We start from the raw sequence: 57,440 nt of genomic DNA, 5'->3' as shown, positions 1-57,440 counted from the left end.
GATGCCCAGGTCTTCGGGATACGCGACGATGCCGCGCCGGCGCAATTCGGCGGTCTTCTCCGGCTTCGCGCGCAAGCCGATCGGCGTCACGCCGGCCACGGCGGCCACCGCCGCGCGCCGTTCTTCGATGCCCTCGGCCTTGTGCAGATGCGCGATGCCTTCCTCGGTGACGACGTGACTCACGTCGTCACCATAGATCATCACGGGCGCGACCGGCATGCCGTTTTTCGCACCGACGGCAACGGCGTCGAGTTCATCGACGAAGGTTGGCTCGCCGCCTTTCTTGTAAGTCTCGGCCAGTTGCACGACCAGCTTCTGGCCGCGCGACACCGGTCCCTGATCCTTCAGCAGCTTGAGCCAGGCTTCGCTCGAATGACGCCGGCCGCGCGGATCGTGGCCCATGTTCGGCGCACCGCCGAAGCCGGCGAGACGCCCGCGCGTGACGGTCGACGAATTCGCGTCTGCGTCGATCTGCAAGGTCGAGCCGATGAACAGATCGACGCCGTACTGGCCAGCCAGCTGGCACAGCACGCGGTTCGAGCGCAGGCTGCCGTCGTTGCCGGTGAAGAACACGTCGGGGCGCGCCTCGATATACGCCTCCATGCCGACTTCGCTGCCGAAGCAATGGATGCTGTCGACCCAGCCCGATTCGATCGCGGGAATCATCGTGGGATGCGGATTGAGCGTCCAGTTGCGGCAGATTTTGCCCTTCAGCCCAAGCGACTCGCCATAGGTGGGCAGCAGCAACTCGATCGCCGCGGTGTCGAAGCCGATGCCGTGATTGAGCGAAGTGATGCCATAGGGTTGGTAGATGCCGCGAATCACCATCATCGCGGTGAGCACCTGGAGGTCGCCGATGTGGCGCGGATCGCGCGTGAAGAGCGGCTCGACGGCGAACGGCCGGTCCGCCTGCACGACCACGTCGACCCACGAGCCGGGAATGTCGACACGCGGCAGTTCGTCGACGATCTCGTTGACTTGCACGATCACGATGCCATGCCGGAACGCTGCGGCTTCGGCGATGGTCGGCGTGTCTTCGGTGTTCGGGCCGGTGTACAGATTGCCGTGCCGGTCGGCCTTGTCCGCGCACAGCAGCGCGACCTGTGGCGTCAGGTCCACGAACATGCGCGCGTACAGTTCGACGTACGTATAGATCGCGCCGATTTCGAGCTGGCCGTCTTCGAGCAGTTGCGCGACCCGCAAGCTCTGCGGCCCGGCAAACGAGAAGTCGACCTTGTGCGCGATGCCGCGCTCGAACAGCGTCAAATGTTCAGGACGGCTGATGCTCGAAATCAGCAGATGCACGTCGTGGATTTTTCGCGGATCGACCTTGGCGAGCGAGCGGGACAGAAAGTCGGCCTGCTTCTGGTTGTCGCCTTCGAGCGCGACGCGGTCGCCGGGCTGGATCAGCGTTTCGAGCGCATCGACGATGCGGTGGGGCGGCAGGACGCCGTCTTCGAGCCAGGACGCAATGGCTGCGAGGCGGCGGTTCTTCTCGTCGCGGCGCGTGGTCCAGCTACGGGCGGCGGGTGAGGCATCGGCGGGGCGGTTCATCGGCTCAGTCAACTCCCGGTGGTGGCGCGCGGGCGTCTGCTGCGCGGCTTCGGTTGATTCGCGAGCGCGGCTTCCGACTGCGCGCGTTCGGTCAGAAAACGATGCAGCAGTTCGCCGGTGCCGAGCAGATGCGCGACCACCAGCGATTGCGCCGCCGCGATATCGCGGCGTTGCACGGCGTCGAGCAGCGCGGCGTGTTCATTGTCGGACTCGCCCTTGTACGCGGGCAAGCCGAACTTCAGGCGCAGATATCGTTCGCCCCGCCGATGCAGCACGCCGATCATGTCCACGAGTTGCTGCCGGCCGGCGGGCGCATACAGGCTCATGTGAAACGCGGCATTGCGCGCGACGTACAGCGACGGGTTCGGCTCGCGCTCGGCGGCTTGGCACAGGCTCGCGGCTTCGCGCAGCGTCGCGGCAGTGTGGTTCGGAATCGCGAGGCCGATGGCGAGGCTCTCCAGCGCGGAGCGGATCTCGTAGATCTCGCGCGCTTCGTCCGCCGACAACGGGGCGACGGTGACGCCTTTGTGCACCGCGGCGCGCACCCAGCCTTCGCTTTCCAACTGACGCAGCGCTTCGCGCACGGGAATTGCGCTGACAGAAAAGTGCCGCGCGATCGCGTCCTGCCGCAGCGGCGCGCCAGGCGCCAGCGTGCCGTCGACGATCGCCGTGCGCAGCGCCTCCGCAATCACACGCGGGGTGCTCTCACGCGGCGGCGCAGCGGGCAAAAGCGGGCTGCGCGCGGGCGTAACCAGGGGAAAACCATCGGTTGCGTCGCTCATAGTATCAAATATTATATATAAAAAGACGCGTTTTGCACGCGGACAAACCCGGAAGAATTTTCCGCCGGGCCGGCCGCACTGGCTGCTTTCGTTATACGACGAGGAGCCTCGAATCACCTGCATCAAGCAATCAGCGCGCGCCATCTCGTCGTTCCTGTTACGTACGCCAACCGTAGGGCCGGAGGAGCATGATGAATACACTGACCGACCGCACGACGGTCACGCGGCGCCGCACGCCGCTCAATCGTTCGCAAATCGTAGGATTCTGGGGAGCATGGGCCGGCTGGACGCTCGACGGGATGGACTCGTTCATCTACGCGCTCGTGCTGACGCCAGCCTTGACCGAGTTGCTGCCGCGCTCCGGTTTCGCGGCCACGCCGGCGAACGTCGGGCTGGCCGGGTCGATCCTGTTCGCGCTGTTCCTGGTGGGCTGGGGACTGTCGTTCATCTGGGGGCCGCTCGCCGACCGCTTCGGCAGAACCAAGGTGCTGGCCGGCACCATCTTCACGTTCGCGATTTTCACGGGGCTCGCCGCGACCTCGACGAACGTGTGGGAACTCGGCATTTATCGCTTCATCGCGGGCGTCGGCATCGGCGGCGAGTGGGCGCTGGCCGGCACTTACGTGGCGGAAGCGTGGCCGGAGGATCGCCGCAAGATGGGCGCGGGCTATCTGCAAACGGGCTACTACGCCGGGTTCTTTCTGGCCGCGGCGCTCAACTACACGATCGGCGTGCACTACGGCTGGCGCGCGATGTTCCTCACCGGCGCGGTGCCGGTCGTGGTCGCGATTCTGATCCTGCTGCGCGTGAAAGAGCCGGAGAAATGGCAAAAGGCTGAAGCGAACCACGTGCCCACCCGTCCGCTGCGCGAAATCCTTGGGCCGACCTATCGGCGCCGGACCTGGGTGGCGTGCATCCTGTTGACCATTGCGATCATCGGCTTGTGGGCCGGCGCGGTGTACGAGCCGTCGGCGGTGATTCAGCTGGCGAGCCGCGCCGGTCTCGCGAAAGGCGATTCGATCCGGATGGCGTCGCTGGCTACCGGGCTGCTGTCCATCGGGACGATTCTCGGCTGCCTCGCGTTGCCGCCGATCGCCGAACGCATCGGCCGCAAGAAAACACTGGCGATTTATTTCGCCGGCATGGCGGTGGCGATCCTCGGCAGTTTCGGCTGGGCGTTCTATCTGCCGAACGGGCTCGCGCCGTTCATCGCGTGGCTCTTCGTGCTGGGCTTCTTCGGCGGCAATTTCGCGCTGTTCAGCTTGTGGCTGCCGGAGCAGTTCGAAACCCGAGTGCGGGCCACGGCGTTTGCCTTCTGCACGTCGTTCGGGCGGTTTGTCGGCGCCGGTGTCAACTTTCTGCTCGGCGCGGCGGTGCTGCACATGCATACGCTCGGCGTGCCGGTCGCGTTGACCGCGCTCGCGTTCGTGATCGGGCTGTTCGTGATTCCGTTCGCTCCGGAGACGAAGGGCGAGGTGTTGCCGCAGTGAGATGGCCGTTTGGCCGAGTGGCGCGAGCGGTTGCGAGCGGGCATGCTTTCCCTCGGTTGGACGACGTTTTCTACGCCGGTCGGCAGCCTGAGCGGCTTATGGTCACGCCGAATCACGCTTGCCGGCCGGATGGTCCATTTGACGGGAGAGGGCAAAGCTGACGTGATCGCTTGCCGCTTCCACCACGACGGTTGGACGAAGGCAGCCGCGAAGCTTGTTCCAGTTCGCCGTAGCGACGAGAGCGGGCAGTGTCGGCGCCAACGCAGGATGCGGCGGTGCGCCCGTGTCTCAATCAGCGTGCCGCCGCGCCCGCCCGCCGGCACGCAGCCACGACATCAGCGGCCAGCCGAGATTGACCCCGAGACTCGCCACCACAATCAACACCATTCCCGCGAGCTGCGGCAGCGACAGCGCCCGGCCATACACGAGCGCATCCACCACGATCGCCGTGAGCGGATAGACGAACAGCAGCACGGCGATCACCGGCGTGCTCAGTTTGGGTAGCGCGCCGTAGATCAGCACATACGAGAGCCCCGTATGCAGCACGCCCATGCCGACCAGCCAGAACCACTGCATCGGGCCGATATGCACGGCGCCAAGCGGCGCGATGAACGGCAGGCACACCACGCCGACCGCGCATTGCGCGAGCGTCAGCAGATGCGGCCGCAAATTGCCGAGCCCTTTCGCAATCAGTGTGACGCTCGCGTAGAGCAGCGATCCCACCAGCGCTTCGCCGATGCCGATGAAGTAGCTGGTATGGCCCTGCAGATTCTCCGTCGCGGCGACGCCCGATGCGAGCACGAGGCCGACGAAGGCGGCCGCGATCCAGCCGAGCCGGTCCGCGCCGAGCCGCTCGTTGAACAGCGCCGCGCCGATCAGCACGACCCAGAACGGCTGCACGTGAAACACCACCGTCGCCACCGCAATGCTGGTGCGATGAATCGCGTCGAAGAAACCGACCCACTGGGTGACCATCAGTACGCCTGAGACAAGCGCGAGCACGACGGTGCGGCGCGTGAAATGCGCGCGCGTGAAGAAACCCTTCCAGGCGCAATATGCGGCGAGCGACAGAAAGCCGAACAGGCAGCGAAAGAACACGAGCGTCAACGCGTCGAGCCGCGCCTCTTCGACGAAGACACCTAGCGTGCCCATCAGAAGCCCGCCGCTGGCGAGTGTGATCGCGCCTTGTTGACGTGGGGTGAGGGGCATGCGAAGCGGCTCCGTGACGGGGAATGACGTGATTTCCCCAAGTATTGCGCGGCTTGCGTGGCTGTCACAAACGAATTAAATTGAGTAATTCCATCAGCCGAATTGATAAATCATGCACCCGGAATTCGACGTCGATCTGTTGCGCAGCTTTGTCGCGGTGGTGGAAACGGGCAGCTTCACAAAGGCGGCGACCACCGTGCATCGCTCGCAGGCGGCTGTCAGCATGCAGATCAAGCGGCTCGAAACCATGCTCGGCACCACGCTGTTCGCGCGCAACACGCGCAATCTGTCGCTCACGCGGCCCGGCAATACGTTGCTCGAATACGCGCGGCGCGTGCTGGCGCTGCATGAGGAGGCGTGGTCGGCAATCGTGCGGCCCGAGGTGACAGGGCGCGTCGTGCTCGGCGCGCCTGACGATTACGTGTCATCACTGCTGTCGCCAGTGTTGCGGCGATTTTCGAATCTGTATCCGCACGTGGAGATCGAGATTGTCTGCGCGCAGAGCACGTCGCTCGCGCCGATGCTCGCCGATAACAAGATCGATCTCGCGTTCGTCACGCGCGATCGCAAGCTGCGCGGCGAGTTCGTGCGCAGCGAGCCGATGGTGTGGGTGGGGGCGTCGGTGGACACGCCGGTGCTGGCGGCGTCGCCGTTGCCGGTGGGGCTCTACGAGCCCGGCTGTGTGGCGCGGCAGCATACGCTGGTCGCATTGGATGGCGCGCGGATTCGGTATCGGGCGGCGTTCAGCAGCGCCAGCCTGATGGGTCTGGTGGCGACTGTCGATGCAGGGCTGTCTGTGATTGCTCTCACGCGTTGCAGCGTGCCGGCGCGGCTCGCGATTCTCGGCGAAGCGCAGGGTTTGCCGAAGATCGCGCCGCTGGAGATCGTGGTGGCGCGCAGCGCCAAATCGGACCGGCCGACTTGTGATTATCTGGCCGCGCAGATGGTGCAGGATTTGTCGTTGCGGACGCCGACGCGGGCGGCGGCAGTGTAGGAGGCGAGGGCGGTTAGGCTGTCATTTGTCGTTTTGCGCTTCACGCGCGTGACCGCCAGGTTGACAACGGCCGCCGAGAAACCGCAATCGCCCAACGCCCCTAACCGCGCAAGTAAGCCGTCACCTTCCCATCCACGGCAACCTTCACCTGTTCCCCAGGCCGTGGACACAGATAACCCGGCACCCGAGCGCGCACCATCGTTCGCGAGCCGGACTGCAATTGCAGCGCCACGCCGGCGTCCTGCCCCTGAAAGACCACATCGGTGACGACGGCTTCATAAGCCGCGCCGTCAGGCGTCGTCTCACCGGCGCGCAGCAGGCGGATCTGTTCGGGCCGCACCATCACATCGACCGCGCCATTGCTCATGGGCGTGGTCAGCGCCAGGTCGCCGAGTTCGCAACTCACGCGGTCCCGTTCCGCCATCCCCGGCAACAACACCGCCTCGCCGACGAACGACGCCAGTTCGCGCGTCACCGGCCGCTGGTACAGCGTCTCCGGCGTCGCTGTCTGGATCAGCCGGCCGTTCCACAACACCGCCACTTCATGTCCGAGCGACAACGCTTCGGACTGGTCGTGCGTGACCAGCACGGCCGTCGCGCCGGTGGCCGCCAACGCGCTGGCCACCGCTTGCCGGGTTTCGAGCCGCAACGCGGCGTCGAGCGACGAGAACGGCTCGTCGAGCATCACCAGCGTCGGCGCTGGCGCCAGCGCGCGGGCCAGCGCGACGCGCTGCTGCTGGCCGCCCGACAACTGCTGCGGCGCGCGCTCGCCGAAGTCCGCCGGCAAGCCAACCAGCTCCAGCAGTTCGGCCACCCGATGGCGCGCGCGGCGCTGCGTGCGCGGCAAGCCGAACACGATGTTGTCGGCGACCGACAGATGCGGAAACAGCGCGCCTTCCTGTGGCACATAACCGATGCGCCGCTGTTCCGACGGCACGTGCAGGTTGTCGTCGGCGACGCGGCGGCCGTCGATCTCGACGCTGCCGGCATCGGCGCGTTCAAAGCCGCACAGCAGACGCAGCAACGTGGTCTTGCCGCTGCCCGACGGACCGAGCAGCGCGAGCAGGGTGCCGCGCTCGACCGAGAGGTCAATGCCGTGCAGCACCGGCTGGCCGTCGAACGATTTGCGCAGTCCGCGGATACGAAGTTCGCTCATGAAAATCCGATGGTAAAAGCGCGTTGATTCAGGGGTGTCCTCAGCGTCAGCGGCATCGGTGGCATCAGTGGCATCACAACCAGCTCAGCCGCGATCGCCAAGCAGCGCCGACCTGCCGAGCAGCGCGAACAGCAGCCCCGAGGCCAGCAGCGAAATGCCGGTGAGCAGTGCCGCGTACGGCGCGGCCGCGGCAAACGCCATCGTCGACGTGTCGGCCCACACCTGGGTGGCGAGCGTTTGCGTGTCGAGCGGCGAGAGCAGCAGCGTCGCGTTCAGTTCAGTGACGACCGAGATGAACACCATCGCCGCCGCCGCGCCAAGCCCAGGCCCCGCGAGCGGCAGCATCACGCGAACCAGCATCTGCGGCCAGCTCAGGCCGAGCGCGCGCGCGGTCTCTTCGAGACGCGGCTGCGCCTGCATGAAGGCGGCGCGCACGCTCACCAGCGCGACCGGCATGAACAGCATCGAGTAGGCGACCACCAGCAGCGTCGCGCTTTGATAGAGCGGTTGCAGCGCATGCACGGCGAGTGACACGATCGCCAGCGCGATCACCAGACCCGGCACACCTTGCGCGAGAAACACCGTGCGTTCGAACAGCGTCGCGAATCGGCCGGGGTAGCGCACCAGCAGGAACGCGAGCGGCACCACCAGCAAGGTGGTCAGCAGCGCGGCCGCGAAGCCGAAACCGAGCGACGACAGCGTCGCGTTGAACAGCAGCTCGGGCGATACATCGGCCGGCGTGACTGCGGCCGCGCCCGGCTGCGTGAGCCAGTAGCCGATCATGCCGAGCGGCACTCCAAGTGTGGTGATGGTGAGCAGCGCAAAGCCGGCGACCACGACCCAGCGCCACGCGCCGAGCTCGTAGCGCAACACGGCGCGCCGCGTGCCGCGATCGACGCGTTCATAACGCGCCGCGCCGCGCACGCGAAACTCGAATGCCAGTACGATCAGGCAGATCACGATCAGCAGACATGCGAGCAGCGAAGCGCCGCCGCCGTCGAAACTGGTGCGGAAGTCCGCGTAGATCTGCGTCGTGAAGGTGCGAAAACGCAGCAGCGTGAACGCGCCGAACTCGGACAGCACACCGAGCGCCACCAGCAACATGCCGCCGAGCAACGCCGGCCGCAATTGCGGCAGCACCACGCGCACGAAACTGCTCCAGCGGTTGCAGCCGAGCGCGCGCGCGCTTTCTTCGAGAGCTGGGTCCATACCGCGCAGCGCGGCGGCCACCGGCAGATAGACGAGCGGGAAATACGCACAGCTCAACACCAGCAACGCGCCATTGAAGTCCTGCAAATCCTCGCTGAGCGAGACCCACGCATAGCTCGAAATGAAGGCGGGCATCGCGAGCGGCGCGGCGCTGAGCACGGCCCACATGCGGCGTCCCGGCAAATCCGTGCGTTCGACGAACCATGCGGCCGCCGTGCCGATCACCGCGCACACGAGCGTCGTCGCCACGGTGATCATCAGCGTGTTGACCAGCAGTTCGCCGACCAGCGGCCGGAACACCAGATCGATCGCCTCGGCGGCGCCGAAGCTCGCGGCGCGCCAGAACGTAAACGCGATCGGCAGCAGCACCAGCAATGCGCTGAGCGCGGCTGCCGCGAACAAACCGCGCGGCGCGCGCAAACGGGCGCGCGCCGGGGCGGTGGGGACAGCCGGTGGCCCGGCTGACAGAGCTTCGCTCATTTACAGCAGACCGGCCTGGCGCAGCAGCTTGCCGGCCTGGCTATCGTCGCCCAATTGCTGGATCGTCAGCGCCGGCGGGCTCAATTCGGCGAACGGCTTGAGGATGGGGTCCGGCGCCACGCCCGCATGCAGCGGATATTCGAACATCACGTGGCTGTTCGCCATCAACTGCTGCGCGCGCTCGCTGACCAGATACGCGAGAAACTTCTGCGCGCCGTCCGGGTTGTGCGCGGACTTCAGCACCGCCGCCCCCGACACGTTCACAAGCGCGCCGGCGTCGCCGTTGCCGAAGTGATGGATCGCGCTGCGGGTCTTCGCATCGCCGAGTTCGGCATGCAGACGCGTCCAGTAGTAGTTATTGACCAGCCCGGTGGCGACGCCGCCACGGTTCACCGCGGACACCACGCCTTCGTCGTCGTCGAAAATCTGCGCGTTGGCTTTCAGGCCCTTGAGCCATTGCACGGTTTGCTGTTCGCCTTTCAGCGCGAGCACGGCGCTCACGAGCGGCAGGAAATCGCCGTCGCTCGGGGCGATGCCGATCTTGCCTTTCCATTCCGGTTTGGCGAGATCGAACAGCGATTGCGGCAGTTGCGACGGCTGCAGTTTGGTCGTGTTGTACGCGAGCACGTTTTCACGCGCGGTCACGGCGACCCACACGCCACTCGGCGAGTTGAAGCGCGCCGGCACGGCGGCCAGCGTGGCGCTGTCGACCTTCGCGAGCAGGCCCTTTTCTTCGAGCAGCATCAGTTCCGGCGAGTTTTCCGTGAAGTACACGTCGGCGGGCGAGGCGGCGCCTTCCGCGACGATCTGCGCGGCCATCGCCGGGCCTTCGCCGTTGCGGATCTTCACCGAAATGCCCGACTGCTTCTCGAAGTCTTTCGCGAGCACATTGACGACCTGCTCGTGTTGCGCGTTATACAGCGTGATGGAAGCCGCGCGGGCCGCCGACGGCACAGTCGCGAAAGCAGCCAGCGTGAGCGCGCCCACGCTGCCGAGCAGGCGCAGGCGGGTGCCAAACCAGGAATAAGCCATGTTTCAGATGTCCCGTTGTGATGATGTTGGTTGATCTATGTTGTGTGTGCTTCAAGGTGTGCTTTGGGGCTGCCTTACGTCTCGAACAGCCCCGCGCCGATATACGAACCCGGCTTCGCCCCCGGCGGCACCGCGAAGATCGCACTGCCGACGTGGGTCGTGAACTGGTTCATCATGTCGAACTTCGCGAGCCTGTCGTTGATCGGAATGAAGCCGGTGCGCGGGTCGCTCTGATGCGCGACGAAGATCAGTCCCGCGTCGTATTCGGTTTCCTGGCGCCATGGCGGCCAGCGCTCGATATAGAAGTTCGTGCCGTCGTTGTACGAGTAAGAGCGGCGCAGAATCTGCACGCCGTTGTTGCTCGCCTGATTCGACAGACGCACGTGCGAGTTCTCCGGAATCACCGGATTGCCGTCCTTGTCTTCTTCCTTCAGGTCTACGGCGTCAAACTCGTTCTTCTTGCCGATGGGCGCGCCGCTGTACTTGTGACGCCCGAACACCTGTTCCTGGAAGCCCAGTTCCATGTTGTCCCAGTGTTCGAGCGTGATGCGGATGCGCCGCACGACGGTGTAGGTGCCGCCTTCCATCCACGGCGCGTCGGCGCTCGCGTGGGCCCATACGAATTCGTTCATCAACTGCGGCTTGGCGATCGACGGATTGTTGGTGCCGTCCTTGAAGCCCATCAGATTGCGCGGCGTCTGAGCGCGCGGACCCGACAGGAAACCGGCTTGGCCCCACCGCATCGCTGCGTTGCCATAAGCGAGCCGCGTCAGTTGCCGGACCGCGTGAAACGCGACTTGCTGATCGTTCGCGCAAGCCTGGATAAAGAGGTCGCCGCCAGTTTTCTCGGGAATCAGCTGATCGCCGTTAAAGCGCGGCAGATCGACGAGCGCGGCAGGGCGGCGCGCGGCTAGGCCGTAGCGGTCCTTGCCGTCCTTCGCGAAGAGGCCCGGGCCGAAGCCGAACGTGATCGTCAGACCGTTGGGGCCGAGACCGAGCACGTCGCCGGAATCGGGCGCGGACTTGCTGTCGCCGGCATCGCCCGTCGGCAGCGCAGCGGCCGTGCCGCCTTGCGTGAGGCGCGCGGCCGCGTCGGTCCACGCACGCAGCAATGCGATCACGTCGTCGCGCTTGTCGGTCGTCAGATCGAGCGCGGCGACGTAGGTGTGACTCTGCTGCGGCGTGACGATGCCACTCTGATGCGCGCCGTAGAACGGCTCGACGGCCAGTTGCGGATCGGCGCTGTGGGGCTGCGTTCTGGCGAGCGCGGCCTGCGGCGCCGTGAGACCCGCGCCGAGGCTCGCGCCGGCGGCCACCGCAGCGCTGCCCGCCTTCAGAAAGCCGCGCCGTGAGGGCCGCGGGGGTTGATCGTTTGCCATGGTTGCTTCACCTTCATTGTCGCGTGGGAGCGTGCCGCTCACTTCGCGAGCACCAGTGTGTTCACGTCGTCCTGCACGTAGTAGAAGCCGTCGCCTTCGGGTGTCATCGCGAGGCCGAACAGGTCGCCGTTGCCCGGCGGCGATTGCGCCTTGTCGGTGTCGATCCAGCGCGCGTAGATCTGCTTGCCGCTCGCCGGATCGATCTCGACGATCTGGCCGTTCAGCGCATTGGTCACGAGCAGGTGGCCGTTGGGCGCGGTGACCATCGCGAGCGGGCGGTGCAGCAGGCCGTCGGCGGTGAGTTGGCGGCCCACGCCGGCGCTGGTGTCGCGCGTCATCGGGTCGTCGATTTCGGTGATGCGGTTGCCGATCGCGTCGGACACGTACAGCAGCTTCTGATCGTTCGACAAGGCGAGGCCGGTCGGCCCGACGAGGAACACTCCCTTGTCCGCCTGCGCGCCGAAACCGCTGCCCACCACGGTTTCCTTCTTCACGACGGGCGGCTTGCCGGCCGGCACGTCGAGATCCAGACGCAGCACGGTGGCCTGCTTGAACACCGGCGGCGTGCCTTCCGCACCACCAACGCCGAAGCCCGCGTTGCTGACGAACAGCGTCGCGCTCGTGCCGTTGTCGACGACGGCCATGTTGCCCCACGGGTCGTTGATGTTGGGGCTCGTGATGGTCGACGCGATCTTGCCTTGCGGATCGATCACGATCAGGCAGCCGGCGCCCTTGGTGCCGGTCGTGCCGTCATTGCTCGGCGTGCTGCCGACGATCACGTAGCCCGACTTGAGCATCGTCATCGCGGTCGACAGGCCGATGCCGCCGGGGCACTCCTTCAGATCGCGCGGCACCGTCGCGAACACCGACATCTGTTTGGTGTCCGGACGATAGTTGATGATCGTGCTGCCGGTGCCCTGCAGATTGGTCGAGTTATTGAAGTTGCCGACCAGCACGTCGCCCTGCTTGACGGTTCCCGCGGTGACCGGCGCGACCACGACCGCGTACGGGTTCTGGTCGCCGTTGTCGGGCACGGTGTTGATCAGCGTGCTGTGGTGCTTGATGGTTTCGAGGAAACCTTGCGGCTCGGCATAGGCGCTGGCGGCCGTCGCGAATGCGGCGGCGCCGGCAGCGGCGGCGATCAGGGCCCGCGCGGCGCGCGGCGAAAATGTGCGCGTGGGTTGGTTCACGATTGAGCCTCCGTGCCTGCGCACGAAACGGTGGTTGCGGTCATGATCGAAAGCATGGAATCCGGTTTATCGATAGCGTATGGGTTGGGCGCGAATTGCATCAGAACGTGATATTGTTGCGTACACCGATGACGAAGGTATTGCGCAGCGGCTGCGTCGGGTCGTTCGGATTCTGGCCGGCTCCCGCGTTGAACGTGTATTGCGCGTCGGCTTGCAGTTGCCACCACGGATTGACCTGGTACTGATAGGTCGCCTCGAGCGCGGTTTCGCTGGTGCGCACGCCGTACGGGCCGCCGGTGAAGGTGCGGAAATCCTGGTCGAGCCCGTTCACGTGGTTGCCGACCTTGATGTAGGTGAGCGCGAGGCCCGCGCTGTCTTCGTCGCGGCCGGCGAACGGCGCTTTCAGCACAACGCCGAGGTTGGCCGCGATGCTCACCAGGTTGCGGTCGCCGGGGCCGCCCATCACGCGCGCGAACACGCCGAGGCTGCGCGCCTCGTCCGGGTTCGGACGCCAGACCATCTGGTCGGCTACCGCGTAGATGCTGTAGTTGCCGCGATGAGTCGCAGCGATGCCCGTCGAAGCCGGATTCGCCAGCGACAAGCCGTTGTTGTCGTAGCGCTGGTCCGCGAAGGTGTTGTTGTTGTACCAGACGCCGATCTTGTAGGTGCCCGGCAAACCGTTGCTGCCCGTGCCGACCATTTCGCCCTCGGCCGGCTGGTTGATCGCGTATTGCAACTCGCCGATCCACAGCGTGCCGTTGTGCAGGTTGAAATTGGTGCCGCTCATGTTGTCCGGGTTGTTGCCGAGCGGATCGCCGGAAAACACGCCGGCGAGCGCCGTCAACGAAGGCGTGATCTGGCCGCGCACGCGCACGCCGAGGCCCGCGAGCGGATAAGCCGGGCCGCCGGACGGCATGTCGTACGAGGGCAGCGCGGGCCAGCCGAACATCGTGTTCAGGAACAGCGCCGAGTACGTGCTGGTGATGAATTCCTGGTCGATACTCTGCTGACCGATCTTCACGTCGAGGCGCTTGTTCAGGAACGACTGCTGATACCACAACTCCCACAGGCGGGTAGAGTCGTCGGCCTCGATGCCGCTTGCCGTGTTCAGCGTGCCGAGCTTGTTGGCGCTCAGGTTGGCGCCGTGAATCTGCAATGCGCTGACGTTGAACAGGCCGCCCGGCAAGCCGAACGCTTTTTGCGTATCCATCTGGACGGCGGCGGTCGTCAGGCCGTCGTAGTCCGCTCCACGTGCGAGGCCGCCGCGCAGATTCGCGAGCACTTCGCTGGTCTCGGTGAGCGAGAACGTCACGCCGTACTTGCCGAGCCATGGGCGCAGCCCGCCCATGTCGCCGAGCATCTGTTCGCGATTCCAGAAGCCGGTCCACTGGCTGGTCTGGGTTGCCTTGATGTTCAGATCGGCTTCGGGGGCTTCGGGGGCGGCATCGGGATTGGCTTCCGCCATTGCGGCGCCGGCCGTCAAGGATGCCCAGGCGAACGCGGTGCAGAAGGCAGCGCGGCGCATCGAAGGCAAGCGCGTACGATAAGTTGCGCCGGCGCGCGTCGCGGAGTCGCGAAGTGGATGTGCCTGAACGGCGGGTCCGTTGAGTTTGGCGAACTTCATCCAAATCCTTTATTAGTGTTGTTTCGACTGATTGATTCGTCGCGGGCCAGCATGGCTGCCAGCCCGCGATTTTGCCGTAACAGCCCGCGACGCTGCGTAACAGATAACGCGAATCGTACTCATCCGTATTGCAGTCGTCAATTCAAATGAGAACGATTCTCATCAATATTACTGACATGTAATTTTGATCGTTACGTACTACCGCTAAATCGTATTTGCATGTAATTCGAACCGAATGAAAACGTAATCTGATCGTATGGCTGTGGTCATATCGAACGCGAGCGAAAGCGCAGTGTCGAAGCGCACGATCAACCCCGAAGGCCATAAAGTTAGGAGATGGACATGAAAACCCGCATTCTTTTGATGTCGATGCTGGCAAGTGGCGGCTTGCTGTTGGGCGGCGTTGCAAACGCACAACTGAATCTGAAGCAGTTCGGCCTGGGCGGCGGAGGCGATAGCTCGGCGGGCGCCGCGCCGGCGTCGGAAGGTGGTATGTCGCAGTTGCTGCAGACCTATGTAGGCGCGAACCAGCAGGTGCTCAGCGGCCAGTCGAGCCTTGCGTCGGCAATGGGCATGAGCACTGCCGCCGGTCAGGCGCAACAGGCGGCGGGCCTGCTGAGCGGCGGAACGCCGTCGGTGAGTCAATTGACGCAGGTGGGCAGCACGCAGCAGTCGCTCTCCGAAAAACTGACCCAGGCGTTCGCGAGCCATGCGAGTGGTAGCGCGTCGGCCACGCCGGTCAACAAGCAGGCGTTCACGGACGGCCTGTCGTCGCTAGGCAAGGGCGTCAGCCAGTATTCGAGCCTGCAGTCGGGGCTGGGCAGCATCGGACAGATGAGTCCGTCTTCGCTGTTGCAGTCCGGGATGAATCCGCAGACGGCGCAGAGCGCGTCGTATATCGCGCAATCGGCGCCGGGGCAGTTGCAGTCGCTGATGTCGACGCTCAATTCAGCGGTGCAGTTCGCGTCGAGCCACGGCATTACCGTGCCGTCGATCGCGACTTCGGCATTGAAGGGCGTCCAGTAGCACGCGGCCGATGTCTCAGGCGCCGCTGCGGCGGCGAAGCGGCGCTCGCAGCGGCTATGAGAAAAGACTGACGCACGGTCGAGTTGGCCGCCTCGGACCCACGGTAAAACGGGCTATGATCGTGTCCCGGAAGCCGCCTCGCCGCGCACAGCACGCAGGCGCCAGGCCCAGAGGCGGCCAGCTCAACCCTGCCGGGACTACGCCGATGTCACACACCGTCAATCTGGATAATTACTTCACCCGCATAGGCTACCAGGGCCCGCGCGCGGCGACGCTTGAAGTGCTTCAGGAAATTCATCGGCTGCACCCCGCGGCAATCCCGTTCGAGAACCTCGCGCCGCTCACGCGCCGCGCGGTCAAGCTGGATCTCGAATCGGTCGAGACAAAGCTCGTCACCGAGCGGCGCGGCGGTTACTGCTTCGAGCAGAACGCATTGCTCGCCAACGTGCTGACGCAATTGGGCTTCAAGATCACGCCGCTGCTCGGGCGCGTGCTATGGGGCCGCGAGTCCGACGCGATTGCGCCGCGTACGCACATGGTGTTGCGCGTCGATATCGGCGCCGATGCGTGGATCGCCGACGTCGGCTTCGGCAGCGTGACGCTGACCGCGCCGCTGCGTTTGATCACGGGCCTCGCGCAGCCAACCCCGCACGGCACGTTCCGGCTCGCCGACGCGGCGCGCGAGGCGCTCTATCTCGAAGTGCAGGCTCACGACGAAAGCTGGGCGCGGGTCTATCGCTTCGACTTGCAGCCGGTCGAATGGATCGACTACGAAACGTCGAACTGGTACACGTCGACATCGCCCGATTCGATTTTCGCGAGCAACCTGATCGTATGCCGCGTGTTGCCAAAGACGCGTCTCACGCTGTTCAACGATCAACTGAACGAGCGCGCGGCGAACGGCGAGATAGTCGACGAGCGGCAACTCGCCAGCGCCGACGAACTCGCCGCATGTCTTCGCGATCGCTTCGGTCTGGATGCCGGCAAAATCGGCATCGACATCGCGGCGGTGTTCGAGCGCGTGCGTACGCCGGCGCAGAGCGCATAGCGGACTCCATAGGGACTACGAGCATGATCGCGCGCCTCGTCCTGCAAACCGTGCTCTCGCTGGCCGGCATGGGCGTGCTGCTGTTCGGCGCGGCCGGCACGCTGGCGTGGCCGGCGGCGTGGTGGTATCTGATCGAGCTGGGGGTGTTGAGCTTATGGATCGGCGTGTGGCTCGCGCGCCATGATCCCGGTTTGCTCGCCGAGCGGCTCGCGCCGTTCGTGCAGGCGGAGCAAAGCCGCTGGGACCGTCTGTTCATGATCGGCGTCTCGCTGGTTTGGACGGGCTGGCTGGTCGTGATGGGATTCGACGCGATCCGCTTTCGCTGGTCCGCGCCGATGCCGGTCGCGCTGGTCAGCCTCGGGTCGCTGTGCGTGTTCCTGTGCATCTTCATGTGCCGCTTCGTGTTCAAGGCCAATAGCTATGCGGCGCCGGTCGTGAAGATCCAGACGAGCCGCGGTCATAAGGTGATCGACAGCGGTCCTTATGCGCATATCCGCCACCCGATGTATTGCGCCGCGTTGCTGATGTTCGTCGGTACGCCGTTGCTGCTCGGCTCATGGTGGGGCCTCGCGGTCGTGCCGGTGATGGTGTTCGGCATGGGCTGGCGCGCGGTGCGCGAAGAGCGCCTGCTGGCCGCGCAACTCGACGGTTATACGGCGTACATGGCGCGGGTGCGCTTTCGCTTCGTGCCGTTCATCTGGTAGACCGCATTCATCTTTGCGCAAACCTGTCTAGACAAAGTGTGCCGTGCGTCATTCAGGCGGCGACATCTTCCTTCGACCTTCGGTCATTAAGAACTCCCCGCAGAGCCTTATTAGACGGTGCTGACTAGGGGCTTACCCGAAGATTCGGGGAATTTCCGCTGAATCCTCTTGCCCCTGCTTTTTGACTGGTGCAAGCTTGTCTATACAAATCAGGCGGCGGTTAGAACAGCCAGCTCGGCGGTGTCCTCAATCAAAGGAGTTTCGACGTGAAAGTGAAGCGCAGAACGGCAGCAAACGCATTGATGGGAGCCGTTCTCGGCGCCGCGACGATTTTCGCGGCACCGGTGCAGGCCAAAGACTGGAAGACCGTGACGATTGCGACGGAAGGCGGCTACGCGCCGTGGAATCTGACCTTGCCGGGCGGCAAGCTGGGCGGCTTCGAACCCGAACTGATCGCCAATCTGTGCGAGCGTGCCAAGCTGCAATGCAACCTCGTCGCGCAGGACTGGGACGGCATGATTCCCGGCCTGCAAGCCGGTAAGTTCGATGTCCTGATGGATGCGGTCTCGATCACGCCGGAGCGTGAAAAGATCCTCGCGTTCTCGCGGCCCTACGCCGCGACGCCCGCCACCTTCGCGGTGACCGATGTGAAGGTGTTGCCGAAGGCTGTGCCCACGGCCGGCGTCGTCAAGCTGTCGGGCGACCCGAAGGCCGATCTGCCGGCCATCGACACATTGCGCAAGCAGCTCAAGGGCAAGACCATCGGCATCCAGTCGGGCACGGTCTACACCAAATTCATCAACGACGGCTTCAAGGACGTCGCCAGCATCCGCGTCTACAAGACGTCGCCCGAACGCGATCTGGATCTGGCGAACGGCCGCATCGACGCGTCGTTTGACGACGTGACCTACTACGCCGCCAGCCTCGACAAGAAGGAAAACACGTCGATCACGATGGCCGGTCCGAAGATCGGCGGGCCGATCTGGGGGCCGGGCGAAGGACTCGCTTTCCGCAAGCAGGACCCCGAGCTGAAGGCGAAGTTCGACACCGCGATCGGTGCCGCGCTGGCCGACGGCACCGTCAAAAAGCTTTCCGAAAAGTGGTTCAAGACCGACGTGACGCCTTGATCCGCGCGGCGCTCTGAAGATGCGGCACGCGCGGCGACATTGCGCGGGCCGGCTGGTTCGATCCGCGGTCATGAACGAGGGGTAGGGAATGGCTCTGATAGAAATGCTCGGCTTCGGGCCGGAAGGCTGGGGCGGCGTGCTGCTGCTCGCGGCGTTGATGACGGTCGTGCTCACGCTGGCGGCGCTCGCGGTGGGCGCCGTGTTCGGCGCGCTGGTGACGGCGGCCAAGCTGTCGCGCTTTCGCACGTTGCGCGTGATCGGCGATATCTACACCACCGTGTTTCGCGGCGTGCCTGAGCTGCTCGTGATCTATCTGTTCTATTTCGGCGGCTCGACGCTCGTGACCACCGTCGGCCAGTGGTTCGGCGCGGAAGGTTTCGTCGGCGTGCCGCCGTTCGTGATCGGCGCGCTCGCAGTCGGCATGATTTCAGGCTCTTATCAGGCCGAGGTGTATCGCGCGGCGGTGCTGGCGGTGTCGCGCGGCGAACTCGAAGCCGCGCGCTCGATCGGCATGCCCACGCTGACGATGGCGCGCCGCATCCTGATTCCGCAAGTCCTGCGCTTCGCACTGCCCGGCATCGGCAACGTCTGGCAACTGAGCCTGAAGGATTCGGCGCTGATCTCCGTCACGGGGCTCGCGGAACTGCTGCGCACGAGCCAGGTGGCGGCGGGCTCCACGCATCAGTACTTCACGTTCTTCGTGGTGGGCGGCGGCCTGTATCTGCTGATGACCAGCATCTCGAACCGGGTCTTCAACCGCGCCGAGGCGCGCGTGGGCCGGTCCTTCAAGCGCAACTTTGCGCGCAACTGACGGGAGCGGGCACCATGCATTTCGATTTCGACTTTCTGTTCGATACGCTCAAGCAACTGATCGCAGCCGTGCCGACCACGCTCGGGCTGTTCTTCTCGTCGCTGGTGCTCGGCGGTCTGCTCTCGCTCGTGATCGTCACGATGCGCATGTCGCCGCGCTGGCTGCCGAACCGCTTCGCACGTGCTTATATCCTCGTGTTTCGCGGCTCGCCGCTGCTGATCCAGATGTTCCTCGTCTACTACGGGATGGGTCAGTTCGGCGTGATTCGCGAGAGCTTCCTGTGGCCGATGCTGCGCGAGCCGTACCTGTGCGCGGTGCTGTCGCTCGCGCTATGCACGGCGGGATATACCGCCGAAATCATTCGTGGCGGCCTGATGGCCGTGCCGGTCGGCCAGATCGAGGCGGGTTATTCGATCGGGCTGTCGGGATTCGCGCTGCTGCGCCGCGTGATCGGTCCGATCGCATTGCGCCAGTGTCTGCCCGCGTATTCGACGGAAGCCGTGCTGCTCGTCAAGTCGACCGCGCTCGCCAGTCTCGTCACGGTGTGGGAGGTGACCGGCGTCGCGCAGCAGATCATCCAGCAGACTTATCGCACGACTGAAGTATTCGTCTGCGCGGCGCTGATCTATCTGTTTCTGAACTTCGTGATCGTGCGCGCGCTCGGCCTGCTCGAAACGCGTCTGTCGCGCCATCTGGGTCCGATCGTCCCTCAGACCGCGCCGAGCCGCCCGGTCTCCGCCACCACCTAAGCACGTCGCGCCGCGTCCTGAACGACCGGCCCTTCCGGATGAACCTGGAGAACTCCATGAACGCTACGGCACCCGTCGCACTGTCGGTCAAGAACATTCACAAATCGTTCGGCGATCATCACGTGCTCAAAGGCATTTCGCTCGATGCCCACCAGGGCGATGTGATCTCGATTCTCGGCGCGAGCGGCTCGGGCAAGAGCACGTTCCTGCGCTGCCTGAACCTGCTCGAAACGCCCGATGACGGCTCGGTCGCGCTCGCCGGCGAAGAACTGAAGATGAAGCGCCGAACGGACGGCAAGCTGCAACCCAGCGACCGCCGCCAGGTGGACCGGGTGCGCTCGCAACTCGGTATGGTGTTCCAGAACTTCAACCTCTGGTCGCATATGACGGTGCTGGAAAATCTGATCGAAGGGCCGATGCGTGTGCAAAAGCGCAGCCGTGCCGAGTCGGTCGAAGAGGCCGAGGCGCTGCTCGCCAAAGTCGGTCTCGCGGAAAAACGCGGCTACTATCCGGCGCATCTGTCGGGCGGTCAGCAACAGCGTGTGGCGATTGCGCGCGCGCTGGCGATGCATCCGAAGGTCATGCTGTTCGACGAGCCGACCTCGGCGCTCGATCCCGAACTGGTGGGCGAAGTGCTGCGTGTGATGCGCTCGCTTGCCGAAGAGGGCCGCACGATGCTGGTGGTCACGCACGAGATGGGTTTCGCGCGCCATGTGTCGAACCGCGTGATGTTCCTGCATCAGGGGCAGGTGGATGCGGACGGAACGCCCGACGAAGTGTTCGTCGATTGCAAGTCGGCACGCTTCCGGCAGTTCGTGTCGAGCCATCAGGACCGCAGCACGCATTGATCAGTATCACCAGGTAATCGACCAGGTAAAACACCCTCATGACCGTGATCCGTTCCGAACGTCCTCTAGACTGGACTCAAGTAGCAGCAGTCGCGGCTGGCGAGCCGCTCGAGCTTTGCGCCGGCACCCGCGCGCGTATCGCGGCGGCGCGTGAGCTCGTCGAGCAGATCGTCGCGCGCGGGATTCGCGCGTATGGCGTGAATACCGGCGTGGGCGCGTTGTGCGACGTGATTGTGTCGCCGGGCGAACAGCGCACGCTGTCGCGCAACATTCTGATGAGCCACGCGGTCGGCGTCGGCGCCCCGCTCGGGGCCGAAGAGACGCGCGCGATCATGGCCGCGGCCGTCAATAATTTCGCGCACGGACATTCGGGCATCCGCCTCGAAGTCGCCGGGCAACTGGTCGCGCTGCTCAATGCCGATTGCCTTCCGGAGGTGCCCGCGTTCGGTTCGGTCGGCTATCTGAGCCATATGGCGCATATCGCGCTCGTCTGCATCGGCGAGGGACATGTGCTCTATCGCGGCGAGCGGCTTAAGGGGCGCGACGCGTTGCGGATGCTTGGGCTCGAACCTTTGGTGCTCGAAGCCAAGGAAGGGCTGAGCCTGGTCAACGGCACGCCGTGCGTCACCGGTCTCGCGGCGTTGGCGATGGCGCGCGCCGCGCGTCTGCTCGACTGGACCGACATGGTCGCGGCGATGAGCTTCGAAAATTTGCGCGGCCAGCTCGCGGCCTTCGACGAAGACTCGCTCGCGTTGCGGATTTCCGCCGGACTCAATCTGGTCGGCGAGCGGATGCGCACGACACTCGCCGACAGCGGCATTCTCGCGGCGGTGGTCGGCCAGCGCACCCAGGACCCGCTGAGCATGCGGACCATTCCACACGTGCACGGCGCCGCGCGCGACGTGCTGGCCGCGACCGCCGACGTGGTCAATCGCGAACTCGCGTCGATTACCGACAACCCGATCGTCGCCGGCACGCCGCAGGAGCCGCGCGTCTATTCGCAGGCGCATGCGGTGGGCGCATCGATCGCGCTGGCGATGGACAGCCTGGCCACCGCCATCGCGCAGGTCGCGGCGATGGCCGAGCGGCGCCTCGACCGTCTCGTCAATCCGCTGGTCAGCGGCTTGCCCGCGTTTCTCGCGAAGCCGGGCGGCACCTGTTCGGGCTTCATGATCGCGCAGTACACAGCGGCCTCGCTGGTCGCGCAGAACCGGCGCCTCGCCGTGCCGGCGAGTCTCGATGGCGGCATTACGTCGGGCTTGCAGGAAGATCACCTGTGCCACGCCACGCCCGCCGCGCTCAAGGCGCTGGAAATCATCGACAACGCCGGGCGTATCGTCGCGATCGAATTGCTGGCGGCCGCGCAAGCTTACGACCTGCAGAGCATCGACGCGCCGCGCGCGCCGCATACCGAAGCGCTCTGGCAACGCGTGCGGCGCTCCGTGCCGACTTACCGCGACGACCGGCCGCTCGCGGACGACATGAGCGTGGCGTTCCGGATGATCGCCGACGAAGCGCCACCGCCGTTACCGAACCCTGGTAACATTGGGCCGGGCACCTCCGTCGAGGGCGCGCAGCAGCCGGCACGCGCCACGGTGACGAGTCCGACCGCCGCCGGCAGCGTCCGCGCAGCCGCGAGCGCCGCGGTCGACAACGGGCAGGCCGCCGCGCACATGGCATGATGGAGACAATGCCGGTGAGCGGGCCTACCCGCCGGCGAACCGGCCACGGTGCACAACTTGTACCAGCCGCGTACCACCCACGAGGTCGGAGTGAACACAACTACAAACGCGCAAACAGCGCAAAGCGCGCAACCCGCGCAGCCGCATGGCCAACCGGATCGCAATCGCGAGATGCCGCTCAAGGCGTTGCCCGCGTACGAGCAGATCAAGCGCTACGTAATCAGGCGCATCAGTGAGGGCGACTGGAAGCCGGGCGGGCTGATTCCATCCGAAATGGAACTGGTCAAGGAGTTCGGCGTCGCTCGCATGACGGTTTCGCGCGCGCTGCGTGAACTCACCGCCGAGCGCGTGCTGACGCGAGTACAAGGATCGGGCACCTTCGTCGCGCCGCAGCGCTATGAATCGACGGTGCTGGAGATCCGCAATATCGCCGACGAAATCGCCGACCGCGGTCATCGTCATTCGGCGAGCGTGCTGTCGCTCGAGCCGAGCGACGACCCGCTCGCGCTCGAAGCGCTCGGGCTCGCGAGCGGCCCGGCGTTTCACTCGTGCATGGTGCACAGCGAAGAAGGCGAGCCGATCCAGTACGAAGACCGCTACGTCAATCCGAAAGTGTTTCCCGACTATCTGCAACAGGACTTCACGGTCGAGACGCCGAATCACTACATGGTGCGGCTCGCGCCGATCCAGCGCGCGGAGTTTCGCATCTATGCGCAAAAGCCCGACGCCTATGTGCGCCGGCATCTGATGATGGATATCGGCGAGCCGTGTTTGCAGCTCTGGCGCCGCACGTGGGTTGGCGACGATGTGGCGACGTCGGTGCGCTTATGGCATCCGGCGTCGCGCTTTCATCTGGCGGGGAACGTCTGACGGTTTGATGCGCGCTTCTCATGCGCTTCTTGTGCGTGGGTCAGCCCTGGCGCTGCCACATATCCGGTGAAAAGCGGCAACCCAGACGATAGCGCGAGCCCGGATGCACGAAGCGCGCGAACGTCACCGCCGCGCCGTTCGACCACGTGCGGCGCATCAGCGTGAGGCAGGGCTCTTCGGCGCGGATTTGCAGCAGCTCGGCTTCGGCGCGCGTCGGCAGCGCCGCGTCGACGACATGCTCGACATCGTGCGCGGGCACGATCTCCAGCAGATACTCGGACGGCCTGACTGCCGAGAAATCCTGTGACAGGAAGTCCGGCGCGATCGCCGGATTCACGTAGCGGTCCTCGAGCTGCACCGGCAGGCCGTTCTCCCGATGCACGCAGATCACATGAAACACCGACGCGCCGGGCGCTAGCCCCAGCGCGTTCGACACCATCACCGACGCGGTCTCGCGTTGCGACAGCACCGTGTCGCAACGATATTCGTGGCCGCGCGAGCGAATCTCGTCGCCGATATGCGCGATCATCAGCAGCGTCGATTGCGGCTTGCTTCGCGCGACGAAAGTACCGACACCGGAGACGCGCGTGACGAGCCCCGCGTCCGCGAGTTCACGCAGCGCGCGATTGACCGTCATGCGCGACACGCCGAGCGTCGCGACGAGATCCAGTTCGGACGGCAGACGGTCCCCGGCTTGGCGCGCGCCCGATTCGATGATCTGGCGGATGTGCTGCTTGACCTGTTCGTAGCGCGCGGCGGGCACGTCGACGGCGGCGCGCGCGGTCTTCATCGCCGCGGCGGGAGACGGCTTGTCGTGAGCCTTGCTGCGAACCGGGGAGGTCATGGGCGGCGCTCGCTACCGTTCGCGCGACGAAGGCGGAAATCGGTGTGCGTTCATAGCGGCGGCGCGTCGCCGGCATCGCGCGTCCAGAACGCGTTGCGGTCGAAGTAGTTTTGCAGGAACTGCCGCAAGCGCGGCTTCCCGGCGTCGTGAAAGACCTCGCGCGGTTTGCCCTGCACGGCGATGCGGCCCTGATCGATGAACATCACCTTGTCCGCGACCTGCGCGGCAAAGCCCATTTCGTGCGTGACCACGGCCATCGTCATGCCGTCGCGCGCGAGTTGCTTCATCACCTGCAGCACTTCGCCGACCAGTTCCGGATCGAGCGCCGAGGTCGGCTCGTCGAACAGCATGATGTGCGGCTCCATCGCAAGCGCCCGCGCAATCGCCACACGTTGTTGCTGGCCGCCCGACAGTTTGGCCGGATACGCATCGCCCTTGTGCGCGAGGCCGACCGTTTCGAGCATCGCGTTGGCGCGGCGGCGCGCTTCGTCGCGCGACACGTGCCGCACGCGCAGCAACGCTTCCATCACGTTGCCTAGGGCGCTCATGTGCGGCCACAGGTTGAACTGCTGGAACACCATGCCGACATTGCGGCGCACGCGATTGATCTGCGCCTGCGACGCGCGCACCCGTTTGCCGTTGCGCTCGCTATAGCCGAGCAGTTCGCCTTCGATGCGCACGTCGCCCTGATCGTAGGTTTCGAGCGCGGCGAGGCAGCGCAGCAGCGTGCTCTTGCCCGAGCCGGACGGACCGATGATGCACACGACCTCGGAACGCGCGATCTCCAGATCGACGCCGCGCAGCACGTCGACTTCGCCAAAGCGCTTGCGCAGATCGCGCACTTCGATCAGCGGCGCGCCGGGCGGCGTGGCGATGCCGCTGGTGGACGCGGAGGAGGGCATGTCGGCGATGGCATTCATAAAGGCTCCGGATTCATGCCATGAAGCGTGCGATGCGGGTCTCGGCCCACATGCCCGCGCGCGAGGTCAGTTCGACCAGCGCGAGATAGCACACGCACAGCACCAGCAGCGTTTCGACAAAAGCGAAGGTGGCCGAGCCGATGCCGGTCAGCACGAATGTCAGCTCGGGCACGGTGACGATGGACAGCACTGCGGTTTCCTTGCTCAGCACGATGATCAGATTGGTCAGCGCGGGCACGATCAGCACGAGCATTTGCGGCACCTGGATGCGCAGCACGGCTTGCCAGCGCGTGAGCCCGAGACACGACGCCGCTTCGAGATGCCCCGGCGGCACGGACTGGAAGCCGGAGCGGAATGCTTCGGCGAAATAGGCGCTGCCGTAGAGGCCCAGACCGAGCACGCCAGCTGTCATCGGTTCGAGCGTGAGGCCGATGGACGGGCCGCCGTAGTACAGCAGAAACAGTTGCACGAGAAATGGCGTGCCGCGAAACAGTTCGATATAGACGCGCAGCAGGCCCCGGACCCAGCGTCCGCAAAAGAGTTGCAGCACGGCGATCAGAAAGCCGATCAGGAGGCCGATCGCGACGCCCGCGGCCCATGTGCCGAGCGTCGTCGCGAGGCCGGCGGCGATCGGCTGCAGGTTGTGCGTGATGACGGTGGGGTCGAGCGTCTGCATGGCGTGGGCTCAGGTCGGTCAGGCGTGCTGCAAACGATATTCGGCGGCGTGCGCGAGGAGCGCGAGTGCACCGCAGATCACGAAGTAGATCAACCCCGCCGCGAGATACGCTTCAAGCGGCCGGTACGTGCTGGCCGCGATATTCTGCGCGGTGCGCGTCAACTCGGCCACGCCGACCACCGAGATCAACGAAGAAGCCTTGATGAGCAGCACCATTTCGTTGACGAGCGACGGCAGCGTCAAGCGGAAGGCTTGCGGCACCAGAATGCGCCGCAGCATGTCGAACGGTGAAAGGCCGAGCATGCGCGCGGCTTCGAGATGGCCCGGCGGAATGCTGAGAAAACCGCCGCGCAGAATCTCGGCGATATACGACGCCGAGCACAGCGACACCGCGCTGATCGCCGCCACCACCGGTGACACATTGATGCCCGCGAACGGCAGCAGGTAGTACACCAGCAGCAACTGCACCAGCATCGGCACGCCGCGAAAGAAGAACACGTAAGCGCCGCCGATCATACGCGCCGCGCGCTTCGGCGAGAGCCGTGCCGCGCACACGGCGATCGCGACGAAGAAGCCGATCACGAGCCCCGTCAGCGAAATGCCGATGGTGGCGAGCGCCGCGTGCAGCAACAGCGGCAAACCCTGGAGGAAGACGGTCGTGCTGAACATAAGCGGCGCACTCGCTGGAACGGAAGACGGCGATGCGGTTCGCGGCGGAGCGCATCGCGTACGTCAAAACACCTGCATCGAAACCTCAGGCCGGTCGATGCATGCCGCGATCAATAGTTCGGCGTGGGCATCGTGGTCGGCGCGTCCATTGCGACGCCGAACCATTTTTTCTGCAAAGCCGCGAGGCGCCCGTCGTTGTGCATCTTGACGAGCGCGGCGTTGAACGCGTCGGCGAGCGGCTTGCTATCCGCGTCCTTGCGCAGCGCGTAAGCGAAGTACACCTTCGCGCCGAACGGCGGCTGCACCACCGCGAACGTCTCCGGACGCTGCTTGGCCACATACGCGATATTGGTCATCGAGTTCGCGACGGCGGCGATGCGGCCGGCGGCGAGATCGGCATAAGCCTGATTGTTGTCGACGTATTCGCGGATTTCAGGCGGCTTCGGCAGCGTGGCGACGTAGGTCTTCAACTGGTCGAGCTGCGCCGAGCCCTTGCCCGCGCCGACCGTCTTGCCCGCGATATCCGACGACTGCTTGACCGACGAGTCGTTCGCGCGTTTGAGCAGCGCGTCGGTGGCGTCCGCGACCGGCAGTGTGTACGTGTAGCGGTCCATGCGCGCCTTCGTGACCGTCAACGGGCCGCCCACCATGTCGAACTTGCCCGCTTCGAGACCCGGCAGCACACTCGGCCACGGCAGGTCGATGAAGCGCACCTTCACGCCCATTTCCTTGCCGACCTCGGCGAACAGGTCCTTGTTGAAGCCCGCCTGCTGACCGTTTTCGAGGAAGTCGAACGGCGCGAACTGCATCTCGGTGCCGACCACCAGTTCGCCGGCCTTCTTCACTTTGGCGAGCTGGTCGTCCGCGTGAGCGGCGAAGCTTGCCGCGCACAACGTCAGCATGACCAGACGACACTTCCAGCCTGCAAGGATGCTCATGGGATTCTCCGGTTGGCAAAGCGGTGCTGTGCGAAAGCCGTGCGTTCGACGGGTTCGGCGCGAGTCATGCGAGGCAGTATATACCGCGTTTTTCGCGTGAAAAAAATAAACGTGCAGCTAGAGAAAAGTCCTTATGTGAAGGGCCGAAAAGCAACTTGCAGGTGTGCTTTTGGCGGTATATACAACGGCAATGCACGCAGCGCGTGAAGGATCGATGTGGTCCTGCGCGTGATGCCGTCACCACGACGCACGCGCCGCTTTCGTCAGTCGATTGTTGTCGTTCGTTGTCGTTCGATTCAACCGCCCTTCAGGGAGCAACGCCATGCCCGTGACCCGCATTCCGATCATCGACTTCGCCGGCGTGCGCGCGGGAGACCCGCACGCTTTACGTCGCGCGGCACAGGAAATTCGCGAAGCGTGCACGACGATCGGCTTCTTCTACATCATCAACCATGGTGTACCGCAAGCGTCGATCGATGCCGCCGCCGAAGCGGCGCGCAAGTTCTTCGCGTTCCCGGTGGAGACCAAGCGGCGCGCGGCGGTCAATCAGCGGCATCGCGGTTTCAACGCGCTCGGCGATGCGACCATGTACCAGGCGAAACGGCCCGACTACAAGGAGTTCTTCAGCATCGGGCTCGAACTGCCCGAAGACGATCCGGACGTGCTCGCGGGCCAGGCGCTGCGCGGGCCGAACAACTGGCCGGACTTCATGCCGGAACTGCGTCCCGCGCTGTATGGCTACTATGACGCGGTCGCGGTGTGCGGCGCGGATCTGCTGCGCGCGGTGGCGCTGAGCCTCGGCGTCGACGAACACTTCTTCGCGCCGCGCTATACGAAACGGATGCAGCGCACGCAGATGGTCTACTATCCGCCGCAGCCGCCCCAATCTGACCAGGATCAGTTCGGCGTAGCGCCGCATACCGACTACGGCTGCATCACGTTGCTGTGGCAGGATCAGGTGGGCGGGCTGCAGGTGCGGGAGATCGCCAACGACACGTGGGTGGATGCGCCGCCCATCGAGGGCAGCTTCGTCGTCAACGTCGGCGATCTGCTCGCCCGCTGGACCAATGACCGGTTTCGTTCCACGCTGCATCGCGTGATCAATGCGTCGGGACGCGAGCGCTATTCGATCGCGACGTTCTATGATCCGACTTACGGCGCGATGGTCGATCCGCGCGAACTCGGCACGAGCGACGCCGACCTCAAATATCAGCCGGTCGCCGCGGGTGACTATATTCTCGGGCGCATCAACGATTCGATGGGCTATCGGAAGAAGCACGCGGCTCAAGGCACGCAAGGGACCACTGCATGACAGATCACGGTAGGACAAATGGCGAGGCATGCGTTGACGGAAACGCCGTCGCGCCGCTCGCATCAACACTCGACGTATTGCGCGCCGCGCTCGGCGACGATTCGGTGCGCACCGGCGAACAGATCGGCGAACGCGCGATGACCGACTGGACGCGTCACGACCCGACGCGTCCCGCTGCGCTGCTGTTGCCGCGCACCACCGAAGAAGTCTCGCGCGCACTGGCGATTTGCCATGCGGCACATCAGCCGGTGGTGCCGCAAGGCGGCATGACCGGCCTCGCGGGCGGCGCGATCGCGCGGGCAATGGACATCGCGTTATCGCTGGAGCGCTTGAGCGGCGTCGAAGAAGTCGACTCAGCGTCGGCCACGCTGACGGTACGCGCCGGCACCACATTGCAAGCTGCGCAGGAAGCCGCCGCCGAAGCCGGCTTCGAACTCGCGCTCGATCTCGGCGCGCGCGGTTCGTGCCAGATCGGCGGCAATCTCGCGACCAACGCGGGCGGCAATCGCGTGATCCAGTCAGGCACCGCGCGCGATCAGGTGCTCGGGCTCGAAGTGGTGCTCGCCAATGGCGACGTGCTGAGCTCGCTCGGCAAGATGGTCAAGAACAACACCGGCTATGACCTGAAGCACTGGTTCATCGGTTCCGAGGGCACGCTCGGCGTGATCACACGCGCGGTGCTGCGCCTGCATCCGCAGCGCGCGGCGCGTCACACGGCGCTCGTCGCACTCGACGGCTACGCCGCCGCGGTGAACCTGCTGCGCCGTTTGTCGACGCGCTTTGGCAACGACATCGGCGCGTTCGAGATCATGTGGCCGGACTTCTACGACTTCGGCGTGAAGCTGACCGGCGCGCGTTCGCCGTTCGCCGCCGAGCATCCGCTGTATGCGCTGATCGAGCACGCGAGCTTCGATGCGGGCGACGGCGGTGAAAAGTTTTCAGCCGCGCTTACCGAAGCGCTCGAAGCGGGCGCGATTCGCGATGCAGTGATCGCGCAGTCGGTGGCCGATGCACGCGCGTTGTGGGCGATTCGCGAATGCACCGCGGAGTTTCCGGTGCGGCTCGATGCGATCAACTTCGACGTGAGCTTGCCGATCGGCGAGATCGGCGCATTCGTCGACCGCTGCCGCGCGGCGCTCGATCGGCGCTGGCCGGGCAACGCGTCGTATTTCTTCGGGCATATCGGCGATTCGAATCTGCACGTGACCGTTGACGGTCATTCGATCGCCGATGTCGATCATCATGCGGTCTACGCGTTCGTCTATGAGATGCTCGGGCCGTTGCACGGCTCGGTGTCGGCGGAACACGGGATCGGCTTGCTCAAGCGCGAGTTTCTGCCGATCTCGCGTTCGCCAGCGGAGCTAGCGGCGATGGCCGCGATCAAGCATGCGCTGGACCCGCGCGGCATTCTGAATCCGGGCAAGCTGTTCTGAGCGTTGCGGGTGCGTGTCGGGCGCACCCAGGGTGCCCCGACACGCGCCGATCGAATCTTCAATGCGTCGCGACAGTGTCAAGCCCGGTCGACTTGACAGCCGCTTGTGCATCGGGCGAAGCAAGGTAGTCGAGAAGCGCCTTCGCCTCTTTCGGATGCTGTGCGCCTACAGGAATGCCCGCCGCGTATCGCGTGACCGATTGCACCGATTCAGGAATCTTGCCGACGAACGTCGCGCCTTGCACCGGCAGCAACTCGCTGACCTGCTGGAAGCCCACCTGGTAATCGCCGTTGGCGACCACGGACGCGACGGGAATCTTCGGCACCATCTTTGCCTTGGCCTTCACCTGATCCTCGATGCCGAGCCGCTTGAACAGCTCGCGTTCGATATAGACGCCGCTCGCGCTGTCCGAGTAAGCGATGGATTTCGCGTGGAGCAGGGTTTCCTTCAGCGCATCGACCGAGCCGATATCCGGCTTTGGCGCACCGTCGCGCACGGCCATGCCAATGCGCGAATCCGCGAGTTCGACGCGAGAGCCCGGAATGACCTTGCCTTGCTTGATCAGATCGTCGAGTGCGTAGCCGACCATGATGACCACGTCCGCGGCTTCGCCGTGTTCGAGCCGATGAGGAATGGCTTCGGGCGCGTTGCCCATCGACGGGCCGAGGATGGTGTCGAGCGTGTTGCCCGTCGACGCGGCGAACTTCGGGCCGAGCAGTTTATACGCGGCGGTGAAGCCACCTGAACTCATCACGTGAAGCTCGGCGGCCTGCACGTTCGCGGCGGCGACGGTGCCACCCAGCAGCCCTGCGCTCAGCATGGAGAGAAAAAAGGATTTCATCGGAATCAGCGTGATCCTGCGAAGTGGATAAAAGCGGAATGAAAAGCCGGCGCATCGGCAATGATGCGCGGGGCGGCGGTTGTTGCCACTGTGGCTGCGCAGGGTGAACCATACCGCAGTGCGAGCCAGAGGAGAACCCGCGGCGGCACGGCGAAGCTTCGTCGCGCGGCGGCGGCCGAGTGCGGAATTGAGCAGGGCGCTACGTCAATGCGCGTTCAGATACCGCGCGATCACCGGATAAACATCCACCGACGCGTCCTTGCCAAAAATACAGTCGATGTGTCCATAGCCCGGAATCAGATGCCGCTCGTAGGGTTGCTCGGGGAAGTGCTTGACGAGCATGTCGAAAGTCAGCTCGGTGCTTTTCGGCAGATAGGTTTCGTTTCTATCGCCGTGGATGAACCCGATCGGCAGGCGCATGCCCTCCAGGCCCTTCATGCCGTCCGTGCCTGTCAGATAAACGTCCCTGCCTTCGGCATCGACGACCCGGCCCGCGCGCACCATCGCGGCCAGATGTTTGAAGACCTCGACGTCGTGCACGCCGAGCAATTCCTGCAGATTCGCATGCAGCGTCTCGTTCAGCTTTTCATGCTCATAGAGCAGGCCGTACAAAAAGGTCGCGCGATGGCAGATCGGGTTGCCGCAACCCTCGTCGTCATCGATCGGATAGAGGCGCAGCGCTTCGTCGAGCAGGTTCTGCGGCCACGAGGCGTCCTGCGTATACGCGGTCAGATCGCGCACATTCAGATGCTGCATGATGTCGGGGATATGCAGGCCGGCCTTGATCCTTTGCAGCGTGCCCGGCACCGGATGCGTCGACACCTGCGAAATGACCGCCGAGCGCACGCCTTCGAGTCCATACAGCAAAGACATGCTCAACGCGAGCCCGCCCAGGCAGTGACCAACCGCCTGTATCTCCTGCGCGCCGGTCAGTTCGCGCACCTTGGCGACGGCGGCGGGGATGTCCTCACGAGCGACCTTGTCGACATTGGTCGGCACCAGCACGCTCGGCATTTCGATGCTGACGCGCAGATCGACGAGCCATACATCGTAGCCGGCCGCGCACAGATATTCGACCATGTTGGTCGCGATCAGGTCGGTGGAAAAGATGCGGCTCGACACGCCCGAGCCATGAATCAGCAGCACGGGGCGCGTCGCGTTGCGGGCGGGGTCGACGTAACGGGTGAGCCGCAGCGAGGTTCCATCAGGCGTGTCGAAGAAAACGATTTGCGGCACCGGCGCGCGCAGCGACCGCTTCAGACGCGGCGCCGCCTTCGGGCCGAGGAACTGCAGCGGCGCGGCCACGCCGCCGTATTCGTCGAACAGCACGCCCGCGAAGAACTTGCCGAACTTCAGCGTCCATTCGAGGCGCGTCTTCAGATCGGGCGCATGGGTAACTTCAAGCGTGCGTTGCTGCTTGAGGAAGTTTTCGGGTGTGATGATCAGCGTCGCGTTGCCGATCACCGGCGCATCGGCCTGTTGCGACTCGCGAAACTCGGCGTAGAGCGTATTGGTCTGTTCCCACAGATTGACCGGCGACGTACGCGTGATGATCTTCTGGCCGCTCAGATAGTACGTCTTGCCCTCGACGGCATTGAGCGTCATCCGGTAGTTCATGTCGCGCTCGTCCACGTCCGATGCGTCGACGACGAACAGATTGAACGTGCCCTCGGTGATCGTCATCGGTTGCGCGGACAGAGCGGCGCAGGTCAGCGTGCCGGCGGTGCGGGCGAGATGTTGCGGATTGCCGATCATATCGGCCAGATCGTCCGATTCGACGGTCAGCGTGAACTCGATCGGGCTCGTGGCGGCGCCGCCCGCATTGCCTGGAACGACCGGCGTGTAAGTGCCGACCATCATCTCCGTGAAGCGCAAGCCGATCTGTTGCGCGGGCGGTGGCACAGCGGCGCCCTTGGACGCATAGTCGATCGTCCAGCCATGCGAAGCCGCGAGCAGTGCGCAATTGCGCTCGGCCATCGCGGAAATGGTCAGGAGCGGATTGACGCCGAGCGACATCGGCATCACCGCGCCGTCCATCACATACAGGCCCTCGTGCACCGCACCGCCTGCCACGCCGCTGAACACGCGGCCCATATGATCGACCACGCCGTGTCCGGCATCCTCGCCCATTCCGCAGCCGCCGAGCGGATGCACGGTGACGGTCCGGTTGCCGAGAAGATCGGTGGAAATCGGATTGCGCATGTATTTGCCGCCGAGCGGCACGGTCGCCTGCTTCAGCGCGTCTTCGACCGTTTGAAAGATCGGCTGCTTGCCCGCGTTCTCCCACGCGATGCGCGCGCGGCCCTTGTCGTCGACGCTGATCTGGCCGCTTTCGTCGTCGTGCGCCATCACCAGGTAGCTCTGCGTATGGTTGAGCGCGCCGTGATACGGACCGCGCAGCAAACTCTCGATCACGCGCGCGTCGTAGGCGAGCCGGTCATGCAGCGAGCGCGGCCCGCCCACGTCTTCGCCTTCGAGCGGCGCAGCGCCGCCGAGCATGCCGACCAGCGCCGCGCCGACCGGCCCGGCGAGCGAGCCTTCTTCGATCACGTAGCCGTCTGTCACGTTAGGGGTGCCGCGATTGTCGATGAGGCCGGTAATGGTCGGCCCGACCGGCGCAATCTCGCCTGGCTCGTGCGAGCCCCAGCCGACGCCATTGATCGTGTCGTCGGTGTTGTACGCGAAGGCGAGCACGTCGCCATTGCCGGTGAAATGCTGGCCGAGCATGTCCGAGGTGCTCAGCCCTTCCTTGCGCGAGCGCAGCAGCAAGGCCGTCGAACCGATCGTGCCGGCCGACACGATGACGATATCCGCGCTCACGAACAGATCGGGTGCGTCATAGCTTTCGCGTCCGAGCTGCACCAGCTGGAAGCCGACCTTCCATTGCTGCGAGCCGGGCTCGCGCGTCACCGAATGCACCGCGGCGCCCGTGAAAATCTGCGCGCCGTGCGCGAGAGCATCGGGCAGATAATTCATGTGCGTCGAATTTTTCGCGTCGTAGTTGCAACCGGAGTTGCAATCGCCGCAACCCACGCAGGCCTTCTGCTCGACACCCGCGGCGTTCGTGCGTGACTCGAAGGTGACGGTGATCGGCGGGCGGCTGAAGCGGTCAGCCATGCCGAGTGCCTGCGCGGATTTTTCGAGCGCCTGCAATTTCGGCAGCGCCGGAAAGTCGTCGGGCACGCTCGACGGTTGCAGCATCGCGCGCGCCAGCGCATAGCCGCGATCGCGGCCCGTCTTGTCGGCGCGCAACGCGGCCGGCCAGCGCGCGTCGTCCCATAGCCGCGGGTCGGCTTCGAGCGCGACGTTCGCGTTGATCAGCGAGGTGCCGCCAAGGCCGCAGCCGACCACCGCGTTCACGTCCTCGTTCACGTGCACTTCGATCAGCGCGAGCGGCGAGCCGATGTGCGCGGCGGCGGTGTTGTACTGGATCTGTGTGGCGCCCTGTAACGGCGTGCGCGGAAATTCGCCGGCCATGAATTCGCGCCCGCGTTCGAGCACGCACACGCTGCGGCCGGCGCGCGCCATGCGGCTCGCGGCAATCGCACCACCGTAACCCGAGCCCACCACGACCACCTCGTAATGAGCTTGCAACGCCGTCGGGGCGCTCGATAAGCGGTTCATCAGGACCACCTCGTGTGGAATCGAATGCGGGGAATGGAGGCCGGACTTCGGAAGGAAGACGGTGCGCGGCGGCGGCTTTTTTATCGTAGGCGGTGCGCGGTCACAAAAAAAGCGCGCCGTGAATGGCGCGTGAACTCCTCGCGGCCCCTGCGGCGTTCGCACGGCGTGTCGCGAAGCGGTGCGTCGAGGCGCGCAGGCGAGGCAGCTTCGTCATGTTCGTTTAAGCCGCTGCTTCATTCATTTCGCTATCGCTCGATTCGGCGGCGAGCAGGTTCAGCGCGAGCAGAATGGCCGCGCGATTGTCGATGTCGATCGCGATGCCGAGCACGTCCGTGAGCCAGCGGCCGATCTTGGTATTGGAAAAATCCTCGGCGCCGCCCGTCTTTTTCATCGTGACGCCGAGCTTGACCGCACGATAGTGATAGGAGGGCACCCGATGCTGGGCCGCGACCGCCGACAGCCCGCCTTTGCCTTCCGAGCACCAGCCGAGGCTGCCGGCCAGCACGATGCGCTCGGGCTCGTCGAGGCTTTCGATGAATGCGCGCGCCGCGAGCCGCACGCGCTGTTCGTTGAGGCCGTATTGCAGCAGCACGCTTTGCACCGGGTCTTCCAGCGCCTGGGCATGCAGATCGATTTCCTGCGCCATGCCTTCGTTTTCCATCGACACGTTGCGTTGATGGCCGGCGCTGCGCAGACAGTCGATCAGATAGCGGCGGAAATATGCGCACACCGCGTAGCCGTTGGACGGCGCGCTCTCGGCGCAAGCGTGGGTTTCCGTGTGACCCGGCGCGAGGCGCAGCACTTTCGCGTAGATGAACTGGGCGACCAGTTCTTCCTTGTCCTCGCCGAGCGCCTGCAATTCCACCGGGTGATAGGTGCGCAGCGCCCGCTTCACCAGTTCGACCATCGACACCATTTCGTCGGCCGACAAGCGGGTACGCCTGCGCCATAGGTCGGGCAGGATCGCATCGTCGAGATTGCGGACGAACTCGTAGCCCTGAACTGCGCCCATGAAAACCTCCGTCTGGGGGTAAGGCAAGGAGCGCGGTGAGCCTCGGCTGCGGGCCGGTACATCGACGATGAAACTTGAAGCCGCGCTGGAACGTGAATCCAGTATGGTTCGTGGCGACGCCCGCGCCTATATGGATTAAGTGTTAGCTGATGGGTAAACTGCCGGGTAAACCTTCTGACGAGAGAGCGGTTATTCGTCTGATGAGAGGGCATCGGCTGAACCGGACCGCCGCCCCGTGCGAGTTGCTTCGCCGCTGCACAATCACGCCGCGCCGGATGCGGTCCCGCCGCGCACCACGCGCGGTTCGTCCCGCCCGGGCCGCCGGACGCGCCCGATGCGCCGGGCTTGCGCGCCCCTCACCGAAATTGCCGTGCCCGACAAGGAGACCGCGCGATGCGGGCCGACCCGATCCAGCGTGCCATCGACGAAGATCTGGTGCGCGTGCTGTACGCGCAAGATCCGATCGCTTTCTTTTCGCACTGGTTTTCGATCGCGGTGCTGGTGGCGATCTATTGGCCGAGAATCCCGTCGCCGCCGCTGTTTGTCGCGTGCTTCAGCTTCTATGCGGCGGCCAATTGCGGCAGCCTCGCGCTGTGGATCTTCAACCGGCGCTATCCGCATCTGGTCTCGCCGCGCGACTGGATCTATCTGCACGCGCTGCGCGGCGTGCTGTTGTACAGCGGGCCAGGCTTCGCGGTGTGGTTCGCGTTCCAGAGTCCTCAAACCGATTTGCCGTTGCTGCATACGGTGATGCTGGTCACGCTCGCGGCCGGCGTGTTCATGTCGAACGGTTTCGATCTCCTGAACTTCTCCACCGCGATCCCATTCCTGCTGTTTCCGTCGATCGTGCTGCATTTCGGCTCGCACACGTTCGACCGCACGATCCTCGCGATCGTCCTCGCGTTCTTCTTCTGCGCGATCAATGTGTACGCGATGAGCTATCGCAAGCTGTTCCGCCAGGTCGTGCAGGCGCGGGTCGATCAGCAGTACCTGGCGCAATCGCTGGCGGCGCAAAAGGACGTCGCAGAAGAGGCGAGTCTCGCGAAGACGCGTTTTTTTGCGGCCGCGAGCCACGATTTGCGTCAGCCGCTGCACGCGATCGGCCTGCTCGCGGCCTCGCTCAACGACACGGCGGCGACGCCCGCGCAGCACGCTAAAACCGCCGAACACATCGTCTACAACGTCGAGGCGCTGAATCAGCTGTTCAACCAGGTGCTCGATCTCGCGCGGCTCGAAAGCGGCGTGACCCAGGTGATCCGCCTGCATTTCCGGCTTTCCGAACTGTTCGAGCGGGTCGGCAGTCAGTACCGCCCGCAGGCCGCGGCCAAGGGACTCGCGCTGCGGATCGCGCCGACCACGATGGTCGTCTACGACGATCCGGTGCTGCTCGAACGCGTGCTGAGCAACCTGCTGTCGAACGCGGTGCGCTACACCGAGGAAGGGGCGATCTGGCTGGGCTTTCGCCGCGCGGGACGGGTGTCGGGCGGCTACATCGAAGTGCGCGATTCGGGCATCGGCATTCCGGCCGAAGAGCACGGGCGTATTTTCGAAGAGTTCTATCAGGTCGCCAATCCGCAACGCGATGCGCGGCAGGGTCACGGCCTGGGGCTGCCGACGGTGAAACGGCTGGTCGACATGCTCGGCGGCGAACTGCAATTGCGCTCCGCGCCGGGCCGCGGGTCCGTGTTCCGCTTTCCGGTGCAGGCGGGCGACCCCGGCGGAATCGTCGCGAGCCTGAACGAAGCGGTGGCGGGCGGTCCGTCGGCGCAGGGGCGGCACGTGCTCTGCATCGACGACGAACCGTCGATTCTCGAAGGACTCGCGAGTCTGCTGGGGCGGTGGGGTTGCAGCGTGCTAGGCGCGCGCGATGAGGCCCAGGCGCTCGCGGCACTCGAAAACGGCTTCGTGCCGGATGCGGTGCTGTGCGACTACCAGTTGGCAAATCACCGGACCGGCGCGCAGGCGCTGACGGCTGTGCGCGGTGTGCTCGCGCGCGCGGGGCACGACAACGTGGTGACCTTGCTGATTACCGGCGACATGGCGTCGGCGGAGTTGGCGGCGCTTGCCTTGCAGGGCATTCCGGTGCTGCACAAGCCGGTGACGCCCGCGCGATTGCGGCGCACGCTGGAGATGCTGTGGCAGCAGGCGGAGCTGGACAAGGGACGGGCGGTGGGGACGCCGGCGTTGCGTGAGGACGTCACGGGCGATGAGGCGCGCAGTGGCGCGACGCCGCGCGCGACAGGGGACGCGGCGGGTGGGGCGCCGCGTGCCGCGGGGGGCGGCTCGCAGGCGCAGTCGCGGAGCGAATCGCACGAGTAAAGGTGGTGGGCGGCAGCATTGGGCGTCGTGGCCGCCTGTCGCCATTCTTTTGCTGCAAAGGGCACAAGCGCGGCAAGCGCTGCCAGGCAGCGAGCGCCGTAAGAGTGACAGCAAGAGTGACAGCAAGAGGGACAGCAAGAGGGACAGCAAGAGGGACAGCAAGAGGGACAGCAAGAATCCAGCGAGAGGGCGGCAGTATGACGCTCAACAGCCCGGCAGGAACCCTACAAAGTCTTCCCCGCCTCCAGCCACCCATTGATCACCGCGATCGCCGTCGACCGGTTATGCACGCCGAGCGCCCGGAAGATCACCGACAGATGCACCTTGACCGTGCCTTCCGCGACGCCCAGGTCGCGCGCGATCATCTTGTTGGTCCAGCCGCGATGGACGAGCCGCATGATGTCCTGCTGACGCGGCGACAGATTTTCCAGCAGATGCTGCTGATGCGGCTGCAGCGACGGCACCTGCGTAATGGGTTCGGTGAGGGATTCGGTGAGCGCGCCTGCGCCCTGGCCGGCACTGTCCTGACCCGGCAATCCGGCGAATCCGGCCGTGGCTGCGTCGCCATGGCCGGGCGCCGCCCGCGTGTCGCGCGAGCCCAGCAGGCTCAGTGCTTCCATCGGCACATAAGCGCCGCCGGACAACACCAGTTCGATCGCCTTGAGCATCACGCTGGCGGGCTGCCGCTTCGGCACGAAGCCGAGCGCGCCGGCGGCCAGCACCGCGCGCATTTCGTCCGGCGATTCCTCGGCGGACAGCACGACCACCGGTAGCGCGGGATTCGCCTTCAACAGCGCTTCGAGCGAAGAGGCGCCGCTCATGCCCGGCATATGCAGATCGACGATCGCAAGATCGTGATCGGCGTCGGGCCGCGCGGCGGTGGCGAGGGTTTCCCAGCTATCGGCTTCGTCGAACTGCGCGTCGGGATCGAAACCGCGCAGCATGCCCTTGACGCCTTGCCGGATCAGTTCATGGTCGTCGGCTACAAGAAACTTCATGATGTCTCCGCGAGTCGGGCCTGCCCGTTGTGGACTACCGCCGTAGTAGGGTCTCGTTGTACTTCTGTTCTCGTGAACCGCATCATGGCCGGCTACCCCGCGTTTGCTGCGCCGAGCGGCGGCGCGGCGCGCCTTGCGGCGGCCCGCGCGAGTGACGCTCTATCGTTGCGTTCGCCGGCTGCTTCGATGCGCCACGTCATGTGTAAGGCAGGTCTCCCCGCGCATAGGTTCCGGCTTGCTACGTAGACGAGCCGCGCGGGCATTTTTTTGAAGCCGTGCGGGCAGCTTTGCGCAGCTTATGCGCGCCGGCTGAAAGCCCGCTCCGGCCGCTGCCCGGTCGCGCTTCGGCCGCGCCTATTTGACCGCGAACAACGTCGCATTCATCAGAAGCTTGAACGCGAATCCGAGCGACACCGCCGACGCGACGCCGAAGCACCACAGCGCGATGAACCATAGCCAGCCCGGCAGTTTGCGCGCCTGCACCGGGGACGCGTGACGGACGTCGGGCAAGCCGCGCCGCTCAATGGTAGTGATGTTGGTCGCCATGACGCACCTTGCCTCGAAATACCCAATAACCCATCGTCGTATAGGCGACGATGATCGGCAGAATCACCGCTGCGCCGGCCAGCGTGAAGGTCTGGCTGGAGCGTGGCGCGGCGGCTTCCCACAGCGTCACGGTCGACGGAATCGCATACGGCCACAGGCTCACCAGCAGCCCCGCGTAGCCGAGCAGCACCAGCAGCAGCGCGAGCGCGAACGGCGTGTTGTGATGGCGCTCACGCACCGCGCGATGCATGAAGAACGCGCAGATCGCGACGAGGAACGGCACCGGCAGCAAGCGGTAGAAGATGCCGTCATGGAACCAGCGTTGCGCGATCGTCGGGTCCTGCAAGGGGGCCCACAGGCTGACCATCGCGATGAAGCCGAGCAGCACCAGCGTGAGCGGCCACACCACGCGATGCAGCCGGCGCTGCAGATCGCCTTCGGTTTTCGTCACGAGCCAGCAGCAGCCGAGCAGCGCATAGGTCACGACGAGCCCGAGGCCCGTGAGCAGGCTGAACGGCGTGAGCCAGCCGAAGGCGCCGCCGCCATAGCTGCCGTCGATCATCGGGATGCCTTGCAGGAACGCGCCCAGCACGATGCCCTGGAAGAAGGTTGCCCCCGCCGAGCCGCCGATGAACGCCAGATCCCACAGATGCTTCGTGCGATTGGCCTTGGCGCGGATCTCGAACGACACGCCGCGAAAGATCAGGCACACCAGCATGAAGATCAGCGGCAGATACAGCGCGGACAGCACGGTCGAATACACCAGCGGAAACACCGCGAACAGCGCGGCGCCGCCGAGCACCAGCCAGGTTTCGTTGCCGTCCCACACCGGCGCGACAGTGTTCATCATCAGGTCGCGTTCCTTCTCGTCGGGGAAGAACGGGAAGACGATGCCGATACCCAGATCGAAGCCGTCCAGCACGACGTACATGAAAAGGCCCAACGCGATGATCGCGGCCCATACGACGGTTACATCCATTTTCTTTCTCGCAAGCGGTTGGGGTTGGGCTCAGGCGGCGTCGATCAACTGATCGGCGGCGGACAGTGGGCGGCGTGCGGTCTGGTTCGGCTCGTGGCGGGGCACGCCGTGCGGCGTGTCTCCCGGCAGCGCCGGACCCGAGCGAATCAGCTTGAGCATGTAGTAGATGCCGGTGCCGAACACAAGGAAGTAGACCACCACGAAGGCCATCAGCGAGATGCCGACCTGCTGCGTGGTCAACGGCGACACGGCCTGCGAAGTGCGCATCACGCCGTACACGACCCACGGCTGGCGGCCCGCTTCGGTCGTGACCCAGCCCGCCAGCAGCGTGATGAAGCCGGTCGGGCCCATCGCGACCGCGAAACGCTGGAACCACTTCGATTCGAACAGACGTCCGCGGCGGCGCAGCGCCCAGGCAAGCAGCGACATCGCGATCATCAGCATGCCGAGCCCGGCCATGATGCGAAAGCTCCAGAACACCACCGTCGAGTTCGGGCGGTCTTGTGGCGGGAATTCCTTGAGGCCGCGAATTTCGCCATCCCAGCTATGCGTGAGGATCACGCTGCCCAGATGCGGAACCGACACCGCGTAGCGCGTGGTCTCCGCCTTCATGTCGGGAATGCCGAACAGGTTCAGCGCGGTGCCGCCTTTCTCGGTGTCCCACAGACCTTCGATCGCGGCGATCTTGGCCGGCTGATATTCGCGCGTGTTCAGACCGTGCTGATCGCCGACGAACGCCTGGACCGGCGTGAGGATCAAGAGCAGCCAGAGGGCCATCGAGAACATCTTCTTCACGGCCGGATCGCGCCGTCCGCGCAGCAGATGCCATGCGCCGACCGCCGCCACCACCAGTCCCGCGACGATGAACGCGGCGATCGCCATATGCGCGAGCCGGTACGGGAACGACGGATTGAAGATGATCTTGAACCAGTCGAGCGGCACGACGTGGCCGTTCTCGACCTTGAAGCCTTGCGGCGTTTGCATCCAGCTATTGGACGCGAGAATCCAGAAGGTCGAAATCAGCGTGCCGAGCGCCACCATCAGCGTGGCGCCGAAGTGCGCGCGCGAACTCACGCGCTGCCAGCCGAACAGCATGATGCCGAGGAAGCCCGCTTCGAGGAAGAACGCGGTCATCACCTCGTACATCAGCAAGGGGCCGGTGATGGGGCCCGCGAAACTGGAGAAGCCCGACCAGTTGGTGCCGAACTCATAGCTCATCACGACGCCGGAGACGACGCCCATGCCGAAGGCGACTGCGAAGATCTTCGACCAGAACAGGCAAAGATCTTTGTAGTACGCCTTACCGGTTTTCAGCCAGCGCCATTCGAGGACGGCGATGAAGCTGGCGAGGCCGATGCTGAGCGCCGGAAACATGATGTGAAACGAGACGGTGAACGCAAACTGGATGCGGGCGAGATCGAATGCCGATATTGCGGAGTTCATGAGCGTTTTGTGCGTGAGGGCCGCCTGGGCGGACTACGCGCGTCGACCGGTGTCGGTGCGCACTGCGGCGAGCAGATGGCGCAAGCGTAGGCGATGAGCGGGCTCTTTGTTGCGACGCGACGTGCGTCAAAAAACCGCCTTGTTTTACGTGGCTTTTAAGTTTTTCGGGCGCAAGGCATTGATGCGTATCAAGTTTTTATGATCGACTTGCGGGGTGCGTCAGGTCTGCCTGGGCTGAAACTGCGTCAATCAACCGCGCTGCAGCAATGCGGCGCGCAACGCTTCGTCGCGCTTCACCGCCTTCGGGCACGCCGGTTCGCAGCGACGCGGCTTGCCTGTGAGTCGCTCGACTTCGCCATGTCAGTCGCACAGGTTGGCGCGGCTGCGCCGGCGGCGGGTCGGTGTTCGTCGTCAACCGACAATCCGTCCGTCCGAACCGACTTCCGCCCTCGCGCCGGCTAGCCATCGGACGAGTTAGCCTCTACCATGCACGAAGCCAACTGGCCGTGTTGCCGGGCAGATTCACGCTCGAGCGGCACGTACGCCGCGTAGCCATCAAGTCGTTATTCCCCGTTATTCGTTTCGAATAGTCATGCCGACGCGCCCGTGAGCAAAACCTGCGGCGCGCGCCGCGAATCCGTCATGAAAATGCAGCGCAGCTTGGGCCGTGCCTGAACGGGCGTCCTGTCATGCGCCGCGCGTATGTTCGAGAGCCAAGCTTCATCCACCTGCCGGCGACGGCAGACTTCATCCACCAGGAGTCAGCAGATGAGCACGATCAAGACGAAAGACGGTACGGCAATTTTCTACAAGGACTGGGGCAAAGGGCGCCCGGTCGTGTTCTCGCACGGCTGGCCGTTGACCGCGGACGCGTGGGATGCGCAGATGCTGTTCCTCGGCAGCAAGGGCTTTCGCGTGATCGCGCATGACCGCCGCGGTCACGGCAGGTCCGAGCAAACGTGGGACGGCAACGACATGGACACCTACGCCGACGATCTCGCCGCGCTGATCGAACATCTCGATCTGAAGGACGCCACGCTGGTCGGCCATTCGACCGGTGGTGGCGAAGTGGCGCACTACATCGGCCGGCATGGCACGCAGCGCGTCGCGAAGGCTGTGCTGATCGGCGCGGTGCCGCCGCTGATGGTGAAGACCGACAACAATCCGAACGGTACGCCGATCGACGTGTTCGACGGCATCCGCAAGGGCGTGGTCGACGATCGCTCGCAGTTTTTCAAGGACCTGGGGATGCCGTTCTATGGCTACAACCGGCCGGACGCGAAGGTGTCGCAGGGCGTGATCGATTCGTTCTGGCGGCAGGGCATGGCCGGCTCGATCAAGGGGCTGTACGACTGCATCAAGCAGTTCTCCGAAGTGGACTACACGGAAGATCTGAAGAAGATCGACGTGCCGACCCTGGTGTTGCACGGCGACGATGACCAGATCGTGCCGATCGACGCGGCGGGCCGGCAGACCGCGAAGATCGTGAAAAACGCGACGCTGAAGGTATATCCGCGCGGCCAGCACGGCATGTGCACGGTCGAGGCCGACAAGGTGAATGCGGACCTGCTGGAGTTTATCGGCTCGTGATGCGGTGATGCGCGCTAGCCCGGGTGCAAGCGCGAATGAGGCGGGCGGCGCGAGCGGGCGGTGATGGCCGCGCCGTGCCGCCCGCATCCGCGACCGCATCCGCGACCGCGACCGCGTTTACCTTGGTCCTAAACCTCGCGCGTCATGATCCATGCATCCAGGCGCGCGCCTCGAACTCCGCACTCGTTCACCGGATACTCGCGCCGCTCACGCAGTCGGCCAGCCGACGCGCGCCGCTCGCCGCAATGCCGAGCGCACCACCAGCCGGTGGAACGGCGCGATCGCGAGAATATAAAAACGCCCGAGCCTGTTATGGCAATGCACGACGGTCGACAGCACCAGATAGCGCGAACGGCCGTCGCGCGTATGACGGGTTTGCTGCAGCACCGACACCCGGAAGTCCAGATGACTGTCGTTCTCGCCGAGAATGATTTCGTGCGCGCTGCGCGTGAAGATCCTGAAGATGTCGACGCGCTCACGCGAGCCGCCCGAACCTTGCGAGCGCAGCTGCTTCGTCGTCTTGAGCCCGACGCGCGCGACGAGCGCATCGCGCAATGCCAGCAGTTTCGCCACCCAGCCCGCCTGATGCGCGAACAGAAAGCGCGCCAGCAATTCCGGGTCGTCGATCGCGTTGTCGGGCAGGCGGACCGCATATGCGTCGGCGAGATCCGGCGCGTTGTACAGCCTCGCGACGGCGGATTCGGTCGGCAGGCCGACGGCTTGCACTGAGCGGTTGGTGTTGGGCATCGTGACGTGCTGTACTGGAAATGAAGCGGGCTCCAAGGGGGGCGAGCGGCGACTACGGTGGCGATGGCGGCGTAGCCGTTTCACGCGTGCATCAGCGGGACAAGTCTACGCGTGCTTGCGGGCGGCTGCCGCGGCTGGGATCGGCGCGGTGCGAGGATGACGGCATCGCAGGGAAAAACTTTAGCCTTTAGTTATACGACATCACATAAATAAGGTAGACCTATGTACCTGTTTGGCAAAGAAAAGCGTTTTTTGCTCACGGTGGACCAAGGGTAAATGCCGAGTTGAAATCCGCTTTTGCATCGTTGATAGTACGTTATCGTACAACTAACGCAGGTTACGCAGGCGCCATCCGCCGTCGCCCGACCGCTAGCTGTACCCCCAGTTCGATTGCGCGCGGCGCAGTAAAGGAACCCCCTTATGAAAAAGATTGCCCTGAGTGGCGCAGGCGGCCAGCTCGGCTCCGTCGTGCGCGCTGCAATGATTGCGCGCGGCACGCCGCTGCGTTCGGCGGCCGGCTCGAAAGCCCTGACACCTCTCGTCGAAGGCGAGGACGTGATGCACGGCGACCTGCGCGATCCGGCGGTCGTCGATCGTCTGCTCGAAGGCGTGGACGTGCTGATCCACTTCGCGGGAACGAGCGTCGAGCGCCCGCTGCCGGAAATCATCGAGAACAATCTGCGCGGCCTGGTCGAGGTGTACGAGGGCGCACGCCGGCAACGCGTGAAGCGCATCGTGTTCGCCAGCTCGAATCACGCGATCGGCATGTACCCGCTCACCGAGCGGCTCGCGCTCGACTGCGAGCTGCGCCCGGACGGCTTCTACGGGCTGAGCAAGGTGTGGGGCGAAGCGCTCGCGCGCATGTACTGGGACAAGCACGGTATCGAGAGTGTGTGCGTGCGCATCGGCAGCTGCCTTGATCGGCCGACCGAACCGCGCCACCTGAGCACCTGGTTCGGCCATCGTGACCTGATGCACTTCCTCGACCGCTGCGTCGAAGCAGAAAACGTCGGCTTCCTGACCATCTGGGGTGTGTCGGCCAACACGCGCAGCTGGTGGGACAACAGCGGCGCCGAGCGTCTGGGTTATCAGCCGACCCAGAATTCCGAAGACTACGCCGCGGAGATCCTGGCGCGGCCGAATCCGCTCGACGCGTTGGGTCAACGCTTCCAGGGCGGCAGCTTTGTCGGTATCGACTATTCGCGCGACGACGCAGGTTCGGACGGTTCCGCCGCGCAAGCAGCACGGCCGGTCTGACAGGCGCGGCATTACGAGGAGACAGTCATGAGAATCAAGGGTATCCGCTGGTGGATGGTCAGTCTGGTTGCGGCCGGGCTCATCATCAATTACCTCGCGCGCAATACGCTGTCGGTCGCTGCACCGACGTTGATGAAGGACCTCAACATCACCACCGAGCAGTACGCTCACGTGGTCGTCGCATGGCAGCTTTGCTATGCGTTCATGCAGCCGGTCGCGGGCTTCGTGCTCGACACCGTCGGCACCAAGCTCGGCTTTGCGGCGTTCGCGCTCGCCTGGTCGCTGGCGTGCGCGGCGGCCGCGTGGGCCACGGGCTGGCGCAGCCTCGCGTTTTTCCGCGGCTTGCTCGGCCTGGCCGAAGCGGCGGGCATTCCGGCTGGCGTGAAGGCGACGAGCGAATGGTTTCCGGCCAAGGAACGCTCGGTGGCGATCGGCTGGTTCAACATCGGCTCGTCGATCGGCGCATTGCTGGCGCCGCCGCTGGTGGTCTGGGCGCTGTTGCGCGGGCAGTGGCAACTGGCGTTCGTGATCGTCGGCGTCGCGGGGATCGTCTGGAGCGTGCTGTGGATGGTGCTGTACAAGCATCCGCGCAAGCAGAAGCTGCTGGGCGAGCAGGAGCGCGAGTACATCCTCAGCGGGCAGGAAGCGAAGCATAGCGACGCCGGCGTACCGAAGCGCAGCTGGCGCGCAATGCTGGTCAGCCGTGACTTCTGGGCAATCGGTATTCCGCGCATTCTGTCCGAGCCGGCCTGGCAGACCTTCAACGCGTGGATTCCGCTCTACATGATGACCGAGCGTCATATGAACCTGAAGGAAGTCGCGCTGTTTGCATGGATGCCGTTTCTGGCCGCGGACATCGGCTGCGTGCTCGGCGGTTATCTGAGCCCGCTGTTCCACAAGTACGCGAAGGTCTCGCTGTTCACGTCGCGCAAGATGGTGTTCGTGGTCGGCGCGTTGTTCATGATCGGACCGGCGTGTGTCGGTCTGGTGGCGAGTCCGTATATGGCGGTGGCGTTGCTGTGCGTCGGCGGTTTCGCGCACCAGACGCTGTCGGGTGCGTTGTACGCGATCACGTCCGATATGTTCGGCAAGAACGAAGTCGCCACTGCGACGGGTATGGGCGGCATGGCAGGCTATCTCGGCGCGGCGGCATTCACGGCACTGTTCGGCGTGCTGGTCACGCAGATCGGTTACAGCCCGTTGTTCGTGGTGCTGGCCGTATTCGACCTGATTGCCGCCGTCGTGGTGTGCCTGCTGGCGAAAAACCCCGGCAAGATGCCCGAGCCGAAGTGGACGGCAACGGGTACGGCGGCTGTTGGCGCGAAGTAAACGATGGTGGATCCGCTTGGTTAGATCGAGCGGAGCGGTGCCCTGTCCTGCTATAGGTTGAAAGCTTTGTGGTGGTAAAAAAACGCCCGATGTACTTCATCGGGCGTTCTGCATTTTAATGACTGATGCGGACGTTCCTTGTTGTGGATCCGCACTGACTGCCTGACCATCGCGGCGCGCCTGGCGCAGGTGGGCGGGCTTGCGCAAGAGCGGTTCCGTCTTGAGCGTGCCATGCATTCGCCTAGCGGATTCAATACCGGCTGCCGTTCTCCAGCGGCACGCAGTTCGATCATTTCGATCACCGCGCCATTCGATCGGAAAAGATCCTGAAGCCGCTCGATGCTGGTGATTCGCATGCCGTGCATGCGGCACATGAAAGCCTTCGCGCAGTTGTTCCCGTCTGAAAGATGTTTTTTTGAATTGCCGGGCTGGTGCTGCGACAAACAGGCATGCCATCTGAGCGTTCGTCAGCGGCGCTGCGCTTCGAGGTAACTGATGTCGTTTCTTGGCTGCTACTCTTGTCCAGTCAGATTCGCGACCCGGTGCGGCTCAATGCAGCCCCGTGCGTACGGACTGCAGCGCACAAGAAAGCGGGGCGAAGGACAATGCCCTTCGCCCCGGCGGGTTCGCGCTTACCGCTGATCGACGACCGTCGTGTTATAGGTCGTCGAGCCGATCACGACGTTGTTCAACTTGATGCCGTTGACGTTGTACGCGTAGATCGGTCCCGGCGTGCTCGCGCTAGCCGGTCCGGCGCACACGGCCGTGCCAAGATTGCAGTTCGAGATCGTGACGCCGGTGATCGGCGGAACGGTCGGCGCCGGAGTAGGGCCGTTGTAGTCGAAAGCGACCGGCCCCTGTGCGACGATCGCCTGGAAGCACGAGCCCGTCGCGCCATTGACCGTCACGTTGCTTGCCTGCACGTTCGAGATGTTGACGTTCTGCACCACCGCCGGACGGGTCCGGATCGCATCGTTGGCAGGCTGGTAGTCGCAGTCGAACGTAATCAGCCCGCCCTGGGCCGCCGACGGGTTGGCCGCCGTCGCCGTGACCACGCCGAGCGGCACGGTGCCGTTGATCGGACTGCCGCTCAGCAACGCGCTGCCGTAGCCCGCGCCTTTCAGGCTGACGCCGTTGGGCAGCGTGACCGTATCGACATAGAAGTTCTTCACGAAGCCGCCGCGATTCATGTTCGTCTTGATGCGAATCGCGATGTTCAGCGGATTGGTCGCCCAGTTCTGATTGAGCATCTGCAGGTTGCGCGCGTAGATGTTCTGCACGCCGCCGCCCATTTCGCTGCCGAGCGTGATGCCGCCGTGGCCGCTATTCATCGTGCAGTTCTGGATCACGTGGTTCTGCGCGGGACCGTATTGCGTGTCGAGATCCTTGCCGGATTTGATCGCGATGCAATCGTCGCCGGTGTTGAAGGTCACGCTGTCGCACAGCACGTTGTCGCACGCGTCCGGATCGAAGCCGTCGTTGTTCGGGCCGATGCTGTTGGTCGTCACGCCGCGAATCACGACGTTCTTGCAATCGGTCGGATGGTGCTGCCAGAACGGCGTGTTGTTGGTGCAGTAGTTCTCCATCAGCACGTTGGTGCAGCCGAGGAATTCGACCATGCACGGCCGCAGGTAATGCCCGACACCGAAGATCCGCTTGGCGATCGGAACCCCCGCCTCGGATAGCGCGGGCAGGTAGTTCTGGTCCTCCTGCCACGGCGTGGTCGGGCTCGTCAGCTGCGCGTAGAGCGCGTCGGAAATGGCCGGCGCGGCGGTCTTCAGATCGACGTTGTTCGGATTGAGGTAAGCCTGCGACGGTGTCGACGAATTCACGCAGCCGTATGCCCCGTTCGATCCCTTGAAGGTCCACCAGCAGGCGGCGGTGTTGCCCGTGCCGGTGAACGGCGTCATGGCCTGACCGTTGAGCACCGAGGTGGCGTCTTCGCCGGTCAGCGCGATGTTGGTCTGGTTGCGCGCGTAGACCGGCGAGCCGAAGTTCAGGCAGTCGTTGGCCTGCCAGCGGCTAAAGAACAGCTTGCCGTTGGCGCCGCAGTCGACGGGGCCGTCCTTCGCGTAGTCGGCGGGATTCGGGCTGAAGTAAATCGTGCAGTTCGCGCTGAGGTGGAAGTTCACATTGCTCAACAGCACGATCGGTCCGGCGCAGTACCACGTGCCGGACGGCACGATCACGCGGCCGCCGCCCGCCGCGTTGCAGGCCTGGATCGCGGCGAGAAACGCGGGCCGCGAATCGAACGAGCCGATGGCGTTGGTGTGCTCCGAGCCGGGGCTCGCGAGCGATGCGGCGCCCGTGTACGGATTGGTCGCGGCGATCACGGAGCAGGGCTGCGCTCCGTACTGGGTGACGAGGTAGTCGCGTGTGGGGAACATCGACTGGGTGATGCTTTTCAGCGACGCGATGATCTGCGTCGCTGCGCCCGAGGTGCCCCAGATCGGATCCTGCACCACCGGCGGCGAGACCGGCGCGGGAGCGTCCGGCTCGCTGACCGAGCCGCCGCACGCGGATAACCCGCCAAGCAGGGTCGCGCCGGCGGACGTGCCGGCCAGCACGATAAACGCGCGGCGTCCGGCCGAGTGCGGTTCGGTCGGGTTCGGGGTTCTCGATGCGGTCCGCTTGCCGTTATTGTTATGCCGGTTTGTCACGGATGTCTCCTTGCCCTTATTGGGCGTTGTCAGTAATCGTGGGTGCTGCCGGGGACGACGGCCCATCGGCGCCGTCTTTCATCAAGATCAGTGATCCTTAATATTTGTAAGGAAAGGCCGGTGACGGTGTCGTCGGGAAGATGTGTTCAGGCCGCGCGCGCACGCACACGCCGCTGTGCCGGCTCCATCTGGATGGAACGGGCGGCGCGGCGAGACGCGCGAACGCGAGCGGCTTTAAGCCGGCTGTTGGCCGATTTCGTGATTGGCGAGCACTTCGAGCGCACGCACCATCGCGGAGTGATCCCACGCCTTGCCGCCGTGGGCCACGCACGCGTTGAACAGCGCCTGGCAAGTGGCGGTGTTCGGCAGCGAAACGCCCAGCGCTTGCGCGGTGGACAGCGCAAGGTTCAGATCCTTCTGATGCAGCTCGATGCGGAAGCCCGGGTCGAAGGTGCGTTTGGTCATGCGCTCGCCGTGCACTTCGAGAATGCGCGACGACGCGAAGCCGCCCATCAGCGCTTCACGCACGCGCGCCGGATCGACACCGGCCTTGGACGCGAGCAGCAGCGCTTCGCCGACCGCTTCGATCGTCGCGGCGACGATCACCTGATTGGCCACCTTGCACACCTGGCCGGCGCCGACCGCGCCGATCAGCGTGACGTTTTTGCCCATCATGTCGAATAGCGGCTTGACGCTGTCGAAGGTCGCGGGTTCGCCTCCCACCATGATGGTCAGCGAGCCGGCCTTGGCGCCCACTTCACCGCCCGACACCGGCGCGTCCAGATAGTCCGCGCCGCGCTCGCGCACACGCGCGGCGAACTCGCGCGTGGCCATCGGCGAGATCGAGCTCATGTCGACCACCGTTTGGCCGGCGCGCAGCGCGCTGGCCAGTCCCTGTTCGCCGAACAGCACGCGTTCGACGTCCGGCGTGTCCGGCACCATGATGAAGATCACGTCGGCCTGCGCGGCGACGGCGGCGGGGCTGTCGCACGCGAGCGCGCCGGCCTGGGTGAGTTCGTCGGGCACGCCGCTGCGCGTGAACGCGGCCAGCGCGACACCGTTCTTGAGAAGGTTGGCGGCCATGGGCTTGCCCATGATGCCGAGTCCGATAAAGCCTGCTTTTTGCATGGAATGCTCCGAAGATGTCGTGGCGGCCGTGCTTGCGGCTGACTTATTCCTGGGTTAGACCCAGATTCAGCCCTGGCCCGCCGGTTTCTGCATGAAGTGTTTCTGAACCGTCTGCGCGGCGTTTTTCAAGAGCCCCATGTCCGCGCAGACCGCGATGATGCGGCAGCCCATCGCCAGATAGCGCTCTGCGTCGGCCTGCACCGGGGCGAGAATGCCGCTCGATTTGCCGGCCGCCTGCGCGCGCTCGAAAACGCGCGCGATCGCCCGTTGTACTTCAGGATGGTTCGGGTTGCCGAGATGGCCGTAGCCGGCCGCGAGATCCGACGGGCCGACGAAGACCGCGTCGACGCCGTCCACCGCGAGAATCTCGTCGATCGAATCGACCGCCTTGCGGCTTTCGATCTGCACGATCACGCAGACGTTGTCGTTGGCTTGCTCGAAGTAGTCACCCACGGTCGCAAAGCGGTTGCCGCGATGGCTCACCGACACGCCGCGAATGCCCTGCGGCGGGTAGCGCGTCGCGGCGACCGCGCGGGCCGCATCGTCGCCGCTTTCGATGAACGGCACGAGGAAATTCGAGAAGCCGCTATCGAGCAGCCGTTTGATGAACACGCTGTCGTTGGCCGGCGGCCGGACGACCGGCGCGCTGGCACTGTCCTTGAGCGACATCAGCTGGGGGATCAGCGTGAGCACGTCGTTGGGCGCGTGTTCGGCGTCCAGCAGCATCCAGTCGAAACCGATAACGCCCAGCAGTTCGGTGACGATCGGGCTGGCGAGCGACGCCCAGCAGCCGATCTGGGTTTCACCACCGCAGACGGCGCGGCGAAAACGATTGGGTAGGGCCTGGTAAGGCGTGACGGCTGGCATGCGATATCTCCTCGAACGGCAATGGATCGGGCGAGTTGCGACGACGGCTATGCGCTATGTTATAGGTCGTCGTATGTCTCGTGCCAGATTAGCACTAGGCTCCCTGATTGTAACGGCCACGTAAACCCGAATTCCCCACCAGGCAAGCGTTTCAGGTTGCGTGCAGGGTGCCTGATGTTGTAGGATGACCTATATCTAGGACGTTCATTTCAAGGAAAGCGAATATGTCTATTACCGGCGAAATGCTGATCGGCCGCCAGGCAGTGCGCGGCGAGGAACAACCACTGCACGCGTTCAATCCCGCCACGGGTTCAGCGATCGCCGAGCCGGTTTTCGGCAGCGGCGGTGTCGCTCAGGTCGAGCGCGCGTGCGAGCTGGCGCAACAGGCGTTCGACCCGTACCGGGCATTGCCGCTCACGGTGCGCGCCGAATTTCTCGAACGCATTGCCGACGGTATCACCGCGCTGGGCGACGCGCTGATCGAGCGCGCGCATCAGGAATCCGGTCTGCCGAAGGCGCGTCTGGAAGGCGAGCGCGGCCGCACGACCGGCCAGCTCAAACTGTTCGCGCAAGTCGTGCGCGCGGGCCAATGGCTCGCCGCGACGCTCGACTCGCCGCTGCCGGAGCGCAAGCCGCTGCCGCGCTCGGATCTGCGCATGCAGAAGATCGCGCTCGGCCCGGTCGCGGTGTTCGGCGCCAGCAACTTCCCGCTCGCGTTTTCGGTGGCGGGCGGCGACACGGCTGCGGCGCTCGCGGCGGGCTGCCCGGTCGTCGTGAAGGCGCATCGCGCGCACCTGGGCACGTCGGAAATGGTCGGCCGGGTGATCCAGCGAGTCGCGCAGGAAATGGACTTGCCTGAAGGTGTGTTCTCGCTGATCGTCGGCGCGGGCAATCTGGTCGGCGAGGCGCTGGTGTCGCATCCGGCGATCAAGGCAGTCGGCTTCACCGGTTCGCGCGCGGGCGGCACGTCGCTGATGCGGGTCGCGGCGGCGCGCGCCGAGCCGATTCCGGTCTACGCGGAAATGAGCAGCATCAACCCCGTGTTCATTCTGCCGAACGCGCTGGCGCAACGTGGCGACAGCATCGCGCGCGGTTTTGTCGATTCGCTCGTGCTCGGCGCGGGCCAGTTCTGTACCAACCCGGGCCTCGCGATCGCGATCGACAGCGACGCGCTGAAGGGCTTTGTCGCCACGGCGTCCGAAGCGCTGGGCGGCAAGCCGGCCCAGACCATGCTGACGGCCGGCATTCACGCGGCGTATCAGGACGGCGAGAGCAAGCTGGCGGCGACCCGTGGCGTCGAGGCAGTGGCGCGCGGCGTCGATGCAACCGGCCCGACGCAGGCGCGCGCGGCGCTGTTCGTGACCGATGCGCTGACATTCCTCGCGAACCCCGCGCTGGAAGACGAAGTGTTCGGCCCGGTATCGACCATCGTGCGCTGCAAGGACGAGCAGGAACTGCTGAAGGTTGCCGAGCACTTTGCGGGCCAGTTGACCGCGACGCTGCAGATGGACAGCGCCGATATCGCCGCAGCGAAGAAGCTGGTGCCGATTCTCGAGCGCAAGGCCGGTCGCATTCTGGTCAACGGCTTCCCGACGGGCGTCGAGGTGTCGCACGCGATGGTGCATGGCGGCCCGTTCCCGGCTACGTCCGACAGCCGCGCGACGTCGGTTGGCACGACGTCGATCGAGCGCTTCCTGCGCCCGGTGTGCTACCAGGACTTCCCGGCGGATCTGCTGCCCGAAGCGCTGGCCGATAGCAACCCGCTGGAGCTGTGGCGTCGTCGCGACGGCGAGATCACGCGCGGTTAAGGATGGTGTTGCGCTCGCGGCCTTGGTAGATGATCACCGGGCTGCGAGCGGAAGCGGAATAAAAAATGGCCGGGGAATTTCCCCGGCCATTTTTTTCCGTGCTGTGTACGTGCAGCACGAGCTTGAACGCGCCGCTTCAGCTATTCGCGTCGGCGGTCTCGTTTGCGCGCCGCAAGCGCTCACGGCTATTGGACAGATGCATGCGCATCGCCGCACGCGCGCCTTCCGCGTCATGCCGCGTGATCGCTTCGAGAATGCTTTCGTGTTCGAGATTGACGAGCGACAGATATGCATCCGGCTCCGCGCGCGCAATGCCCGCCGAGTCGAGCCGGTTGCGCGGAATCAGCGCGCTGCCCATTTGCGTGAGGATGTCGACGAAGTAGCGGTTGCCCGTAGCGCGCGCGACCGAGATATGGAACTGCAAGTCGGCGTCGACACTATCCAGCCCGTTGTGGCGGGTGGCTTCGATCGCGTCGAGCGCGGCGCGCATGCGTGCGAGGTCTTCCGGCTTCGCGCGCTGCGCGGCGAGCCCCGCGCACTCCGTTTCGAGGCTGATACGCAGTTCGAGAATGGACAGCACGTCGCGCAGCGTCGTGGCGGGCACCATGTCGATACCCAGCTTTTCGCGCTGCGGCTCCAGCACAAAGCTGCCGATGCCGTGCCGCGTCTCGATGACCTTGCCTGCCTGCAGGCGTGAAATCGCTTCGCGGATCACCGTGCGGCTCACGCTCAGCGTGACCATCAGTTGTGATTCGGTCGGCAGTTTGTCGCCCGGCTTCAGCGCGTTGGTCGCGATCTGCTCGGTGACGTAACTCACGACGAACTCGGCAAGATTGCGAGCGCGTCGTGGCGGTGCCGCGGATGCCAGTGGTGTAGCCATCGAAAACGCCCCTTGAATCAGATAGTTGCAGATACGCCCTGCAATTCATTATACCGTCGTCTGACGACTGATTATATAAATGCCGGATCATTTTCGGCGCGCGCGCCTTGCATGGCGGAAAAGCGCGCCGTGGGGCGCCAGGCGGAGCAAAGACAGTGCTCGCCCCGACGCCCCGGAAGTACGATAACCACGCGTGAATCAGGCCCGGCGCAGCTCGACCCGCTTGATGTCCTTGACGATCACGAGGTAGCTGAACACCGTGAGCAGCGCGTTCGCGCCGACGAACACCAGCGCGCCGTTGAACGAGCCGGTGCGCGCGACCAGGTAGCCGATCACGATCGGCGTGACGATGCCGGCCACGTTGCCGAACATGTTGAAGATCGCGCCCGACAGGCCGAGCGCTTCCTTCGGCGACGTATCGGCGACGACCGCCCAGCCGAGCGCGCCGATGCCTTTGCCGAAGAACGCGAGCGACATCAGCGCGACCACGATCCAGTCGGTCGACACGTAGTTGCAGCCGATGATGCTCACCGACAACAGCATGCCGCCGACGATCGGCACCTTGCGCGCGACCGTCAGCGAACAGCCGCGCCGGATCAGCCCGTCCGACAGCACGCCGCCGAGCACGCCGCCCGAGAAGCCGCAGATCGCCGGCAGCGACGCCACGAGGCCCGCTTGCAGGATCGTCATGCCGCGCGCCTGCACGAGGTAGATCGGAAACCAGGTCAGGAAGAAGTAGGTCAGCACGTTGATGCAGTACTGCGCGAGATAGACCCCGAGCAGCATGCGGTTACCGAGCAGTTGACGCACCAGCGACCAGCCGCCGGCGTTTTCGATCGCGTTCGAGCGCGCATTCTCGTTGCCATGGTGGCCGGTGACGACGCCGCCGCCGTTCTGGATGTACTCCAGTTCGGCGCGCGAGACGCGCGGGTGGTCGGCGGGATTCTTCATCACCTTCAGCCACGTGAGCGCGAGCACGAGCCCGATCGCGCCCATCACGACGTAGACCGCCTGCCAGCCGAACGCGTGGGTGAGCCACGCCATCAGCGGCGTGAACACGACCGCGGCGAAATATTGCGCCGCATTGAAAATGGCCGAGGCGGTGCCGCGTTCGTTGGTCGGAAACCAGCTCGCCACCACCTTGGCGTTAGCCGGGAACGCCGGCGATTCCGCCGCGCCCATCGCGAAACGCAGCACGAACAGCGCGGCCACGGCTGCGCCCGCGCTGCCAAGCAGGCCGATCGAGCTTTGCAGCAGCGTGAAGAGAGACCACAGGAAAATGCTCGCCGCGTACACGCGCCGCGCGCCGAAGCGGTCCAGCAGCCAGCCGGCCGGCAGTTGCGACAGCACGTAGGCCCAGCTGAACGCGGAGAAAATGTAGCCCATGCGGATCGCGTCGAAGCTGAACGCGGTGCGCATCGCCGAGCCGGTCACCGAGAGCGTCGCGCGGTCCGCGTAATTGAGCGTGGTGATCAGAAAGATCAGCAGCAGGATCGCGTAGCGGACTTTGGTGCGCGTGGCGGCGTCGGCGGGATTCGCCGTGCGGCTCATGTCCATGGTCATCTCCTGAAATTGTTATGCAAGGGAGTGGGCTCCCTGGCCGGGCGGTGCAATCGGCGCCTTGGCCCTGGTCGATACGTTGGCCGATTAAGGACGGTGCGGCTGCGCGTGAAGCGTCGCGCGCGGCGCTCCGTTCGCGTGAAGCTGTGGGCGCCGGCATGCAACGCCTGTCGCGCTACAAAAAACGCCCGGCGACGTTGCCGTCCCGGGCGCTCGTTGCGTGGCCGTCCGTGCGGCCTTTTCGCATGTGTCTGCCGGATGTTCATCCCGGCAGTTGCGCCGGCGAATTACTGCGGTCCGAGCTTCTTGATGAGCGCGTCGAGCTGCTCCATCTCTTCGCCGGTCAGGTCGGTCAGGGGCGCGCGCACCGGGCCGGCGCTATGGCCGACCAGCTTTGCACCTGCCTTCACGATGCTGACCGCGTAGCCTGCGCGGCGGTTGCGGATCTTCAGGTACGGCAGGAAGAATTCGTCGATCAGCTTGCCGACCGTTGCGTGGTCGTCCGCGGCGATTGCGCGGTAGAAGTCCATCGCGGTCTTCGGAATGAAGTTGAACACCGCCGACGAGTACACCGGTACGCCCAGCGCCTTGTAGGCCGCGGCGTAGACTTCCGCGGTCGGCAGGCCGCCGAGGTAGGAGAAACGGTCGCCCAGACGGCGGCGGATCGTCACCATGTTTTCGATCTCGCCCACACCGTCCTTGAAGCCGATCAGGTTCGGGCAGCGCTCCGCCAGACCTTCGAGCATGTCGGCGTTCAGCTTCGAGTTCGCGCGGTTGTAAATGATCACGCCCATGTTCGGCACGGCCTTGCAGACTTCTTCAGCGTGCGCGGCGATACCTTCCTGGCAGGCTTCCGTCAGGTAGTGCGGCATCAGCAGAATGCCGTTCGCGCCGTGGCGCTCGGCTTCCTTCGCATACGCGATCGCGACGCGGGTCGGGCCGCCGGCGCCGGCCAGGATCGGCACCTTGCCTTTGCAGACTTCGGTTGCGGTGCGCACGACATTCGAATAGTCGTCGTGCGTCAGCGAGAAGAATTCGCCCGTGCCGCCGGCGACGAACAGCGCCGAAGCGCCGTACGGCGCGAGCCATTCGAGACGTTCCGCATACGTGTCGGCGCGGAAATCGCCTTGTGCGTCAAAGTCGGTAACGGGGAAGGACAGAAGACCTTCCGAAACGATCTGCTTCAGTTCCTGCGGTGTCGTCATGATGAGTATCCGGGCGTCGGTTTGAGTCGATTAGTTAGAGATTCCATCGAAATGGAGATTTCTTATACGTCATCGTACAACAACAAAACGGCTAACTCAACGGGGTTTTCGCGGCATAATGGTTGTCATAGGGTAAATACGGAACATCCTCGCCAACTTTCATGTTGTAGGATGACGTATGAATCGCTGGCGCAGCAGGCGTACAAGGCCAAAAGGATCGATGCAATGGAACAATCTCCGCTCTACATTCGCGTTCACCCCAATGACAATGTCGCGATCGTCGTCAACGACGGCGGTCTGGGTGAGGGCGCCGTTTTCCCCGATGGCCTGGCGCTGCGCGAGCGCGTACCGCAAGGGCACAAGGTCGCGCTCGCCGATCTGGCCGAAGGCGACGAGGTCATCCGCTATAACGTGGTGATCGGCTACGCGCTCAAGGCGCTGCCCAAGGGCAGCTGGATCAACGAACACGTGATCCGCATGCCCAGTCCCCCGGGACTCGAAGACCTGCCGATCGCCACGATCAAGGCGCCGGAGATGCCGCCGCTGGAAGGCTACACGTTCGAGGGCTACCGCAATGCGGACGGCTCGGTCGGCTCGCGCAACATTCTCGCGATCACGACCACCGTGCAATGCGTGGCCGACGTGGTCGAGCACGCGGTTACTCGCATCAAGGCCGAGCTGCTGCGGAACTACCCGAATGTCGACGACGTGGTGGGCCTCGGTCACACGTACGGCTGCGGCGTCGCGATCGACGCGCCCGACGCGATGGTACCGATTCGCACCGTGCGCAACATCGCCCTGAATCCGAACTTCGGCGGCGAAGTGATGATGGTCAGCCTCGGCTGCGAGAAGCTCCAGCCCGAGCGCCTGATGCCGCCCGGCACGATTCCG

Annotated in this window: 47 protein-coding genes and 1 pseudogene (2 of these 48 only partly in view); 19 read left to right on the top strand and 29 right to left on the bottom strand. The window is 64.8% G+C overall.

Going from position 1 to position 57,440, the window contains the following annotated elements:
• Window positions 1-1,554 carry the 5' portion of a malonate decarboxylase subunit alpha gene (mdcA, locus tag P0D89_RS08355; protein WP_408358867.1) on the bottom strand. It extends 108 nt beyond the left edge of the window, so 1,554 of the gene's 1,662 nt are visible here — the first part of the coding sequence; it begins with the start codon at window positions 1,552-1,554; its stop codon lies beyond the left edge, outside the window.
• An 8-nt stretch (window positions 1,555-1,562) separates the two neighbouring features.
• Entirely contained in the window at window positions 1,563-2,336 is a 774-nt protein-coding gene (locus P0D89_RS08350; RefSeq protein WP_408358865.1) for a GntR family transcriptional regulator, read from the bottom strand.
• 191 nt (window positions 2,337-2,527) lie between these two features.
• On the opposite strand from P0D89_RS08350, the gene P0D89_RS08345 reads away from it, so the two are divergent.
• On the top strand, window positions 2,528-3,826 hold the full coding sequence (locus tag P0D89_RS08345; RefSeq protein WP_408358863.1) for an MFS transporter: 1,299 nt from the start codon (window positions 2,528-2,530) through the stop codon (window positions 3,824-3,826).
• Window positions 3,827-4,114: 288 nt separating this feature from the next.
• Here P0D89_RS08345 and P0D89_RS08340 read toward each other — a convergent pair whose 3' ends face one another.
• Window positions 4,115-5,035: a DMT family transporter gene (locus P0D89_RS08340; RefSeq protein ID WP_408358861.1), complete on the bottom strand. Its 921-nt coding sequence runs from the start codon at window positions 5,033-5,035 to the stop codon at window positions 4,115-4,117.
• 112 nt (window positions 5,036-5,147) lie between these two features.
• On the opposite strand from P0D89_RS08340, the gene P0D89_RS08335 reads away from it, so the two are divergent.
• Window positions 5,148-6,029, top strand: a complete 882-nt coding sequence (locus tag P0D89_RS08335) for a LysR family transcriptional regulator (RefSeq protein WP_408358859.1) — start codon at window positions 5,148-5,150, stop codon at window positions 6,027-6,029.
• 100 nt (window positions 6,030-6,129) lie between these two features.
• On the opposite strand, the gene P0D89_RS08330 is transcribed toward P0D89_RS08335, so the two are convergent.
• The 6 genes from P0D89_RS08330 to P0D89_RS08305 form a co-directional block, all read right to left on the bottom strand.
• The gene (locus tag P0D89_RS08330) at window positions 6,130-7,185 is read right to left on the bottom strand and encodes an ABC transporter ATP-binding protein (protein ID WP_408358857.1); all 1,056 of its coding nucleotides are present in this window, start codon (window positions 7,183-7,185) and stop codon (window positions 6,130-6,132) included.
• 84 nt (window positions 7,186-7,269) lie between these two features.
• On the bottom strand, window positions 7,270-8,874 hold the full coding sequence (locus P0D89_RS08325; protein ID WP_408358855.1) for an ABC transporter permease: 1,605 nt from the start codon (window positions 8,872-8,874) through the stop codon (window positions 7,270-7,272).
• Window positions 8,875-9,906: an iron ABC transporter substrate-binding protein gene (locus tag P0D89_RS08320; protein ID WP_408358852.1), complete on the bottom strand. Its 1,032-nt coding sequence runs from the start codon at window positions 9,904-9,906 to the stop codon at window positions 8,875-8,877. It abuts the gene before it with no gap.
• A gap of 74 nt (window positions 9,907-9,980) precedes the next feature.
• Window positions 9,981-11,285: an iron uptake transporter deferrochelatase/peroxidase subunit gene (efeB, locus tag P0D89_RS08315; RefSeq protein WP_408358850.1), complete on the bottom strand. Its 1,305-nt coding sequence runs from the start codon at window positions 11,283-11,285 to the stop codon at window positions 9,981-9,983.
• A 38-nt stretch (window positions 11,286-11,323) separates the two neighbouring features.
• Window positions 11,324-12,475 (bottom strand): NHL repeat-containing protein, encoded by a 1,152-nt coding sequence (locus P0D89_RS08310; protein ID WP_408358848.1) that lies wholly within the window; start codon window positions 12,473-12,475, stop codon window positions 11,324-11,326.
• A 100-nt stretch (window positions 12,476-12,575) separates the two neighbouring features.
• Window positions 12,576-14,099 carry a carbohydrate porin gene (locus P0D89_RS08305; protein ID WP_408358846.1) on the bottom strand — a complete coding sequence of 508 codons (1,524 nt, stop codon included), beginning with the start codon at window positions 14,097-14,099 and terminating at the stop codon, window positions 12,576-12,578.
• A gap of 342 nt (window positions 14,100-14,441) precedes the next feature.
• Here P0D89_RS08305 and P0D89_RS08300 point away from each other — a divergent pair, with 342 nt between their 5' ends.
• The 9 genes from P0D89_RS08300 to hutC (P0D89_RS08260) all read left to right on the top strand — a co-directional run bounded on the left by P0D89_RS08300 (window position 14,442) and on the right by hutC (P0D89_RS08260) (window position 22,964).
• The gene (locus tag P0D89_RS08300) at window positions 14,442-15,125 is read left to right on the top strand and encodes a hypothetical protein (protein WP_408358844.1); all 684 of its coding nucleotides are present in this window, start codon (window positions 14,442-14,444) and stop codon (window positions 15,123-15,125) included.
• A 205-nt stretch (window positions 15,126-15,330) separates the two neighbouring features.
• Window positions 15,331-16,173 (top strand): arylamine N-acetyltransferase family protein, encoded by an 843-nt coding sequence (locus P0D89_RS08295; protein ID WP_408358842.1) that lies wholly within the window; start codon window positions 15,331-15,333, stop codon window positions 16,171-16,173.
• A gap of 23 nt (window positions 16,174-16,196) precedes the next feature.
• Complete coding sequence (locus P0D89_RS08290; RefSeq protein WP_408358840.1) at window positions 16,197-16,877, top strand: methyltransferase family protein; 681 nt, start codon at window positions 16,197-16,199, stop codon at window positions 16,875-16,877.
• 302 nt (window positions 16,878-17,179) lie between these two features.
• A complete protein-coding gene (locus P0D89_RS08285) occupies window positions 17,180-18,004 on the top strand; it encodes a transporter substrate-binding domain-containing protein (RefSeq protein WP_408358917.1) in 825 nt (274 codons plus the stop codon).
• An 88-nt stretch (window positions 18,005-18,092) separates the two neighbouring features.
• Window positions 18,093-18,815: an ABC transporter permease gene (locus P0D89_RS08280; protein WP_408358838.1), complete on the top strand. Its 723-nt coding sequence runs from the start codon at window positions 18,093-18,095 to the stop codon at window positions 18,813-18,815.
• A gap of 14 nt (window positions 18,816-18,829) precedes the next feature.
• The gene (locus tag P0D89_RS08275) at window positions 18,830-19,564 is read left to right on the top strand and encodes an ABC transporter permease (protein ID WP_408358836.1); all 735 of its coding nucleotides are present in this window, start codon (window positions 18,830-18,832) and stop codon (window positions 19,562-19,564) included.
• Between the two features lie 56 nt (window positions 19,565-19,620).
• Window positions 19,621-20,412: an ABC transporter ATP-binding protein gene (locus tag P0D89_RS08270; protein WP_408358834.1), complete on the top strand. Its 792-nt coding sequence runs from the start codon at window positions 19,621-19,623 to the stop codon at window positions 20,410-20,412.
• Between the two features lie 38 nt (window positions 20,413-20,450).
• Window positions 20,451-22,094, top strand: coding sequence for an HAL/PAL/TAL family ammonia-lyase (locus P0D89_RS08265; protein WP_408358832.1), 1,644 nt, complete (start codon window positions 20,451-20,453; stop codon window positions 22,092-22,094).
• Window positions 22,095-22,184: 90 nt separating this feature from the next.
• Window positions 22,185-22,964 (top strand): histidine utilization transcriptional repressor HutC, encoded by a 780-nt coding sequence (hutC, locus tag P0D89_RS08260; protein WP_408358829.1) that lies wholly within the window; start codon window positions 22,185-22,187, stop codon window positions 22,962-22,964.
• A gap of 40 nt (window positions 22,965-23,004) precedes the next feature.
• On the opposite strand, the gene hutC (P0D89_RS08255) is transcribed toward hutC (P0D89_RS08260), so the two are convergent.
• The 5 genes from hutC (P0D89_RS08255) to P0D89_RS08235 all read right to left on the bottom strand — a co-directional run bounded on the left by hutC (P0D89_RS08255) (window position 23,005) and on the right by P0D89_RS08235 (window position 27,011).
• Window positions 23,005-23,808, bottom strand: coding sequence for a histidine utilization transcriptional repressor HutC (gene hutC / locus P0D89_RS08255; RefSeq protein ID WP_408358826.1), 804 nt, complete (start codon window positions 23,806-23,808; stop codon window positions 23,005-23,007).
• Window positions 23,809-23,858: 50 nt separating this feature from the next.
• A complete protein-coding gene (locus P0D89_RS08250) occupies window positions 23,859-24,728 on the bottom strand; it encodes an amino acid ABC transporter ATP-binding protein (protein WP_408358824.1) in 870 nt (289 codons plus the stop codon).
• 13 nt (window positions 24,729-24,741) lie between these two features.
• Window positions 24,742-25,404 carry an amino acid ABC transporter permease gene (locus P0D89_RS08245; RefSeq protein WP_408358822.1) on the bottom strand — a complete coding sequence of 221 codons (663 nt, stop codon included), beginning with the start codon at window positions 25,402-25,404 and terminating at the stop codon, window positions 24,742-24,744.
• Window positions 25,405-25,422: 18 nt separating this feature from the next.
• A complete protein-coding gene (locus tag P0D89_RS08240; protein WP_408358820.1) occupies window positions 25,423-26,073 on the bottom strand; it encodes an amino acid ABC transporter permease in 651 nt (216 codons plus the stop codon).
• Between the two features lie 110 nt (window positions 26,074-26,183).
• Complete coding sequence (locus P0D89_RS08235) at window positions 26,184-27,011, bottom strand: transporter substrate-binding domain-containing protein (RefSeq protein ID WP_408358818.1); 828 nt, start codon at window positions 27,009-27,011, stop codon at window positions 26,184-26,186.
• 322 nt (window positions 27,012-27,333) lie between these two features.
• Between P0D89_RS08235 and P0D89_RS08230 the strand changes: the two genes are divergently transcribed.
• A complete protein-coding gene (locus tag P0D89_RS08230; RefSeq protein WP_408358816.1) occupies window positions 27,334-28,323 on the top strand; it encodes an isopenicillin N synthase family dioxygenase in 990 nt (329 codons plus the stop codon).
• Window positions 28,320-29,756, top strand: coding sequence for an FAD-binding oxidoreductase (locus P0D89_RS08225; RefSeq protein WP_408358814.1), 1,437 nt, complete (start codon window positions 28,320-28,322; stop codon window positions 29,754-29,756). The genes P0D89_RS08230 and P0D89_RS08225 overlap by 4 nt, the downstream gene beginning before the upstream one ends.
• A 58-nt stretch (window positions 29,757-29,814) precedes the next feature.
• On the opposite strand, the gene P0D89_RS08220 is transcribed toward P0D89_RS08225, so the two are convergent.
• From P0D89_RS08220 to P0D89_RS08210, 3 genes are all read right to left on the bottom strand, one after another.
• Complete coding sequence (locus tag P0D89_RS08220) at window positions 29,815-30,597, bottom strand: substrate-binding domain-containing protein (protein WP_408358812.1); 783 nt, start codon at window positions 30,595-30,597, stop codon at window positions 29,815-29,817.
• A gap of 204 nt (window positions 30,598-30,801) precedes the next feature.
• Window positions 30,802-34,221 carry an alpha/beta fold hydrolase gene (locus tag P0D89_RS08215; protein WP_408358810.1) on the bottom strand — a complete coding sequence of 1,140 codons (3,420 nt, stop codon included), beginning with the start codon at window positions 34,219-34,221 and terminating at the stop codon, window positions 30,802-30,804.
• Window positions 34,222-34,441: 220 nt separating this feature from the next.
• The gene (locus tag P0D89_RS08210) at window positions 34,442-35,233 is read right to left on the bottom strand and encodes a hypothetical protein (protein WP_408358809.1); all 792 of its coding nucleotides are present in this window, start codon (window positions 35,231-35,233) and stop codon (window positions 34,442-34,444) included.
• 393 nt (window positions 35,234-35,626) lie between these two features.
• Between P0D89_RS08210 and P0D89_RS08205 the strand changes: the two genes are divergently transcribed.
• Window positions 35,627-37,552 (top strand): ATP-binding response regulator, encoded by a 1,926-nt coding sequence (locus P0D89_RS08205; protein ID WP_408358807.1) that lies wholly within the window; start codon window positions 35,627-35,629, stop codon window positions 37,550-37,552.
• A gap of 224 nt (window positions 37,553-37,776) precedes the next feature.
• On the opposite strand, the gene P0D89_RS08200 is transcribed toward P0D89_RS08205, so the two are convergent.
• The 4 genes from P0D89_RS08200 to P0D89_RS08185 all read right to left on the bottom strand — a co-directional run bounded on the left by P0D89_RS08200 (window position 37,777) and on the right by P0D89_RS08185 (window position 41,518).
• Window positions 37,777-38,550 (bottom strand): response regulator, encoded by a 774-nt coding sequence (locus P0D89_RS08200; RefSeq protein ID WP_408358805.1) that lies wholly within the window; start codon window positions 38,548-38,550, stop codon window positions 37,777-37,779.
• A 354-nt stretch (window positions 38,551-38,904) separates the two neighbouring features.
• Complete coding sequence (locus tag P0D89_RS08195) at window positions 38,905-39,096, bottom strand: hypothetical protein (protein WP_408358803.1); 192 nt, start codon at window positions 39,094-39,096, stop codon at window positions 38,905-38,907.
• A complete protein-coding gene (gene cydB / locus P0D89_RS08190; protein WP_408358801.1) occupies window positions 39,071-40,075 on the bottom strand; it encodes a cytochrome d ubiquinol oxidase subunit II in 1,005 nt (334 codons plus the stop codon). Before cydB ends, P0D89_RS08195 begins: the two co-directional genes overlap by 26 nt.
• A gap of 30 nt (window positions 40,076-40,105) precedes the next feature.
• Entirely contained in the window at window positions 40,106-41,518 is a 1,413-nt protein-coding gene (locus P0D89_RS08185; protein WP_408358800.1) for a cytochrome ubiquinol oxidase subunit I, read from the bottom strand.
• Between the two features lie 768 nt (window positions 41,519-42,286).
• Between P0D89_RS08185 and P0D89_RS08180 the strand changes: the two genes are divergently transcribed.
• Window positions 42,287-43,108 carry an alpha/beta fold hydrolase gene (locus tag P0D89_RS08180; RefSeq protein WP_408358798.1) on the top strand — a complete coding sequence of 274 codons (822 nt, stop codon included), beginning with the start codon at window positions 42,287-42,289 and terminating at the stop codon, window positions 43,106-43,108.
• 207 nt (window positions 43,109-43,315) lie between these two features.
• Here P0D89_RS08180 and P0D89_RS08175 read toward each other — a convergent pair whose 3' ends face one another.
• Window positions 43,316-43,855 (bottom strand): DUF2867 domain-containing protein, encoded by a 540-nt coding sequence (locus P0D89_RS08175; RefSeq protein ID WP_408358797.1) that lies wholly within the window; start codon window positions 43,853-43,855, stop codon window positions 43,316-43,318.
• Window positions 43,856-44,275: 420 nt separating this feature from the next.
• On the opposite strand from P0D89_RS08175, the gene P0D89_RS08170 reads away from it, so the two are divergent.
• Window positions 44,276-45,112 (top strand): NAD-dependent epimerase/dehydratase family protein, encoded by an 837-nt coding sequence (locus P0D89_RS08170; protein WP_408358795.1) that lies wholly within the window; start codon window positions 44,276-44,278, stop codon window positions 45,110-45,112.
• 27 nt (window positions 45,113-45,139) lie between these two features.
• Window positions 45,140-46,441 (top strand): MFS transporter, encoded by a 1,302-nt coding sequence (locus tag P0D89_RS08165; protein WP_408358793.1) that lies wholly within the window; start codon window positions 45,140-45,142, stop codon window positions 46,439-46,441.
• Window positions 46,442-46,491: 50 nt separating this feature from the next.
• Here the strand turns inward: P0D89_RS08165 and P0D89_RS08160 are convergent, their stop codons facing one another.
• The 4 genes and pseudogenes from P0D89_RS08160 to garL all read right to left on the bottom strand — a co-directional run bounded on the left by P0D89_RS08160 (window position 46,492) and on the right by garL (window position 51,096).
• Complete coding sequence (locus P0D89_RS08160) at window positions 46,492-46,884, bottom strand: hypothetical protein (RefSeq protein WP_408376409.1); 393 nt, start codon at window positions 46,882-46,884, stop codon at window positions 46,492-46,494.
• A 189-nt stretch (window positions 46,885-47,073) separates the two neighbouring features.
• Window positions 47,074-49,011, bottom strand: coding sequence for a glycoside hydrolase family 28 protein (locus P0D89_RS08155; protein ID WP_408358915.1), 1,938 nt, complete (start codon window positions 49,009-49,011; stop codon window positions 47,074-47,076).
• A gap of 324 nt (window positions 49,012-49,335) precedes the next feature.
• Window positions 49,336-50,247 (bottom strand): annotated as a pseudogene (locus tag P0D89_RS08150) (2-hydroxy-3-oxopropionate reductase); the annotation flags it as partial.
• Window positions 50,248-50,295: 48 nt separating this feature from the next.
• Window positions 50,296-51,096, bottom strand: coding sequence for a 2-dehydro-3-deoxyglucarate aldolase (garL, locus tag P0D89_RS08145; protein WP_408358789.1), 801 nt, complete (start codon window positions 51,094-51,096; stop codon window positions 50,296-50,298).
• 224 nt (window positions 51,097-51,320) lie between these two features.
• Here garL and P0D89_RS08140 point away from each other — a divergent pair, with 224 nt between their 5' ends.
• Window positions 51,321-52,904 (top strand): aldehyde dehydrogenase (NADP(+)), encoded by a 1,584-nt coding sequence (locus P0D89_RS08140; RefSeq protein WP_408358787.1) that lies wholly within the window; start codon window positions 51,321-51,323, stop codon window positions 52,902-52,904.
• 136 nt (window positions 52,905-53,040) lie between these two features.
• Here the strand turns inward: P0D89_RS08140 and P0D89_RS08135 are convergent, their stop codons facing one another.
• The 3 genes from P0D89_RS08135 to kdgD all read right to left on the bottom strand — a co-directional run bounded on the left by P0D89_RS08135 (window position 53,041) and on the right by kdgD (window position 56,549).
• The gene (locus P0D89_RS08135; protein ID WP_408358785.1) at window positions 53,041-53,784 is read right to left on the bottom strand and encodes a FadR/GntR family transcriptional regulator; all 744 of its coding nucleotides are present in this window, start codon (window positions 53,782-53,784) and stop codon (window positions 53,041-53,043) included.
• Between the two features lie 198 nt (window positions 53,785-53,982).
• Entirely contained in the window at window positions 53,983-55,341 is a 1,359-nt protein-coding gene (locus P0D89_RS08130) for an MFS transporter (protein WP_408358783.1), read from the bottom strand.
• Window positions 55,342-55,631: 290 nt separating this feature from the next.
• A complete protein-coding gene (gene kdgD / locus P0D89_RS08125) occupies window positions 55,632-56,549 on the bottom strand; it encodes a 5-dehydro-4-deoxyglucarate dehydratase (RefSeq protein ID WP_408376408.1) in 918 nt (305 codons plus the stop codon).
• A 225-nt stretch (window positions 56,550-56,774) separates the two neighbouring features.
• Here kdgD and garD point away from each other — a divergent pair, with 225 nt between their 5' ends.
• A protein-coding gene (gene garD / locus P0D89_RS08120) for a galactarate dehydratase (RefSeq protein ID WP_408358779.1) crosses the window boundary here: on the top strand, window positions 56,775-57,440 show its 5' end (the start). Its footprint extends 924 nt past the window's final position; 666 of the gene's 1,590 nt are visible here — the first part of the coding sequence; its start codon is at window positions 56,775-56,777; its stop codon lies off the right edge, out of view.

The sequence above is a fragment of the Paraburkholderia sp. RL18-085-BIA-A genome (assembly GCF_046027075.1).
Classification (GTDB): Bacteria; Pseudomonadota; Gammaproteobacteria; order Burkholderiales; family Burkholderiaceae; genus Paraburkholderia.
This window is presented reverse-complemented; position numbering and strand designations above follow the sequence as displayed.

Coding starts and splice junctions, on each gene's coding strand:
- P0D89_RS08290 (WP_408358840.1), top strand. CDS start 16,197: ATGATCGCGCGCCTCGTCCTGCAAACCGTGCTCTCGCTGGCCGGCATG.
- P0D89_RS08300 (WP_408358844.1), top strand. CDS start 14,442: ATGAAAACCCGCATTCTTTTGATGTCGATGCTGGCAAGTGGCGGCTTG.
- P0D89_RS08240 (WP_408358820.1), bottom strand. CDS start 26,073: ATGTTCAGCACGACCGTCTTCCTCCAGGGTTTGCCGCTGTTGCTGCAC.
- P0D89_RS08345 (WP_408358863.1), top strand. CDS start 2,528: ATGAATACACTGACCGACCGCACGACGGTCACGCGGCGCCGCACGCCG.
- P0D89_RS08170 (WP_408358795.1), top strand. CDS start 44,276: ATGAAAAAGATTGCCCTGAGTGGCGCAGGCGGCCAGCTCGGCTCCGTC.
- efeB (WP_408358850.1), bottom strand. CDS start 11,285: ATGGCAAACGATCAACCCCCGCGGCCCTCACGGCGCGGCTTTCTGAAG.
- P0D89_RS08210 (WP_408358809.1), bottom strand. CDS start 35,233: ATGGGCGCAGTTCAGGGCTACGAGTTCGTCCGCAATCTCGACGATGCG.
- P0D89_RS08305 (WP_408358846.1), bottom strand. CDS start 14,099: ATGAAGTTCGCCAAACTCAACGGACCCGCCGTTCAGGCACATCCACTT.
- P0D89_RS08175 (WP_408358797.1), bottom strand. CDS start 43,855: ATGCCCAACACCAACCGCTCAGTGCAAGCCGTCGGCCTGCCGACCGAA.
- cydB (WP_408358801.1), bottom strand. CDS start 40,075: ATGGATGTAACCGTCGTATGGGCCGCGATCATCGCGTTGGGCCTTTTC.
- kdgD (WP_408376408.1), bottom strand. CDS start 56,549: ATGACGACACCGCAGGAACTGAAGCAGATCGTTTCGGAAGGTCTTCTG.
- P0D89_RS08265 (WP_408358832.1), top strand. CDS start 20,451: ATGACCGTGATCCGTTCCGAACGTCCTCTAGACTGGACTCAAGTAGCA.
- P0D89_RS08135 (WP_408358785.1), bottom strand. CDS start 53,784: ATGGCTACACCACTGGCATCCGCGGCACCGCCACGACGCGCTCGCAAT.
- P0D89_RS08270 (WP_408358834.1), top strand. CDS start 19,621: ATGAACGCTACGGCACCCGTCGCACTGTCGGTCAAGAACATTCACAAA.
- P0D89_RS08245 (WP_408358822.1), bottom strand. CDS start 25,404: ATGCAGACGCTCGACCCCACCGTCATCACGCACAACCTGCAGCCGATC.
- P0D89_RS08165 (WP_408358793.1), top strand. CDS start 45,140: ATGAGAATCAAGGGTATCCGCTGGTGGATGGTCAGTCTGGTTGCGGCC.
- P0D89_RS08295 (WP_408358842.1), top strand. CDS start 15,331: ATGTCACACACCGTCAATCTGGATAATTACTTCACCCGCATAGGCTAC.
- garL (WP_408358789.1), bottom strand. CDS start 51,096: ATGCCAGCCGTCACGCCTTACCAGGCCCTACCCAATCGTTTTCGCCGC.
- P0D89_RS08205 (WP_408358807.1), top strand. CDS start 35,627: ATGCGGGCCGACCCGATCCAGCGTGCCATCGACGAAGATCTGGTGCGC.
- P0D89_RS08340 (WP_408358861.1), bottom strand. CDS start 5,035: ATGCCCCTCACCCCACGTCAACAAGGCGCGATCACACTCGCCAGCGGC.
- P0D89_RS08335 (WP_408358859.1), top strand. CDS start 5,148: ATGCACCCGGAATTCGACGTCGATCTGTTGCGCAGCTTTGTCGCGGTG.
- P0D89_RS08330 (WP_408358857.1), bottom strand. CDS start 7,185: ATGAGCGAACTTCGTATCCGCGGACTGCGCAAATCGTTCGACGGCCAG.
- P0D89_RS08280 (WP_408358838.1), top strand. CDS start 18,093: ATGGCTCTGATAGAAATGCTCGGCTTCGGGCCGGAAGGCTGGGGCGGC.
- P0D89_RS08250 (WP_408358824.1), bottom strand. CDS start 24,728: ATGAATGCCATCGCCGACATGCCCTCCTCCGCGTCCACCAGCGGCATC.
- P0D89_RS08130 (WP_408358783.1), bottom strand. CDS start 55,341: ATGGACATGAGCCGCACGGCGAATCCCGCCGACGCCGCCACGCGCACC.
- P0D89_RS08185 (WP_408358800.1), bottom strand. CDS start 41,518: ATGAACTCCGCAATATCGGCATTCGATCTCGCCCGCATCCAGTTTGCG.
- P0D89_RS08235 (WP_408358818.1), bottom strand. CDS start 27,011: ATGAGCATCCTTGCAGGCTGGAAGTGTCGTCTGGTCATGCTGACGTTG.
- P0D89_RS08320 (WP_408358852.1), bottom strand. CDS start 9,906: ATGGCTTATTCCTGGTTTGGCACCCGCCTGCGCCTGCTCGGCAGCGTG.
- P0D89_RS08350 (WP_408358865.1), bottom strand. CDS start 2,336: ATGAGCGACGCAACCGATGGTTTTCCCCTGGTTACGCCCGCGCGCAGC.
- P0D89_RS08225 (WP_408358814.1), top strand. CDS start 28,320: ATGACAGATCACGGTAGGACAAATGGCGAGGCATGCGTTGACGGAAAC.
- P0D89_RS08215 (WP_408358810.1), bottom strand. CDS start 34,221: ATGAACCGCTTATCGAGCGCCCCGACGGCGTTGCAAGCTCATTACGAG.
- P0D89_RS08230 (WP_408358816.1), top strand. CDS start 27,334: ATGCCCGTGACCCGCATTCCGATCATCGACTTCGCCGGCGTGCGCGCG.
- P0D89_RS08140 (WP_408358787.1), top strand. CDS start 51,321: ATGTCTATTACCGGCGAAATGCTGATCGGCCGCCAGGCAGTGCGCGGC.
- P0D89_RS08285 (WP_408358917.1), top strand. CDS start 17,180: ATGGGAGCCGTTCTCGGCGCCGCGACGATTTTCGCGGCACCGGTGCAG.
- P0D89_RS08200 (WP_408358805.1), bottom strand. CDS start 38,550: ATGAAGTTTCTTGTAGCCGACGACCATGAACTGATCCGGCAAGGCGTC.
- P0D89_RS08275 (WP_408358836.1), top strand. CDS start 18,830: ATGCATTTCGATTTCGACTTTCTGTTCGATACGCTCAAGCAACTGATC.
- hutC (WP_408358826.1), bottom strand. CDS start 23,808: ATGACCTCCCCGGTTCGCAGCAAGGCTCACGACAAGCCGTCTCCCGCC.
- P0D89_RS08220 (WP_408358812.1), bottom strand. CDS start 30,597: ATGAAATCCTTTTTTCTCTCCATGCTGAGCGCAGGGCTGCTGGGTGGC.
- P0D89_RS08180 (WP_408358798.1), top strand. CDS start 42,287: ATGAGCACGATCAAGACGAAAGACGGTACGGCAATTTTCTACAAGGAC.
- P0D89_RS08325 (WP_408358855.1), bottom strand. CDS start 8,874: ATGAGCGAAGCTCTGTCAGCCGGGCCACCGGCTGTCCCCACCGCCCCG.
- P0D89_RS08195 (WP_408358803.1), bottom strand. CDS start 39,096: ATGGCGACCAACATCACTACCATTGAGCGGCGCGGCTTGCCCGACGTC.